Annotated in this window: 33 protein-coding genes; 17 read left to right on the top strand and 16 right to left on the bottom strand. The window is 66.8% G+C overall.

The genetic code is table 11. The features are described from left to right. Positions 1 to 161: 161 nt before the first annotated feature. From lolA to ACZ6YI_RS04675, 4 genes are read right to left on the bottom strand one after another with little or no spacing between them, the layout of a single operon-like run. Positions 162 to 815: an outer membrane lipoprotein periplasmic chaperone LolA gene (gene lolA, locus ACZ6YI_RS04690; protein WP_465777625.1), complete on the bottom strand. Its 654-nt coding sequence runs from the start codon at positions 813 to 815 to the stop codon at positions 162 to 164. Positions 816 to 870: 55 nt separating this feature from the next. Next, positions 871 to 1,299 carry a hypothetical protein gene (locus tag ACZ6YI_RS04685; RefSeq protein ID WP_465777624.1) on the bottom strand — a complete coding sequence of 143 codons (429 nt, stop codon included), beginning with the start codon at positions 1,297 to 1,299 and terminating at the stop codon, positions 871 to 873. A gap of 5 nt (positions 1,300 to 1,304) precedes the next feature. Continuing rightward, positions 1,305 to 3,650, bottom strand: a complete 2,346-nt coding sequence (locus ACZ6YI_RS04680) for a DNA translocase FtsK (protein ID WP_465777623.1) — start codon at positions 3,648 to 3,650, stop codon at positions 1,305 to 1,307. A gap of 32 nt (positions 3,651 to 3,682) precedes the next feature. Beyond that, complete coding sequence (locus ACZ6YI_RS04675; RefSeq protein ID WP_440328887.1) at positions 3,683 to 4,747, bottom strand: alanine dehydrogenase; 1,065 nt, start codon at positions 4,745 to 4,747, stop codon at positions 3,683 to 3,685. A gap of 211 nt (positions 4,748 to 4,958) precedes the next feature. On the opposite strand from ACZ6YI_RS04675, the gene trxB reads away from it, so the two are divergent. The 5 genes from trxB (at position 4,959) to ACZ6YI_RS04650 (ending at position 9,100) form a co-directional block, all read left to right on the top strand. Continuing rightward, positions 4,959 to 5,921: a thioredoxin-disulfide reductase gene (gene trxB, locus ACZ6YI_RS04670; protein ID WP_465777622.1), complete on the top strand. Its 963-nt coding sequence runs from the start codon at positions 4,959 to 4,961 to the stop codon at positions 5,919 to 5,921. 46 nt (positions 5,922 to 5,967) lie between these two features. Then, positions 5,968 to 7,101: a GNAT family N-acetyltransferase gene (locus ACZ6YI_RS04665; protein WP_465777621.1), complete on the top strand. Its 1,134-nt coding sequence runs from the start codon at positions 5,968 to 5,970 to the stop codon at positions 7,099 to 7,101. Next, entirely contained in the window at positions 7,098 to 7,817 is a 720-nt protein-coding gene (aat, locus tag ACZ6YI_RS04660; protein ID WP_465777620.1) for a leucyl/phenylalanyl-tRNA--protein transferase, read from the top strand. The genes ACZ6YI_RS04665 and aat overlap by 4 nt, the downstream gene beginning before the upstream one ends. 578 nt (positions 7,818 to 8,395) lie before the next feature. Continuing rightward, positions 8,396 to 8,527, top strand: a complete 132-nt coding sequence (locus ACZ6YI_RS04655) for a hypothetical protein (RefSeq protein WP_465777619.1) — start codon at positions 8,396 to 8,398, stop codon at positions 8,525 to 8,527. Between the two features lie 168 nt (positions 8,528 to 8,695). After that, entirely contained in the window at positions 8,696 to 9,100 is a 405-nt protein-coding gene (locus tag ACZ6YI_RS04650) for an HIRAN domain-containing protein (RefSeq protein ID WP_465777618.1), read from the top strand. A gap of 583 nt (positions 9,101 to 9,683) precedes the next feature. Here ACZ6YI_RS04650 and ACZ6YI_RS04645 read toward each other — a convergent pair. Together ACZ6YI_RS04645 and ACZ6YI_RS04640 are read right to left on the bottom strand one after the other, a co-directional pair. Further along, on the bottom strand, positions 9,684 to 11,081 hold the full coding sequence (locus ACZ6YI_RS04645; RefSeq protein WP_465777617.1) for an MFS transporter: 1,398 nt from the start codon (positions 11,079 to 11,081) through the stop codon (positions 9,684 to 9,686). Positions 11,082 to 11,106: 25 nt separating this feature from the next. After that, positions 11,107 to 11,979, bottom strand: coding sequence for a pseudouridine synthase (locus ACZ6YI_RS04640; RefSeq protein ID WP_465777616.1), 873 nt, complete (start codon positions 11,977 to 11,979; stop codon positions 11,107 to 11,109). A 212-nt stretch (positions 11,980 to 12,191) separates the two neighbouring features. Between ACZ6YI_RS04640 and ACZ6YI_RS04635 the strand changes: the two genes are divergently transcribed. Further along, entirely contained in the window at positions 12,192 to 13,217 is a 1,026-nt protein-coding gene (locus ACZ6YI_RS04635) for an HDOD domain-containing protein (RefSeq protein WP_465777615.1), read from the top strand. Between the two features lie 132 nt (positions 13,218 to 13,349). Here the strand turns inward: ACZ6YI_RS04635 and ACZ6YI_RS04630 are convergent, their stop codons facing one another. Both ACZ6YI_RS04630 and ACZ6YI_RS04625 read right to left on the bottom strand, forming a co-directional pair. After that, on the bottom strand, positions 13,350 to 13,874 hold the full coding sequence (locus ACZ6YI_RS04630) for a hypothetical protein (protein ID WP_465777614.1): 525 nt from the start codon (positions 13,872 to 13,874) through the stop codon (positions 13,350 to 13,352). 126 nt (positions 13,875 to 14,000) lie between these two features. Then, positions 14,001 to 15,128, bottom strand: coding sequence for an FAD-dependent oxidoreductase (locus ACZ6YI_RS04625; protein ID WP_465777613.1), 1,128 nt, complete (start codon positions 15,126 to 15,128; stop codon positions 14,001 to 14,003). A gap of 150 nt (positions 15,129 to 15,278) precedes the next feature. On the opposite strand from ACZ6YI_RS04625, the gene ACZ6YI_RS04620 reads away from it, so the two are divergent. From ACZ6YI_RS04620 to ACZ6YI_RS04605, 4 genes are all read left to right on the top strand, one after another. After that, positions 15,279 to 15,536 carry a hypothetical protein gene (locus ACZ6YI_RS04620; protein WP_465777612.1) on the top strand — a complete coding sequence of 86 codons (258 nt, stop codon included), beginning with the start codon at positions 15,279 to 15,281 and terminating at the stop codon, positions 15,534 to 15,536. A 48-nt stretch (positions 15,537 to 15,584) separates the two neighbouring features. Further along, entirely contained in the window at positions 15,585 to 16,457 is an 873-nt protein-coding gene (locus ACZ6YI_RS04615) for a restriction endonuclease (protein ID WP_465777611.1), read from the top strand. A 78-nt stretch (positions 16,458 to 16,535) separates the two neighbouring features. Then, positions 16,536 to 18,896, top strand: a complete 2,361-nt coding sequence (locus ACZ6YI_RS04610) for a phosphoketolase family protein (protein WP_465777610.1) — start codon at positions 16,536 to 16,538, stop codon at positions 18,894 to 18,896. A gap of 160 nt (positions 18,897 to 19,056) precedes the next feature. After that, positions 19,057 to 20,073 (top strand): acetate/propionate family kinase, encoded by a 1,017-nt coding sequence (locus ACZ6YI_RS04605; protein WP_465777609.1) that lies wholly within the window; start codon positions 19,057 to 19,059, stop codon positions 20,071 to 20,073. A 160-nt stretch (positions 20,074 to 20,233) separates the two neighbouring features. Here the strand turns inward: ACZ6YI_RS04605 and ACZ6YI_RS04600 are convergent, their stop codons facing one another. After that, positions 20,234 to 21,751, bottom strand: a complete 1,518-nt coding sequence (locus tag ACZ6YI_RS04600; RefSeq protein WP_465777608.1) for a fumarate hydratase — start codon at positions 21,749 to 21,751, stop codon at positions 20,234 to 20,236. A 118-nt stretch (positions 21,752 to 21,869) separates the two neighbouring features. Between ACZ6YI_RS04600 and ACZ6YI_RS04595 the strand changes: the two genes are divergently transcribed. Beyond that, entirely contained in the window at positions 21,870 to 22,841 is a 972-nt protein-coding gene (locus ACZ6YI_RS04595) for a thioredoxin family protein (RefSeq protein ID WP_440325111.1), read from the top strand. Between the two features lie 38 nt (positions 22,842 to 22,879). Here ACZ6YI_RS04595 and ACZ6YI_RS04590 read toward each other — a convergent pair whose 3' ends face one another. Then, positions 22,880 to 23,923, bottom strand: coding sequence for a rhomboid family intramembrane serine protease (locus ACZ6YI_RS04590; protein WP_465777607.1), 1,044 nt, complete (start codon positions 23,921 to 23,923; stop codon positions 22,880 to 22,882). Between the two features lie 152 nt (positions 23,924 to 24,075). On the opposite strand from ACZ6YI_RS04590, the gene ACZ6YI_RS04585 reads away from it, so the two are divergent. Further along, a complete protein-coding gene (locus tag ACZ6YI_RS04585) occupies positions 24,076 to 24,714 on the top strand; it encodes a PadR family transcriptional regulator (protein ID WP_465777606.1) in 639 nt (212 codons plus the stop codon). After that, positions 24,711 to 25,460, top strand: a complete 750-nt coding sequence (locus ACZ6YI_RS04580) for a siderophore-interacting protein (protein ID WP_465777605.1) — start codon at positions 24,711 to 24,713, stop codon at positions 25,458 to 25,460. The genes ACZ6YI_RS04585 and ACZ6YI_RS04580 overlap by 4 nt, the downstream gene beginning before the upstream one ends. A 177-nt stretch (positions 25,461 to 25,637) precedes the next feature. Here the strand turns inward: ACZ6YI_RS04580 and ACZ6YI_RS04575 are convergent, their stop codons facing one another. Next, positions 25,638 to 37,460 (bottom strand): autotransporter-associated beta strand repeat-containing protein, encoded by an 11,823-nt coding sequence (locus ACZ6YI_RS04575; RefSeq protein ID WP_465777604.1) that lies wholly within the window; start codon positions 37,458 to 37,460, stop codon positions 25,638 to 25,640. A 226-nt stretch (positions 37,461 to 37,686) separates the two neighbouring features. Here ACZ6YI_RS04575 and ACZ6YI_RS04570 point away from each other — a divergent pair, with 226 nt between their 5' ends. Then, the gene (locus ACZ6YI_RS04570; protein ID WP_465777603.1) at positions 37,687 to 39,834 is read left to right on the top strand and encodes an AsmA family protein; all 2,148 of its coding nucleotides are present in this window, start codon (positions 37,687 to 37,689) and stop codon (positions 39,832 to 39,834) included. Positions 39,835 to 39,987: 153 nt separating this feature from the next. Here the strand turns inward: ACZ6YI_RS04570 and ACZ6YI_RS04565 are convergent, their stop codons facing one another. Further along, entirely contained in the window at positions 39,988 to 40,791 is an 804-nt protein-coding gene (locus ACZ6YI_RS04565; protein ID WP_465777602.1) for an alpha/beta fold hydrolase, read from the bottom strand. A gap of 193 nt (positions 40,792 to 40,984) precedes the next feature. Here ACZ6YI_RS04565 and ACZ6YI_RS04560 point away from each other — a divergent pair, with 193 nt between their 5' ends. Beyond that, the gene (locus ACZ6YI_RS04560; RefSeq protein ID WP_465777601.1) at positions 40,985 to 41,881 is read left to right on the top strand and encodes a DMT family transporter; all 897 of its coding nucleotides are present in this window, start codon (positions 40,985 to 40,987) and stop codon (positions 41,879 to 41,881) included. Positions 41,882 to 42,243: 362 nt separating this feature from the next. On the opposite strand, the gene ACZ6YI_RS04555 is transcribed toward ACZ6YI_RS04560, so the two are convergent. The 4 genes from ACZ6YI_RS04555 to orn all read right to left on the bottom strand — a co-directional run bounded on the left by ACZ6YI_RS04555 (position 42,244) and on the right by orn (position 46,294). Further along, entirely contained in the window at positions 42,244 to 43,176 is a 933-nt protein-coding gene (locus tag ACZ6YI_RS04555) for an isopenicillin N synthase family dioxygenase (RefSeq protein WP_465777600.1), read from the bottom strand. A gap of 72 nt (positions 43,177 to 43,248) precedes the next feature. Further along, positions 43,249 to 44,652, bottom strand: a complete 1,404-nt coding sequence (gene glmM / locus ACZ6YI_RS04550) for a phosphoglucosamine mutase (protein WP_465777599.1) — start codon at positions 44,650 to 44,652, stop codon at positions 43,249 to 43,251. Positions 44,653 to 44,817: 165 nt separating this feature from the next. Then, positions 44,818 to 45,723 carry a dihydropteroate synthase gene (folP, locus tag ACZ6YI_RS04545; RefSeq protein WP_465777598.1) on the bottom strand — a complete coding sequence of 302 codons (906 nt, stop codon included), beginning with the start codon at positions 45,721 to 45,723 and terminating at the stop codon, positions 44,818 to 44,820. A gap of 4 nt (positions 45,724 to 45,727) precedes the next feature. Next, on the bottom strand, positions 45,728 to 46,294 hold the full coding sequence (gene orn, locus ACZ6YI_RS04540; protein WP_440325784.1) for an oligoribonuclease: 567 nt from the start codon (positions 46,292 to 46,294) through the stop codon (positions 45,728 to 45,730). A 65-nt stretch (positions 46,295 to 46,359) separates the two neighbouring features. Between orn and sbcB the strand changes: the two genes are divergently transcribed. Together sbcB and ACZ6YI_RS04530 are read left to right on the top strand one after the other, a co-directional pair. Then, a complete protein-coding gene (gene sbcB / locus ACZ6YI_RS04535; protein WP_465777597.1) occupies positions 46,360 to 47,784 on the top strand; it encodes an exodeoxyribonuclease I in 1,425 nt (474 codons plus the stop codon). Between the two features lie 7 nt (positions 47,785 to 47,791). Next, a complete protein-coding gene (locus ACZ6YI_RS04530; RefSeq protein WP_465777596.1) occupies positions 47,792 to 48,481 on the top strand; it encodes a DUF2461 domain-containing protein in 690 nt (229 codons plus the stop codon). Positions 48,482 to 48,586: the final 105 nt, after the last annotated feature.

Here is a 48,586-nt window from a genome sequence, read left to right as displayed (position 1 = left end):
GCCCCCCAGTCCCCCCCCCCCCCCCCCCCCCCCGCGCCGGCGGGGGGCCCCCCCCCCCCCCGGGGGGGGGGGGGGGGGGGGGGTTTTGGTGGGCCCCCCCCCCCCCCCGCCCCCACCCCCGCTCCCACAGGGGTTTCGCCACGGGGTGTGGTGAGTGAGGGTTACTTGACGCCCTGGGTCTGGATCACCGGGGCGTCGCCGATCACGTCGGTGCCCTTGGGCGGTGTAAAGGTGAAGGTGTCCGCCGGAATGGCGGTGTTCTTCTGCCAGCCGGTGAACTGGATCTTGGTGATGTTGCCGAGCTGGTCCTTGAACTCCATGCGGGCCAGGCCGGTGGCGTCGAAGCCGAGGTCGGCGAAGTCGAACGCCGGGTCCTTTGCGGTCGAGGACAGCCGCAGCCACTGCATGCCGTCGTGTTCGCCCTGCTCCGCCACCTTGAAGAAACCCTTGTCGAGCTGCGACAGGTCGGTCAGCACGGTGAGCGGGCTCTGCGCCTCCTCGCTGCTCTGCTTGCGCACGGTGACCTGCTCGAGGTCCGGGTCGTACAGCCACACGCGGCTGCCATCGGCGACGATCGTCTGCTTCGACGGCGCCAGCACTTCCCAGCGGAACTGCCGCGGCGCTTCCAGCGACACCACGCCGGTGGTCGTCTTGCCCGGGCCACCATTCACGTCGAACAGGGTCTGGCTGAAGCGGCCGGTGAGCGAGTGCAGGCCCTTGGCGAAGGCATCCAGCCGCTCGCGCGCCGGGCCGGCCGCGGCGAAGGCAGGCAGGCTGAGCACGAGCAGCGACGCGGCGAGCAGGAAACGTTTCATGGATAAGGTTCCGTAGGGCGGGTGGCTTCGATACGACCGGGCGGTACGGCGATTGTCAGCGATCGGTTTCGAACAGCGACTTAAGCATATCGATGGCCTCGCCCGGCGAGATTTCGCCGGATTCCATCTTCTCGCTGATTTCGGCAATGGCACGGCCATCGCGGTGCCAGTACGGCGCCGCGCGGGTCGCGACATGGGCCGGCCGGGCTTCCTGGCCGAGCACCACGATTTCGGCCAGTTCGCCCTGCTCGGCGAAGATCACCTCGAGCGCGTCATCCACCTCGGCGGTGTGGCCGGCCGGGTACTCGCGCACGATGGTGCAGGCGCGGCCATCGGTGGCGCGCAGCTCCAGGCCCGGGATCGACGGGTTCAGTTCGAACACCACCTCGACCTCGTCCAGCACCTCGCGGGTGGGCGCCAGGTCGCCGGTAACGAGCAGGCTCCAGGGGCGCTGGCGTAGCGCGCCCGGCTTAACAGCGTTCATGCGGGTTAATCCTTGGGAGGCGGCGGCGCCAGTACTTCGCGGTTGCCGTTGTGCTGCGGCGCGCTGACGATGCCATCCTGCTCCATCTGCTCGACGAGGCGGGCGGCACGGTTGTAGCCAATGCGCAGGTGGCGCTGCACGCCGGAGATGGAGGCGCGGCGCGTCTCCGTCACCACGCGCACGGCGCGGTCGTACAGCGCGTTATCGCTGTCGCCATCGCCGTCGGCTTCCTGCGGCAGGCCGCTTTCATTGATGATCTTGCCATCGGACGTGCTCTGCACTTCCTCGAGCACACCCTCGATGTACTGCGGCGCACCCTGGGCACGCAGCCACTCGACGACGTTGTGCACCTCGTGGTCATCCACGAAGGCACCGTGCACGCGTTCGGGCGTGGCCGTGCCGGGCGGCAGGTAAAGCATGTCGCCGTGGCCGAGCAAGGCCTCGGCGCCCGACTGATCAAGGATGGTGCGCGAGTCGATCTTCGACGACACCTGGAACGCGATACGCGTCGGGATGTTCGCCTTGATCAGGCCGGTGATGACGTCCACCGAGGGACGCTGCGTCGCGAGGATCAGGTGCACGCCGGCGGCACGCGCCTTCTGCGCCAGGCGGGCGATGAGCTCTTCGACCTTCTTGCCGACGATCATCATCATGTCGGCGAATTCGTCGATGATGATGACGATATGCGGCAGCGGCTCCAGCGGCTCGGGGCCCATGCTGGGCATATCCGGGTTGGCGCGGAACAGCGGATCCAGCAGCGGCTGGCCGGAGGACTCGGCGTCCTTCACCTTCTTGTTGAAGCCACCGAGGTTACGCACGCCCACCGCGGCCATGAGCTTGTAGCGGCGCTCCATCTCGGCGACGCACCAGCGCAGCGCGTTGGCGGCTTCCTTCATGTCGGTGACGACCGGCGCCAGCAGGTGCGGGATGCCTTCGTAAACCGAGAGCTCCAGCATCTTCGGGTCGATCATGATCATGCGCACGTCCTTGGCGCTGCTCTTGTAGAGCAGGCTGAGGACCATGGCATTCACCGCCACCGACTTACCCGAACCGGTGGTACCGGCGACGAGCAGGTGGGGCATCTTCGCCAGATCGGCCACGACGGCCTTGCCGCCGATGTCCTTGCCCAGGGCCAGCGCCAGCGGCGACTTCACCTGGTCGTAGCGCTCGGATTTGAGGATCTCCGAGAGGTAGACGATCTGCTTCTTGGTGTTCGGGATTTCCAGGCCGATGACGTTCTTGCCCGGGATGACATCCACGACGCGGACGCTGACCACGGAAAGGCCGCGGGCGATGTCCTTGTCGAGGCTGGAGACCTGGCTGCCACGCACGCCGGCGGCGGGCTCCAGTTCGAAACGGGTAATGACCGGGCCCGGGTACACGCCGGCCACGCGGGCTTCCACGCGGAAATCGCGCAGCTTCAGCTCCACCTGGCGGGACAGCACCTCGAGCGTTTCCTCGGAATAGCCCGGGCCCTGCGGCGGGGCTTCATCCAGCAGCGACAGCGGCGGCACTTCGCCATCCATCGATGCGCCGGTGAACAGCGGGATCTGGTTTTCGCGGACGGCGCGGTCGCTCTTCACGACCATGGGCGCGGGCGTCTCGATACGCACCGGCTCGCGCTTGGCCTGCTTCACGGCCTCGGCCTTTTTCACCACCTCGCGCTCGGCGCGGGCGGAACGGGCGGCCATGACCTCGGGGGCCTGGCGCACCTTGCCACCGAACCAGCCGCCCATCTTCATGACGAGCTCGCCGGTGGCGTCCATCAGCTTGAACCACGACAGGCCGGTGGCCAGCGTGATCGCGATAAGGCACACCGCCAGCAGGAGCAGCGGTGCGCCCTTGTCGCCAAACGCATTGTGCAGGCCGTGGCCCACCCACTTGCCGACGATGCCGCCCGGGCCTTCCGGCAGGATGGGCGAATCGACGTTCAGGTAGATGAGGGCCGGGGCCGTGATGAAGAAGAACACGAAGCCGATCAGCCGCAGGGAGGGTTCCCACGGCTGGACGTTGCGCTCGCCACGGTGGCGGATGACCTGGATGCCCAGGGCAAGCAGGAGCAGCGGAAAGAAGTAGGAAACGAGCCCGAAGATGTACCGGAGCAGGTTGGCGATGTTCGCGCCCACCGCGCCACCGAAGTTGGTGGCGTGCTCGGCCACGCCCATGTGGCCCCAGCTGGGATCCTGGTCGTTGTAGCTCAGCAGGCATACCAGGAGGTACAGGGCGAGCGGGAGCAACAGCAGTGCCCCCGCTTCACGGAGCCGGCGCTTGAGCTCCTCGCTCAAGCCCGGCTTTTCGGCCTTGGGCTGGGCCCGGGCCTGTTTCTTAACCACTTTCGCGCTGCGCGCCACTTAGCGAACCACTCCGGCTTCGGTGCGGGGCATCATGCCATGCCCTGAAGCGCCGGGTGCACCAGCTTGCCGCCTTCCACGTTGATACCGGCGGCCAGCGGGGCGTAGTCGCGCCACTCGTTGCCGGCGGCCAGGCGCTGCACGTACGGCAGGATGGCGGCCGAGATGGCGGTCGACGAGGTCTGCGGCACGGCGCCCGGCATGTTGGTCACGCAGAAGTGCGTCACGCCGTGGACGGTGTAGGTCGGCTCCTTCCAGGTGGTCGGGCGCGAGGTCTCGAAGCAGCCGCCCTGGTCGATCGAGATATCGACGAGCACGGAGCCCTTCTCCATGGTCTTGACCATGTCCTCGGTGACGACGCGCGGGGCCTTGGCGCTGGGGATCAGCACGGCGCCGACGACGATATCGGCGTTACGGACTTCCTCGGCCACCGACGACTCGTAGGCATACAGGGCGGTGACGTTGGGGCCCAGGGCCATCATTTCAGCCATGCGGTCCGGACGCTTGTCGAAGACCACCACGTTGGCACCGGCCTGGGCGGCCAGGGCGGCGGCGTTGCCACCGGCGGCGCCAGCGCCGAGCACCACGACCTTGCCACGCGGGGTGGAGGCCATGCCGCCGAGCAGCTTGCCCTTGCCGCCGTTCGGCTGGTGCAGGAGCGTGGTGCCGATCTGGGTGGCGATGCGGCCGGCGATGACCGACATCGGCAGGAGCAGCGGCAGCGCGCCGTTCTCGTCCACCGACTCAAAGGCGACGCCGGTCAGGCCGATATCCAGCAGGCTCTTCGTGAGCGCCGGCTCGGCGGCCAGGTGCAGGTAGCAGAACAGCAGGTGGTGCTTCTTAAGGAGCTTGAGATCGCCCTCGATCGGTTCCTTGACCTTGACGATCAGCTCGCCCTTCTCGTACACGGCGGCCGCATCGGCCACCACGGTGACGCCCAGTGCCGAATAGTCGGCATCCGAGTAGCCACTCTTGGTGCCGGCGCCGGCCTGGATGAACACTTCATGGCCACGGCGGACGAGGTCGGCGGCGGCGGCCGGGATGAGGGCCACGCGGCCTTCAAGGGTCTTGGTTTCGGAGGGGATACCAATGCGCATCTTAGGGAAGATCCTGAAAGTACAGAAATAAGCCCCCATGTGGGGACATGGGCGGCCACCGGCATGTAGCGAATGTCTTGAATCGCACCCCCGTCTTCCCCATTCTTCCGGGTCGACGCAATCTCGCGGAACCTCGACACGGCTTCAGCTTCCTGCCGCAAGAGGCGAGCGGTACGAATGAAACAGCCGCAGCAAACCTGAAGGATTATACATGAGCACCCCCAAGCACAGCCGACTGCTTATTCTCGGCTCCGGCCCGGCCGGCTACACGGCCGCCGTGTACGCGGCGCGCGCCAACCTGAAGCCGATGATGGTCACCGGCCTGCAGCAGGGTGGCCAGCTGATGACCACCACCGAGGTGGACAACTGGCCGGGTGACGAAAAGGGCGTGCAGGGTCCGGAGCTCATGCGCCGCATGGCCGAGCACGCCGAGCGGTTCGAGACCGAGATGGTCTTCGACCACATCCATAACGTGGACCTCAACAACCGCCCGTTCCGCCTGAAGGGCGACGGCGGCGAGTACACCTGTGACGCCCTGATCATCACCACCGGCGCCACCGCCAAGTACCTGGGCATCGCCTCCGAGGAGAAGTTCAAGGGCCGCGGCGTCTCCGCCTGCGCCACCTGCGATGGCTTCTTCTTCCGCGAGCAGGACGTGGTCGTGGTCGGCGGCGGCAACACCGCCGTGGAAGAGGCCCTGTACCTCTCCAACATCGCTCGCAAGGTCTACCTGGTCCACCGCCGCGACAAGCTGCGCGCCGAGAAGATCCAGCAGGACAAGGTCTTCGAGAAGGCCGCGGCCGGCAAGATCGAGCTGATCTGGAACAGCCAGGTCGATGAGGTGCTGGGCGACGACTCCGGCGTGACCGGCGTGCGCGTGAAGGACGTGAACACCGGCACCAAGCGTGACCTCGATGCCCAGGGCTTCTTCGTGGCGATCGGCCACACCCCGAACACCGGCATCTTCGATGGCCAGCTCGACATGAAGGATGGTTACATCCAGATCCAGTCCGGCCTGGCCGGCATGGCCACCGCGACCTCGGTCCCGGGCGTCTTCGCCGCGGGCGACGTGGCCGACCACGTGTACCGCCAGGCGATCACCTCGGCCGGCTTCGGCTGCATGGCCGCGCTGGATGCGGAACGCTGGCTCGATACGAACCACAAGCTCGACTGATGGAACCCCGGCCCCGCGCTGCCCACGGCACGCGGGGCCTTTCGTCATGAACGACGTCCGCTTCCTGCAGGGCCTGCGCGATGTCCCCGCCGCTGACTGGGACGCGCTCATCCCCGATGGCAACCCCTTCGTTTCCCATGCGTTCCTGCACGGGATGGAGGCGAAAGGCTGCCTGCGTGAAGACTATGGCTGGGCGCCCTACCACCTCGCCATCTACGACGAAGGCCGCCTGGTCGCCGCCGCACCCACCTACCTGAAGGGCAACTCGCACGGCGAGTTCGTCTTCGACTGGAGCTGGGCCGCCGCCTGGGAGCGCGCCGGCGGGCAGTACTACCCGAAGCTGCTGGTCGCCTCGCCCTACTCGCCCGTCCCCGGCCCGCGCCTGTTGGTGCGCGAGGGGCCGCTGGCCGATGTCTACCGCAACCAGCTGACCGCCGCGCTGGTGGACGAGGCCGACCGGCTCGGGCTCTCCTCGATCCACGCCAACTTCCTCGCCCCCGCCGACCTGCACGCGTTCGACGACCGCTGGCTCGAGCGCGCCGACTACCAGTTCCACTGGCACAACCAGGGCTACGGGTCGTTTGATGATTTCCTCGCCGCGCTCACCGCGAAGAAGCGGAAGAACATCCGCCAGGAACGGGCTAAGGCGCACGCCTCCGGCCTCAGCCTGGAGATGCGCGGTGGCGATGAACTCTCCGATGCGGAGTGGCGGCAGATCCATGCGCTATACGAGCTGACCTTCGACATGAAGGGCAACCACGCCGCGCTTACCGCCCGTTTCTTCCAGTACCTGGGGCGCACGCTGGGTCGCAACGTGCAGGTCGCCCTGGCCCGTGACCAGCACGACATCGTGGCGATGGCGCTGTTCCTCCAGGGTGGCGGCGCGCTGTACGGGCGTTACTGGGGCGCGAGCGTCGAGGTCTCCGGGCTGCATTTCGAGCTGTGCTACTACCGCGGCATCGACCATGCAATTCGCGAAGGGCTGTCACGTTTCGAGCCCGGGGCCCAGGGCGAGCACAAGCTGGCCCGCGGCTTCCTGCCGACGCTCACCCACTCCCGCCACTACATCGCCCACGATGGCTTCCGCCGCGCCGTGGCCGAGGCTCTTGAACACGAAGCCCAACACCGCGAGGCTTACCGCGCCGAACTGCTCACCCATTCGCCGTACGCGGACCGATGATTCGCCTGCCCCAGCTCCACCCTGCCCGGCCCAGCCAGTTCCCCGACCCGGAACAGGCCATGGACGACCCGAACGGCCTGCTCGCGTGGGGCGGCGACCTGTCGGCCGCGCGCCTGCTCGCTGCCTACGGCCAGGGGGTGTTCCCGTGGTTCAACGCCGACGAGCCGATCCTGTGGTGGTCACCCGACCCGCGCTGCATCTTCCGCACGGATAGCGTGCACATCAGCCGCAGCCTGAAGAAGCAGCTCGCGAAGTCGAACTGGCGGCTCACCGCCGACACCTCGTTCGCCCGCGTGATGCGCGCCTGCGCCGAACCACGCAACGGCCAGCCCGGCACGTGGATCAGTGAGGAGATGATCGCGGCCTACATGGAACTGCACCGGCTGGGCCATGCGCACAGCGTGGAGGTGTGGGATCGCGGGTCGCTGGTCGGCGGCATTTATGGCGTCGCGATCGGCCGGCTGTTCTGCGGCGAGTCGATGTTCAGTGCACGCACGGGTGGTTCAAAGGTCGCGCTGGCGGGGCTGTGCCAGCTGCTGCACGGCTGGGGTTTCCCGCTACTGGACGCTCAGGTCACCAACCCGCACCTCGTGAGCATGGGTGCGATCGAGGTGCCGCGTAAGCAGTTCGTCGCGCAGGCACGGCGGTTAGCAGCGATGCCCGGCATGCCCGGCAGCTGGATCAAAGCCCAAGTCCCGCTGCCCACAGCACCTTGACGTCGCGTGACTGTGTGCCTGTGTGCCTGTGTGCCTGTGTGCCTGTGTGCCTGTGTGACGGTATGACCGTGGGAGCGCGCTTGCGCGCGATGGGTGCTCGCGACCAGGCCAACGCAGGCAAGCAACGGCGACTGACATCGGTTCATTCGCTGGCACGAATGCATGTAACCAGCGGCTTGCGCCGCCTCGCGCTCTGACGCCTCCGGAAAGAGGCCTTGGGGCCCACCCTCGCTGCTCAGACAGGTCCTCCGCGTTCGTACCGGAGTGCGCCTCCGGCGCAAATCTACTTATTGGCCTACGGCCGCTCTCTTGTGCGGAACTCGCCTCGAGGGTGGGCCCCAAGACCTCCCGGACGCACTGAGGTTCATGGTGGGAGAGCCGGATTTCGCTTCGTATCCAGGGTGCGGACACCCGTGGACGGACACGGTTTCGTCCGCGGACAGTCCGGCTCGCGTGAGCTGGGTTCGTCCAAATGGCTTTGCAGCGCGGTTTCAATGGCGAACTCGCCGTTGGCACGGCGGATGCAACCTCCATGGCAAGGGCCCTCGGGCTCACCTCTTTAATCACGGAGACCTGCCATGAAAACCGAAACCTTCCTGCTGAAGACCTTCTTCGCCGCCGCCGTGCTGCTGAGCGTTCTGACGATGGGTGCGATGGTCACGACCACCGCGCCGGTGGTGCCGGCCACGGCGATCGCCGCGGTTCGCTAAGCGGTCCAGCATCATCACTGCGCGCGGCATCTCTCACGGACAAAGGTCAATTGAGCAAGGGCCGGCCACGCACTATCAGCGTATCGTGGCCGATCGCAAGAATAATCCCCTCGCTGGCGTGGCGACTGAAATGCTGGCAACCTGCCGCGAACATACGGGGGCTAGGCCATGGGGTCATTCGTTAGCGCGCTTTTGTCGGGGATACTCAGGGGCGCAACTGGGAAGCGTCCGAAGCGGACGAAGCCGGCATCGGAACGATCTCCTGCAAAACCATCGACCCGGGGCCACGGCGACTACAGCCATGAGGTTGTAGGGGAGGCAAGCTACCAGTTGGCTCTACAGCGACTGCGTCGTTCGAAAGAGAAGCCGTTCCACCGCGCTCAGCTACTACCCGAATCTGATAATCCGTATGACGCCAACGCTGTCCGCGTAGCTATCGCCGGCGAGGTTGTTGGCTATCTCCCGAGGCCGAAGGCGCGCGAGTGGCGTCGACGTGGCGGCCCAACGTCGTGCGACGCCTACCTTGCCGATGCGGGCGGCGAGAAGAACATCGGTGTCTGGCTTAGGTTTTGACAACAGTTCGTTTGCCCCAGCACTGGAGAGAAGCATGCACCCTCCGATGGACCTTGGGCTCACGATGGTGAGCCATCGAACGTATGCCGAGACGGCCGCCAAGATGGGACTCTCTCCACTCGGGAATCGCCTGGTCTGTATGGACAGGATTATCGGCTGGCGGACGAACCGCCGCGCATATGTGCATCCCGAGGTCTTCCGGGTGCTATTCGGTCGATATCCTATGGGCTACCAGCGCGCGCACCTTCCGGGAAAGGACGTTAAAGGGCCGCTTTCGGGCTGGCAAAGAGTCCACTGAAACGACTCTCCAGCGCCTCAATGCGTCCGGGAGGTCTTGGGGTCCACCCTCGAGGCGAGTTCCGCACAAGAGAGCGGCCGTAGGCCAATAAGCACATTTGCGCCGGAGGCGCACTCCGGTACGAACGCGGAGGACCTGTCTGAGCAGCGAGGGTGGACCCCAAGGCCTCTTTCCAGAGACGTCCGAGCGCGAGGCGGCGTCAGCCGCTGGTCACATGCATTCGCGCCAGCGAATGAACCGATTGCATAGCGCGAGGCCGAAGGCGAGCCTGCTCGATCGTGAAAACTACCGCGCCCGGTGCCCGCTCATCTCCGCACCAGCATTCTTCGGCAACAACGCGCACACTGGCGCCGCGATCAGCGAGATGAAGGTCACCACCAGAAACGCCACGCTGAAGTCCGGCAACGCCGCATGCTCACGGCCGCCCCATACCACGCTCACCTGGAGCGCCGCAGCCGCAACGCAGATACCCAGCGACAGCATCAGCTGCTGGAACGTCGTGTAGAAACTCGTCGCGCTAGAGAACCGCTCGCTGGGCACGTCCGCGTACGCCACGGTGTTGTACGCGCTGAACTGCAGCGACTGGAAGAAGCCCGAGAACAACAGCACCGCGTAGATGATCCACAGCGGCCAGTCCGGCCGGAACGCCGCGCACAGCGCCACGCAGATCATCGAGAACACGCCGTTCCACACCAGGGTCGCGCGGAAGCCCCAGCGGCGCAGCACCGGCGCGGCGGTGGCCTTCATCAGCATCGCGCCCAGCGCGGAGACGAAGGTGATCACGCCGCTATGCGCCGCTGACAGGCCGAAGCCCAGCTGCATCATCAGCGGTAGCAGGAACGGCACGGCGCCCGCGGTGATGCGCGTCAGCGAACCGGCGATCACGGAAAGCCGGAACGTCGTGAAGCGCATCAGCGTCATGTCGAGGATCGGATGCTCGACCCGCCGCGAATACAGCAGGTACCCTGCGCCCGCGACCATGCCCGCGATGATCAGCCCGGTCGAACCGACCAGCGACGAGGACCCGCGGCTGGCCAGTTCCAGGCCGAACACAAGGCAGGACAGCGAGACGCCCGAAAGCACGAACCCGATCCGGTCGAACGGCACGCGCTCGGTCAGGCGCACGTCGGGGATGTACTTCGTGGCGAGCCACATGCCGGCGAGGCCGATGGGCACGTTGATGTAGAAGATCCAGCGCCACGACACCCAGGTGACGATGAAGCCGCCCAGCGGCGGCCCGACCACCGGGCCGATCAGCGCGGGTACCAGCAGCCACGACATGGCGCTGACCAGCTCCGACTTCGGCACCGAGCGCAACAACACCAGGCGGCCGACCGGCACCATCATGGCGCCGCCGATACCCTGCAACAGGCGCGAGACGACCAACAAAGGCAGGTTCGAGGCGAAGCCGCACAGGATCGAGCCCACGGTGAACAGCGCGATGGCCGCGCGGAAGACGTTGCGGGAGCCGTAGCGATCGGCGATGGCGCCGCTGGCGGGGATGAACACGGCCAGGCTCAACATGTACGAAGTCAGCGCCACGCTCATATGCAGCGGCGAAACATCGAAGGAGGTAGCCATGGCCGGCAGCGCGGTGGCGAGGATGGTGCCGTCCAATTGCTCCATAAACATCGCGCTCGCGATGATCAGGGCAACGGTGCGAAAGCCAGGGGCGGTGGTCATCCGGGGGAGCGCGGCGGAGGTGCGGCTAGTTTAGCAGGCCTGCCCATGTACGGTCGCTCCGGAACACGCGTTCTTCCCCGGAAAGCGGGTCTATGAAGAATAATTCACGCGCAAGCAGGCACATCGGCTCGGCGAAACCCGGCGCTTCCTCGCGCAGTTCGGGATAGAAGGTGTCCCCGGCGATCGGCGCGCCCAGCGCTGCCATGTGCACGCGCAGCTGGTGCTTGCGGCCGGTGACGGGCTGCAGCCGGTAACGCCAGAGCGTTTCGCCGCGCTCGATCACGTCGATCGTCGTCCGTGCATTCGGTTCGCCAGGGACCTCCTGCATGCGGAAGAACGGTTCGCCTTTCTCGAGCCGGCTTTCGTGCACGTAAGGGAAGCTCAGCCCAGGCAGCGGCGGCGCCAGCGCCTCGTACACCTTGCCGATGCGCCGCTCGCGGAAGAGTCGCGTGTAGGCATCGCGACTCGACGGCCGCGCGGAGAACACCACCAGCCCCGCGGTCGCCCGGTCGAGCCGGTGGAGCGCCACGAGGTCGGGGTTGCCCAGGCGCCGGGCGAGACGCACCGAGAGCGTTTCCTCGACGTAGGCGCCCGCGGGCATCACCGGGAGGAAGTGCGGCTTGTCGGCCACGACGAGGTCATCGTCCGCATGGACGATCGTCTCCTCGAACGGGATCGGCGCCTCGGCCGGGACCTCGCGGCGGTAGTACACCGCGCCTCCGGCACGGTAGGGCGCCTGCGGATCGAGCGGCACGTCGCCATCATCGACCAGGCCGCGCGCCATCCGCTGGCTCCATTCCGTCAGCGGGATGGCGGGGAAGCGTTCGGCGAGGAAGGCCAGCACGGTCGGCCATGGGCCTGGCGGCAGTGCGACGCGGCTCTTAGGGAGGTCGGGCATACGGGTTATTGTGCCTTGACGCAGGCCCATCGCGCGCAAGCGCGCTCCCACGGGGCTGGCGCGTGGTTGGGCACACCGTGCTGTTGTGGGAGCGCGCTTGCGCGCGATGGCCCCAACCGTGTCGCAGGCAAGCCTGCGCAAGACGCCGCGGCCGTCGTTGCGCATATACTCATCACACCCGTCCCCACCCCGCCTTTGAGGTCGTTGCGCCCGTGATCGGCCGTTTCTTCAGGAAGCTTTTTGGCGGCGGCGCGCCCGCGCCCCAGGCAAAGGCGGAGCATGCGTTCGTGGCCGTGGCGGTGGAGGACACGCGCGGGCCGGTCAACGCCATCGTCGCGGAGGAAGTGGAGGATCGCTTCTATCGCCTGCTGCTCGGCGTGGCGCCCTCAGCCGAGCCGGCGATGAGCGCGACCGAGCAGGTCGCAATCCGCCGCGTGCGTGATGCGTTTGGCGCCGAACGTTTCGATGTCAGCACCCTGCCCCGGCTGCCTTCCGTCGTGCCGCAGCTCATGCGCTCCCTGCGCAACGACGACACCAACAGCCGCATGCTGGCCGAGCAGATCAGCCGGGATACCGTGCTGGTCGGCGAAATCATCCGGGTGGCGAACAGCGCTTATTTCCGCACCGCGCGGCCCGTCACCGGACTACCGCAGGCGATCACCCTGCTGGGCCAGAACGGCCTGCGCCGGGTGGTGATGCAGCTGGTCATGCGGCCGATCCTGCGCACGGATACCGACCCGACGAGTCGCGCTGCCGGCGACCGTCTCTGGGAGCACGCCGAACGCTGCGCGCGCACCTGCGTGTTCCTGAGCCGCCCGGCGGCCGATCCCTTCGAAGCCTTCCTGGCCGGGCTGGTCAGCCAGACCGGCGCGCAGACCCTGCTGATGGAGCTGGATGCGGCGGGCCTGGCGCAGGAAAGCCTGAGCCGCCCGTTCATCGCGGCGGTGGGCCAGCAGATCGAACGGCTGTCGCTACACGCGGCGCGCCACTGGCACTTCCCCTCGCGCGTCGTGCAGGCACTGGCCGAGCGCGCGGACCCGGCCGACGCCGGCGCACGCACGCCGCTGGGCCGCGCACTGCTGGCCTCCAGCCGCGTCGCCATGCTGGACGTGCTGGTGGAGAACGGCCTGGCCGATCCGGAAAGTGTCCTGCTGGCGACGCCGACGCAGGGCTTTAGCCAGGAGCGGCTGCTGGCGGCGCGGGATGAATTGCGCGCACCGGCGGCTGCGGAAGCCTGAGCTGGTTGAAGGGGGCTCCCGGATGTTGTGGGACCGCGCTTGCGCGCGATCGGGCGCGCGACTTGCACCTATCGCGCGCAAGCGCGCCCCCACAACTCAACGGGAGCATCAGCTCCTACGGCCGCGCGTGGATCAGCGCTGGACGCCCGTTGCGAGGACGTCGGTCCAGAGCTGGTTGGCCAGGTCCTTCGCGGCAGCCTGCAGCAGCGCTGGCACCTGGGTGTCGAAGCGTGGCTGGGCGGCGTTGAGCGGCAGGGCCTGGCTCACGCGGTAGCTCTTCGCCACGATCTTGCCGCGGGCGACGATGCGGCAATCGGCCTGCAGGTCGATCGCCGTACCCGGCACATCCGCCTGCGGGGTGGCCACCACGGCCACGTCCACGTTGCGGCAGCCGATGATCAGGTCGGTGAAGTACTTCGGCTGCAGCGTCGTGCGCAGCTGGGCCTGGATGACGCCGACCACATCGGGCGACACCTGCACCAGCGCCTTCGCGTCGAGGCCCTTCACGGTGATGACCGTGGCGCCCTTGTTCTCAACCGTAAGCCACGGCGAGTCCGGGCTGGCGGCGACCATGCGGGTGGCATCGGCTTCGATCATGGATTTGCCACCACAGGCGGCGAGCAACAGGGCCGCGGCGGCGACCGGCAAACACTTCATCACGAACAGAACCCCTGGTTTCCCCCAAAACAAGCCGGGCAATGTACCTGCCGGGGGCAGCCGCGGCAATGCGCGCCGGCCTGCCAGGTGCAGGAGTTGCGGCGTGGAACGCAGAACCGAGGGGAGTCAGGGCGGCGGCAGCAGGTCGTCCAGGTCGATGCCGTTCTTCGCGCGGGTCATGATCTCGTCGGGCGTCGGGCCCTGTCGGGTCAGGTCCACCATGTCCTGGTTCATGAGCACGTAGGGGCGCATCCGCGCTTCGTACGCTGCGAACGCCTCGTCGGCGTCCTCGCGGTTCCGCCCGAGCTCGCGCGCAAGGACAAAGGCGCCCACCAGCGCGAGGCTCGTGCCCTGCCCCGAAAACGGCGAGGCGCAGTGCGCAGCATCGCCGGCCAGCACGACGCGGCCCTTCGACCACGCCGGCATGCGAATCTGAGCCAGTTCGTTGTAGTAGAACTCGCTGGCCTCGCGCATCGCGCGGATCAGCCGCGGCATGTCGCCACCGAACGAAGCACAGCGGCTGGCGACTTCCTCGCGCTGCGCCGCCGTGTCATCGCGTGCGATCTGCTTGCCGTCCGTGCCGAAACCGACGCCGACGCGCAGTTCCGTCTTGTCCCTGCTCGGATAGATGACGAACCCCGCCGTCTCGCTGCGATGCGCGATCTCCCAATCGGCCTGCCCGAGCAGGTTAGGCGTACTGAACAGCGCGAGCACCACGTCGAGCGGCCGGACCACCGCGGCTTCATCGGCAAACACGAGCCGGCGCGTCTTCGAGTAGATGCCATCGGCACCGATGACGAGATCGAAGCGGCGGACCGCGCCGCTCGCGAACGTCACCTCCGGCGCGATGCCGTCATCGTGGATGGCGGCGATGCTCTCGTCGTAGATCTGCTCCACGTCGACGCCGAGCACCGCGGCAAGCATGGCGCACAGGTCATCGCGGAAGATCTCGATGTCATCGCTGTCGAGGCGACCCGCGCTGAAGGTCCGCTCGGTGGTCCGCGAAAGCTCACGCCCTTCGGCATCGATCACCTGCATCCCCTTCAACCGCGTGCGCAGGGAGCGCGCCTGCCCGAGCAGGCCCATGGCCGCGACGACATCCAGGGCCTTCCCGCGGATATCCACCGCCTGGCCCCCACGCCGGAGGGCTGGCTCGCGTTCGACCAGGGTCACCCGGAAGCCCTCGCGGGAAAGCCAGTAGGCGGCCGCGAGGCCGGCCACACCTGCACCAGAGATGAGGACGTTACGGACCATGACTTCCCTCGCGACCGTGCTTTTATCGGGCCGGTGACACTCTACGGAACCCCCGCGCTTCCGGTTTGTCTCAATGCACGATGTCGGCAGGTTGTGCGCCCTGCCGAATTTGTCTCTACGGAGCGACCGGCGGTTGCCGATAGTCCCGGGATGCATATCTGGATTTCACTGATGGCGGGTGGCCCCCAGGATGGCCAGCGTTTCACACGAGAGTTCTACACGCCCCGGAGCGTCCCGCCGGCCATGCGCGCGAGCGATGGCCAGGTGTGCTGCCCGGTCGCGATGCGCGCCGGGGCCAAGGCGGCCGTCTGCGTGGTCGTCCACCCGCATGCCCGCCCGGAGGAGATCGAGCGGGCAATCGACGCCATGGTGGCAGCCTGTGAAGGTGAGGCGATTTCCGGCAAATAGCGGTTAAGTGTATGATGTGCCTTTTAATCCTTCGGCAGGATCCTTCGTTTGGTCTTTTCCGCACGCGCCCCTGAGCCCGGCGATGCCCTTACCCGGCTGAGCTGGCAGGACTTCGAGCATCTGCTCGCGGAGCATTACCGCGCGCAGGGCTACCGTGTGGAACTGGTGACGGCGCACGACCTGAAGGCGCTGGGCCAGACCGGCCTGGACATGCGTCTGTTCCGCGGCAGCGAGAGCACGATCGTCCAGTGCGGCCAGTGGGACGCGATTTTCGTGGACCTGCCTGAAGTCCAGAAGCTCATGAGCGCCATGCTCAACGAGGCCGCCGGCCGCGGCGTGCTCGTCACCCGCGGTGCGTTCACGCCCGCCGCCCGCAACGCCGTGCTGCGCCAGCCGCGTGTCCACCTGGTGGATGGCGAAGTGCTGCGCGCCATGCTGAAGCTGCCCGACCACCTCGACACCGCGCCGGTCGGCACGCGCCCCGCCGAGAAGGTCGCCCGCACCGCCGCAGCCGCTCGCCGCCGTTCCAGCACGAAGGGCAACCCCCGCGGCCTGGTCGTCCCGGCGATCATGGGCGTCGTCATCCTTGGCCTGCTCGGCCTGTTCGGCTGGCGCGCGATGAGCACGCGTGAGGATGCGCCACCGTCGGCCGCCGCATCGGCTTCGCCGCTTTCCACCGCCTCGGCGGCGCCGGCACCCGCCCGCACGCCGCCGCCGGTGATCGAGCCTGCGCCGGCCCCGGCCAGCGCCCCGCTGACGTCGGCCCGTGCCGCCGATGCAGCCGCGAGCGACGGCCTCGCCCACGAGCTTGCCGAGCGCGAGCGCGTACGCCGCGAGGACGCCTCCGCGAACCGCAAGAAAGCGGAAGACGCCATGAAAGTGATGGAGCGCAATACGCGCGAGGTCGGTTCGTACCAATAACGCGCGATCTTTCACGCGTTTGCCATCACCCCGGGCCTAGGCTGGGCAGCGAATCCTGCCGCTCCCCGGACCCTCCCCATGACCGATACGCCGCTCGATCCCGATCTGCTGCGCCGCATGCATGCCTACTGGCGCGCCGCCAACTACCTCACCGTCGGCCAGATCTACCTTCGCGACAACCCCATGCTCGACGAGCCGCTGAAACGCGAGCACATCAAGCATCGCCTGCTCGGCCACTGGGGCACGACCACCGGCCTCAACTTCATCTACACCCATCTCAATCGCGCCATCGTCGACCGCGACCTCAACATGATCTACGTGATGGGCCCCGGCCACGGCGGACCCGGCCCGGTCGCGCATACCTACCTCGAAGGCTCGTACACCGAGATCTACCCGCGCATCGATCGCAGCAAGGCTGGCATGCGCGAGCTGTTCCGCCAGTTCTCCTGGCCGTATGGCATCCCGAGCCACGTCGCGCCGGAAACGCCAGGCTCCATTCATGAAGGCGGCGAGCTGGGCTATTCGCTTTCGCACGCGTTCGGCGCGGCGTACGACAACCCCGAGCTGATCGTCGCCTGTGTCGTCGGCGATGGCGAAGCGGAGACCGGTGCGCTCGCGACGAGCTGGCATTCGAACAAGTTCCTCAACCCCGTGCGTGATGGCGCGGTGCTGCCGATCCTGCACCTCAACGGCTTCAAGATCGCGAACCCCACCGTGCTCGCGCGCATCGAGCCGGATGAGCTGCGTGACCTGATGCGTGGTTACGGCTACGAGCCGCACTTCGTCGAAGGCCACGAGCCGGAGAAGATGCACCAGGCCTTCGCCGCGGCGCTGGATGCCTGCCTGGACGAGATCCGCCGGATCCAGAAGGAAGCGCGCGAAGAGAGCGCCGACAACGCACGGCGCCCGCGCTGGCCGATGATCGTGCTGCGCAGCCCCAAGGGCTGGACCGGCCCGAAGGAAGTGGATGGCAAGCCCGTGGAAGGCACATGGCGCGCCCACCAGGTACCGCTGTCGAACTTCGACAAGGACGAGCACGTGCAGCAGCTCGAAGACTGGATGAAGAGCTACGACGCGCACGAACTGTTCGACGAGGAAGGCCGCTTCCGCGAAGAGTTCGCCTCACTCGCACCGAAGGGCCAGCGGCGCATGGGCATGAACCCGCACGCGAACGGCGGCCTGTTGCTGAAGCCGCTGCACATGCCGCACTTCGCGCCGTTCGCGGAAGAGGTGAAGACGCCGGGCGACCACAAGGCCGAAGCGACGCGCGTCCTCGGGCGCTTCTTGCGCGAAGTGATGCGCCAGAACATGCATACGTTCCGTGTGTTCGGCCCCGACGAAACCGCATCCAACCGTCTCGAAGCGATCTATGAAGCGAGCCCGAAAACCTGGCTCGCCGAATACGAAGGTGTCGACATGGATCTCGCCCCCGATGGGCGGGTGATGGAAGTGCTGAGCGAGCACCAATGCCAGGGCTGGCTCGAGGGCTATCTGCTCACCGGGCGCCATGGCTTCTTCTCCTGCTACGAAGCCTTCATCCACATCATCGATTCCATGTTCAACCAGCATGCGAAGTGGCTGAAGACCACGCGCAAGATGGAGTGGCGTCCGCCGATCGCTTCGCTGAATTACCTGTTGAGTTCGCACGTGTGGCACCAGGACCACAACGGGTTCTCGCACCAGGATCCGGGTTTCATCGACCACGTGGCGAACAAGAAATCCGAGATCGTGCGGATCTACCTGCCACCGGATGCGAACTGCCTCCTGTCGGTCGCCGACCACTGCCTGCGCAGCCGGCACTACGTCAACGTGATCATCGCGGGCAAGCAGCCCGACTGGCAGTGGCTGAACATTGACGACGCCATCCGCCATTGCGCGGCGGGCGCCGGCATCTGGGAATGGGCCGGCCGTGGTGGCGACGATCCCGATGTGGTGATGGCCTGCGCCGGCGACGCGCCCACGGTGGAGGTGCTTGCCGCCGTGATGCTGCTGCGCGAGTACGTGCCCGACATCCGCATCCGCGTGGTGAACGTGGTGGACCTGATGTCGCTGGAGACGCCGGATGAGCACCCGCACGGCATGGACGACGATCGCTTCGATGACCTGTTCACGAAGGACCGTCCGGTGGTCTTCGCCTTCCATGGCTACCCCGGCATCGTGCACAAGCTCACCTACCGCCGGCACAACCACGACAACTTCCACGTGCGCGGCTACAAGGAAGAAGGCACCACGACCACGGCGCTGGACATGATGGTGTTGAACAACATGGACCGCTTCCAGCTGGCCCTCGACGTGATCAACCGCGTGCCCCGCCTGGCCGACCAGCGCGAACAGGCCGAGCAGCGCTACTGGGCCGACATCCAGCGTCACAAGCTCTACGTCAGCGAACACGGCCAGGACCTCCCCGAAGTCCGCGACTGGCAATGGCAGGCCGAGTGACCCCCGCCGTCGTGGGAGCGCGCTTGCGCGCGATGGGCCCTGCGGCAAGCACCCTGACCTCTGTGGGAGCGCGCTTGCGCGCGATTCACGCTGCCGCGAGCACCCATCGCGCGCAAGCGCGCTCCCACAACAGGAGGTTGCAACCCGCCTTGGGAAACGCATGCACATCCTCGCCCTGAACACCGGCTCGTCTTCGCTGAAATACGGCCTCTACCGCGTCGAGGGCGATACGGCGGAGCCGCTGTTCTCCGATCAGACCGACGCCCCCGGCGGCGACAGCGACCCGGTCCAGGCGATCATCAAGACCCTGCGCGAGAAGCACCTCCCCGCACCCGACGCCATCGGCCATCGCATCGTCCACGGTGGCCCGAACATCCGCGACCACGCGCTGATCGACGATGCCCTGATGGCACACCTCGAGGAAGCGAAGGCCTACGCGCCGCTGCACGTACCGCCCGCGGTGGAAATGGTGAAGCGTGCGCGCGAAGCCTTTCCCGACGCACCGCAGGTCGCTTGCTTCGACACGGCGTTCCACAAGACCATGCCGATGGTCGCGAAGACGCTGCCCCTGCCCGCCGACCTGCGCAAGGGCGGCATCGAGCGCTATGGCTTCCACGGGCTGTCGTATGAATCCATCGTGCGCCAGCTGGGCGCGGGCATCCCCGAACGCGTGGTCATCGCCCATCTCGGCAACGGCGCGAGCCTGTGCGCCGTGCGCGAGGGGAAATCGATCGATACGACGATGGGCCTCACGCCCACCGGCGGCATCGTCATGGGCACGCGCCCCGGCGATCTCGACCCGGGCGTGTTGCTGTACCTGATGCGTGAGAAGGGCTACGACGCCGAACGGCTCGAGGTGCTGGTTGATCGCGAGTCGGGCCTGAAGGGCCTTTCCGGCGGCACGAGCGACATGCGCAAGCTGCATGCGGCGAAAGACGAGGCGTCACGCCTGGCCATGGAGGTCTTCGTCCACACCGCGCGCAAGCACATCGCCGCGATGGTGGCCTCGCTCGGTGGCCTCGACCTGCTCGTGTTCACGGGTGGCATCGGCGAGAACGACGCTGTGACCCGCGATGCGATCCTCGCGGGGTTGCAGTGGATGGGCGACTTCGAAAGCCGCGTAATTCCCACGGAGGAAGACGCGCAAATCGCGCGGCACACTGCAGAGCTGGCGTAGCCCCGCGCGGGCGACGACAACATGTGGGAGTGAGCTTGCGAGCGATGCTCTTCCGCGAACCCATCGCTCGCAAGCTCACTCCCACAACAAGGAAAAGCACGCCCTTTGGCCTTGAGGCGAAGGGCGTCGCCCACAGGGTGGGCTCCTACAGCCGCACTTGTTACTCGACGACTACCGGGATCTTGCCGATCTTCGAGCGCCATTCCTTCGGGCCGGTGGTGTGCACCGAGGTGCCGGCGCTGTCGACGGCGACGGTTACCGGCATGTCCTGCACGTCGAACTCGTAGATCGCTTCCATGCCCAGGTCTTCGAACGCGAGCACGCGCGAGGACTTGATCGCCTTCGACACGAGGTACGCGGCGCCGCCGACGGCCATCAGGTACACGGCCTTGTTGTCGCGGATGGCATCGATGGCGGTGGGGCCGCGCTCGCTCTTTCCGACCATGCCGAGCAGGCCGGTGGTTTCCAGCATCTGGCGGGTGAACTTGTCCATGCGCGTCGCGGTGGTCGGACCCGCCGGGCCCACCACTTCGTCACGCACCGGATCCACCGGGCCGACGTAGTAGATGAAGCGGTTGGTGAAGTCCACCGGCAGCGTTTCGCCGCGGTTGAGCATGTCGATCATGCGCTTGTGCGCGGCGTCGCGGCCGGTGAGCAGCTTGCCGTTGAGCAGGATCACCTCGCCCGGCTGCCAGCTGTTCACTTCCTCGCGGGTGATCGTGTCGAGGTTCACGCGGCGCCCCTTCGAGGAGTCGTAGGTGAGCTTCGGCCAGTCTTCCAGCGACGGCGGCTCCAGCATGACCGGGCCCGTACCGTCCATCACGAAGTGCGCATGGCGCGTGGCCGCGCAGTTCGGGATGATCGCCACCGGCAGGTTGGCGGCGTGGGTCGGATAGTCGCTGACCTTCACGTCGAGCACGGTGGTCAGCCCACCCAGGCCCTGCGCGCCGATGCCGAGCGCGTTGACCTTCTCGTACAGCTCCAGGCGCAGCTCTTCCGCACGGTTCGACGGGCCGCGAGCCTGCAGCTCGGTGATGTCGATCGGCTCCATCAGCGATTCCTTCGCAAGCAGCATCGCCTTCTCCGCGGTGCCGCCGATGCCGATCCCGAGCATGCCCGGCGGGCACCAGCCGGCGCCCATGGTCGGCACGGTCTTCAGCACCCAGTCGACGATGGAGTCGGACGGGTTCAGCATGGCGAACTTCGACTTCGCTTCCGAGCCGCCGCCCTTCGCCGCCACGGTCACGTCGAGCTTGTCGCCCGGCACGATCGAGACGTTGACCACCGCCGGCGTGTTATCGCGCGTGTTCATGCGCTTGCCCGCCGGATCGGCCAGCACCGAGGCGCGGAGCTTGTTGTCCGGGTGGTTGTAGGCGCGGCGAACACCTTCGTTCACCATGTCTTCCACGCTCATGGTGGCATCGTCCCAGCGGACGTTCATGCCGACCTTGAGGAACACGGTAACGATGCCGGTGTCCTGGCAGATCGGCCGGTGGCCCTCGGCGCACATGCGCGAGTTGATGAGGATCTGGGCGATCGCATCCTTCGCGGCCGGGCTCTCCTCGCGCTCGTAGGCGGCGGAGAGGTTCCGGATGTAGTCCACCGGGTGGTAGTACGAGATGTACTGGAGGGCGTCTGCGACGCTCTGGATGAGGTCGTCCTGCTTGATCGAGGTCATGGTGCTACCGCTGGCTCGCTAGGCTGGCAAAACGCCAATTTTACCCCAGCTTGGCCGGTGTAAGGTGGGGCGGCTTTCCCCGGTCTTTATGCCGGTACACCCCGCACACGGAGTTCCCATGCGTTCCCGCTTCCGCACCGCCCTGTTCGCCCTGGCCCTCGTCGCTGCCGCCCTGGGCCTCGCCCAGCCGGCCCTCGCGGCCCAGACCGCCCCGGAATTCACCGGGATCGCCGCCTGGCAGAACTCCAAACCTTTGAAAATGAGCCAGTTGCGCGGCAAGGTGGTCCTCGTCGATTTCTGGGCCTATTCCTGCATCAACTGCCTGCGCACCCTGCCCCACGTCACCCGCTGGTACGACCAGTACAAGGACAAGGGCCTGGTGGTGATCGGCGTGCATTCCCCGGAATTCCCGTTCGAGAAGCAGGAAGGCAACGTCCGCGACGCCATCAAGAAGTACAACATCCACTACCCGGTGGCCCAGGACAACGACCTGGCGACCTGGGATGCCTGGGATAACCAGTACTGGCCGGCCGAGTACCTCGTGGACCAGCGCGGCAACGTGGTCGCCCACCACTTCGGCGAAGGCAACTACGCCGAGATGGAGAACGCCATCCGCACCCTGCTCGGCCTGCCGCGCCTGGCGGATGCGAAGGCGGAAACCGATAAGGACGCCCCGGACTTCAACCAGCTGGGCTCGCCGGAGATGTACTTCGGCAGCGACCGCAGCCAGAACAACGCCAGCCCCGAGGGCGCCCGCAGCGGTACCCGCGATTTCACGGCCCCGAGCCGCCTGGAACTGAACCAGTTCGCGCTGGTGGGCCGCTGGGAGATTGGCCGGCAGAACGCGAGCCTGGTGGGTTCGAGCGGCGAGATCCGCCTGCATTTCAAGGCGAAGAAGGTGCACATGGTCGCCAGCGCGAATGATCCGGTGACCCTGGAAATCGCCGTGGACGGCAAGCCCCAGGCCCCGGTGACGGTCCAGGCCTCGCAGCTCTACACGCTGTTCGAAGGCGACGGCTACAAGGACCACGTGCTGACCATCAAGGTCCCGAAGGCCAACTTCCACGCGTTTACGTTTACGTTTGGCTAAAGCTTGCCCGGACCGAGGCGAGGCCTTCGGCCTCGCGCTTACCCGACGGGTGCGGGCTCCACGAGCGGGCTGCGTTTCGCAAGATCGAGCTTCATACCAAAACTCGAAACGCCCGCAGCGAAGCCAATGAACAGGCCCAGCGCGTGCGCAAACCAGCTTCCGTGCGGGTCGAGCAGCGATGAAATGATCCCTGTCGCCAAGGCAAAGTAGCCGATCAGCCACCAGAGTCCAGGCGGAAAAGTGCGCCGGTAACCGAGGGCAACGCCTGCGATCCATCCATAGAGAGCGAATACGCCGCCGGATACGCCAAGGAATGCGTCCGACCCGATCCAGTGCGGAAGGAAAGTCAGGAAAACTCCCGGAACCAAGGCACCCGCCAGGAAGACCGACCAGATGGCGGACGAACGACCAAGGGGAAAGGCAAGCCCCGCCGCGACCATCAACATCGAGAAATTGGCCAGCCAGTGCGTCAAACCCGCATGCAGGAAAGGACCAGCGAGATAGCGCCACGGCTGCCGCGTCGCATGGTCGAATACAAGGCCATATCGCTCGACGACGCCGAACAAGCTGCCGCTACGGGCCTGCAGGAAGCACTGCAGCGCACCTGCCGCGATCATCAGCGCCCCGATGGCCATGGCATGCGAGCGAGGTTGCAGGTAACACCACGCGCAGAACCGCGCATGTACGCGCAGGCGTGGCAGATCCCGAAACAGGAAGGCGTATTGAACGCCAATGAATGCCAGTAACAGGGAAATGGCCGCGCTGGCCTTGATAAAAAATGGGTCGTGCGCCTGGCCACCGGTGAGCGCGAATCCAGTTGCCATACACAGCATCATGAGCAATAGCAGCCGGTACTGCCAGATCAATCGCGTCTGAAGCCTCGATGCCATGCCGGGGAAGCAGATGGGAGGAAGCATCCGAACCGCCCCCGGCTCTGACACCAGCAGCGGATCAAGCGTGTGCCACTGCCACGTAGCGCGGTGGACCGCGACTTCGCCTGCCAGCCTGCGGCCGAAAGGCGGCCGCCATGCCGACCAACCATTCGGCGCGCGCGGAAAACTCTCGTCGGAATTCCAGTCCATTTTTATCTTCCATCCCAGAACGGCATGGGAGCCATTGTCACCCAATGCTCGGGCGAATTGAGTGGTAGTACGATATATCGTCAAACCACTTGCAAGAGTGTGTCTTGCGATATATCGTACGACCACTACGTACGATATATCGGAGAACCCCCATGCACTTCTGGCACCACGCCAAGCGGCATTTCCGCGATGAAATGCACCAGCGCCACCACGAACACTTCCACGCCATGGGCCGCGGCGGCCGCTTCGGTGGCGGCGGTCCCTTCGGCTTCGACGAACGCGACGCCGGCATGCGCGGCGGCCGCGGCGGTGGCCGGTTTGGCGGCGGCGGACGCATGTTCGGCACCGGCGACCTGCGCCTCCTGCTCCTCGCCCTCATCGAAGAACAGCCCCGCCACGGCTACGAACTCATCCGCACCATCGAAGAGATGTTCGAAGGCCAGTACAGCCCCAGCCCCGGCGCCATCTACCCCACCCTCACCATGCTCGAGGAACTCGGCTACGCGCGGGTGGAAGCGGAAACCGGCGGCAAGAAGCTTTACGCCATCACCGACGAAGGCAAGGCCTTCCTCACCGAGAACCGCGACACCCTCGAAGCCCTCACCGAACGCCTCCAGGTCATGTCCCGCCACATGCGCCGCATGACCGTGCCCGAGGGCGTGCGCGAAGCGATGCACGTGATGAAGTACCAGCTGCTGAACCACCACAAGGCGTGGGATGAAGCGGAGACGAAGCGCGTCGCGGCGATTATCGAAGCGGCGGCGAAGCAGATCGCGGAGCGCCACGGATGAGCGAGAAACACGCCATCCAGCGCATGCGCCATGAAGTGCGCATGCGCATGCTCACCGTCGTGAAGGTGCAGACGCTCACGCCGCACATGGTCCGTATCACCGTCCAGGGGCCGGAGCTCGAAGGCTTTCCTTCCGCCTCGCCGGACGACCACGTGAAGCTGTTCTTCCCCGTCGCCAACGGCGAATTCAACATGCCGGTGATGACGGCGGACGGTCCGCAATACCCGGAAGGCAAGGAGCCTTCACCGGCGCGTGACTACACGCCGCGCGCCTTCCGCGCCGATGCGCTCGAGCTGGATCTCGACTTCGTCATCCATGGCGAAGGCCCAGCTTCCACCTGGGCGGAGAAGGCGAAGGTCGGCGACAAGCTGGGCGTCGGTGGTCCGCGTGGCTCGATGATCGTGCCGGGTGACTACGACCACTACGTGCTGGTCGGCGATGAAACCGCCCTGCCCGCGATCGGGCGCTGGCTGGAGGAGATGCCGGCGGGCACGCAGGTGACGGTGCTCGCGGAGATTGCCTCCGAGAGCGAGAAGCAGGCTCTGGCCCGTGAGGCGCGCTGGTTCATCCGCGGGGCTTCGCCTTCGCTCGATGAGGCGGTGGCTGCGTTGCCGATCCCTGCGGGCGATACGTTCTGGTGGGTTGCCACGGAGTCGAAGCGGGCGCGTGAGTTGCGTTCGTTGCTGGTGGAGACGCGTGGGATCGATAAGGATTGGGTGAAGGCTACGGGGTATTGGCAGGCCTGAGCGCGCTGCGCGCGCATCGCGTGCAAGCACGCTCCCACACGACAACCTTGTGGCCTGGGCGGTTTCGCGAAAGATGTCGCCCACAGGGTGGGCTCCTACGGTACATCGCGTGCAAGCACGCTCCCACAACGGCGTTCTTTGTGGGAGCGTGCTTGCACGCGATAGCTTGCGACTACGTCAGAAGTTCCAGCGCACCCCCAGGTTCACCGCATCGCTGCGGGTGTGCGTCGCACGGTCGGTGCTGTAGTAGACGAACGCGCTGGCCGCAGGCGTGAAGTCGAAGCTGGCGCCTACCGCACCCTGCCAGTGGTTCTTCATCGGGCGTGAGCCTTCCACGGCGAAGCTGTCGGTCGGGAGGCCGGCGAAACTGTTGTTCACCGAGACCGTATCGTCCTTCGTGTTGTGCAGGTAACGCACCATCGCGATCGGGTGCAGCTTCGTGCCCGCCACGCCCAGGTCCACATCGCCCGACAGGCGCAGGCCGGCGCCGTACTGCATGCTGGTCGCCGAGGCCTTGCCCACCTTCAGGTCCGCATCGCCCGCGCCCTTTTCCGTGAAGCTGTCGTACTTGACCTTGCTGTAGTACGCGCCGACGAACGGTTCGAGATGCATCGCGTTGCCGACGTTGAAGCGGAAGCCACTCTCGATGGCGCCGTTGGTCGACTTGCCGTCGTAGTCACCGCGCGCTTCCGGCGTGTAGCCACCGACGTTGATCCGGCGATGGCTGTCGCCATCATGCCAGCCGTACGACGCCAGGCCTTCGATCCAGAACTGCTTGTCGTTGAAGTACAGGGCATGCAGGCCAACCGCCGCCTGGTCCACGTCGGTGTAATCGCCGCGGCTGTGCACTTCCGTCCGCGCGTTGGCCAGGTTCATGTGCACACCGGCGCGGAAGTCGTTGCCGAGATCCGTATCGGTACCGACCACGATGCCGTGAATTCGGTAATCGGCCCGTGCCACGTTCGCGCTCCGCGAGAGATCGCTGCTTGAGGTATACGGCTCGGTCCACACCGCCGTGCCACGCTCACCCGTATCGCGATCCAGCTTCAGGCGGTAGAACACCGAATCCTGGTACTGGCTCTGCCCGGTGAGTTCCGCCTGTGCGGCCGACGCATACGTTTCGCCGGTGAGCGAGTCGAAGGCACTGTGCACCTGCGCCGAGTGCAGGCCGCGCAGGTAGCCCAGCAAGGTCGGCAGTGGTTCGCTACCCGTGGCCGCGCCCTGCCCGGCCGCACCCTGCAGCACGCCAGCGCCTGCGCCCTGGTTCGGCGTGAGTCCCGGGAACTGGTCGAAACCGGTGCCCTCGCCACCCGGGCTCACCGGGCCGCCCGTGCCGGCCTGGCTCAGGGTCACCGTGACGGTGTTGCCGTTCGTGGTCACGCCTTCATCGAGGAACGGAAGGTCACCCTTCACCACGCTGCCGTACGTGCCGTTGATCGGTGTGTTCGAGGTCACGACGGTATACGTCGTCGAGTTGCCGAAGCTGCCATTGCCTACGGGCGTGGTCGTCAGCGTACCGCCCACCGTTGTCGGCCCGTTCGAGACGATGCTGTCGTTGCTGCCGTTGGGATTGATGTGGATGACCGTGTGCGAATTGCCGGTCTGGTTCAGGCCGCCGGTGGTGAGCACCGTACCCGCCGTGCCAGTGTCGGCCGCGGCGCCGCTCGCGCCCGGGATACCGCCCGGGGCGACCGTGCCGTTATCGACCGTGACCGGCCCGGTGATCGTGCCGCCACCCACCACACCGCCGCCATTACCCACCGTGACCGGGCCGCCCAGCGTGCCGTTCACCACGAGGTTGCCACCGATCGTCGTACCGCCGGCGAAAGTGACGTTGGTGCCTGCGCCGATCACGAGCGTGCCCGCGGGGGCGTTGAGGTTGCCGATGCCGTTGAAGACGCCGTTCTGCAGCGTGCCTTCGCCGTCGCCGCCGATGTTGAGCGTGGTGCCCGCGTTGCCGTTCACGGTGCCGGTCACCGTCGGCAGGTTGCCGTAGGTGAGGTTCAGGCTGCCGCCGCCGAGGTTGAGCGTGCCGGCGATCGGGCCCGTGGCGGTCACGTTGTTCGCTGCGCCGTTCAGGCCGGCCGTCGCGCCCGCGCCGACGGACACGCCGCCCATGTAGCTATCCGTGGCATTGAGCGTTCCGGCATTGACGGTGAGGTTGCCGGTGTAATCCGCCAGCGAGCCGCCGAGGGTCAAGGTGCCGGTGCCTTCCTTGTCGATACCACCTGTGCCGGAGAGCGCGCCGTTGAGCGTGAGGTCGTTCGAGCCATCCACGGTGACGCCATCGGCACCCACGCTCACGCTGTTCGGCAGGGTCACCGTGGTGCCTGCTTCCAGCGTCGCGTTGTTGATGGCGAGATCGCCGCTGCCCAGGGCGGTGTCGCTGCCGACGGTGAGCGAACCGCCATCCACCGTGGTGCCGCCGGAGTACGTGTTGTTGCCGTTGAGCGCGAGCGCCTTCAGGTTCAGCTTGAACAGGCGGCCCGTGCCGCTGATGTCGCCATCCAGAGACAGCGCGTCGTCACCGAGGAGGTTGAGGTCGGCGTTGAGCGCGATGTCGTTCGCCAGCGCAAGCGGCCCGGTACCCATGAGGGACGCCGCGCCACCGACGGTCAGCGCGCCCGTACCGAGCGCCTGGTTGTTGCCGAGCACCAGTCCACCCGCATTGAGCGTGACGCCACCGCTGAAGATGTTCGCGCCGCCCAGGCCCAGGTTGCCCGCGCCATTCTTCACCAGGCCACCGGTGCCGGTGATCGTGCTGTTCACGATGGCGTCCGTGGCGCCGCCCAACGTCAGCGTGCTGCCACCGAGCGCGACCGTGCTCCCGGCGACGCCGTTGAGCGAAGCGATCGACTGGTCACCGCCCGCGCTGATGTCGAACGTACCCGTGCCAGCGAGGTTCACTGCACCGTCCGGCGAAAGGCTGCCGCCCGCGCCAACCGCGAGCGTGCCCGCGTTGATCGTCGTGCCGCCGGTGTAGCTGTTGGCACCGCTGAGGGTGAGCGTCGCAGCGCCGTTCTTGGTGAGGCTGCCACCACCCGAGATGGACCCGGCCAGCGTGGTGTCGTTGCTACCGGCGACGGTGAGCCCCGCGTTGAGTGCCACATCGTTGGCGAGTGTCACTGCAGCGCTGGTGTCCAGCGTCGCATCGCCGCCGACGATGAAGGTGCCCGTGCCCAGCGCGGCATCGTCGCCCGCGACGAGCGTGCCGGCGTTGAGCGTGACGCCACCGCTGAAGGTGTTCGCTCCGCCTAGCACCTGCGTGCCGAGGCCGTTCTTCACCAGGCGGCCGGTGCCGCTGATGATGCCGTCGTAGGTCGCGTTACCGACGCCATTGAGTACCAGACCGTTGCCGCCGAGGGTGACGGCGCTGCCGGCCACGCCGGCGAGCTGGCCGATGGTGACATCGCCATTCGCTCCGGCGATGTCGAAGCCCGTACCCGCGGCGTTAAGCGTCACTGCGCCGGTCGGAGAAAGGCTGCCGCCCGCGCCGATCGCCAGGATACCGGCATCGATGAACGTGCCTCCGGTGTACGTGTTGGTCCCGGTCAGCGTCTCGGTGCCGGTGCCCACCTTGGTCAGGCTGCCGGTGCCGGCGATCGAACCACCGAACGTGCCGTCGGTCGGGCCGCCCACCACCAGCGCGTTGTCGCCGAGGTTGACCGTGCCTTCGCCGATCAGCGTGCCGAACTGCTGCGTGCCGTTGCCCGCCGAGAGATCGAACGTGGCACCGGTGGCGAGGTTCACGATGCCGGTGGAAGCAAGGCTCGCACCCGCGCCCAGCGCCAGGGTGCCGGCGTTGATGTAGGTGCCACCGGTGTACGTGTTGGTGCCATTCAAGGTGAGCGTTGCCGCACCGTCCTTCGACAGGCTGCCCGTGCCACTGAGATCGCCGTTGAGGGTCAGGTCGTTGCTGCCGAGCACGTCGAGCCCGGCATTGAGCACCATGTCGTTGGTCAGCGTCAGGGCCGTATTCGTATCGAGCGTCGATGCGCCGCCCACCGTGAGCGTGCCCGTGCCCAATGCGGCGTTGTTGCCAAGCACCAGGCCACCATCATTCAGCGTGACGCCACCGGTAAAGGTGTTCGCGCCGTTTAGGGTTTGCGTACCGGCGCCGTCCTTGATGAGGCCACCGCTGCCCGTGATCACGCCGTCGTACGTGCTGTTGCTCGTACCGCCGAGCGTGAGGGAGCTACCGCCCAGGGTCACGTTGCTACCTGCGGTGCCGCCAAGCGAACCGATCGCCTGGTTGCCGCCCGCCGAGATATCGAACGTGCCGCCGGAGTTGACGTTTACGGCGCCGGTCGAGGCCAGGCTGCCGCCCGCGCCAATGGCGAGCGTGCCGCCATTGATGGTGGTGCCACCGGTATAGGTGTTCGCGTTGGTGAGCGTGAGCGTGGCCGCGCCATCCTTCGTGAGGCCACCTGCGCCCGACAGCACGCCACCGAGCGTGAGGGCGTTGCTGCCGGCGAAGGTCAGGCCGGCGTTGAGCAGGATGTCGTTATCGATCGCCGTGGGCGTGGGCACGGAAGCATCCAGCGTGCCCGCACCCGCCACGGTCAGCGCACCGGTTCCGAGCGCTGCGTTGTTCCCGATGGCAAGCGTGCCCTCGTTGAGGGTAACGCCGCCGGAGAACGTGTTCGCGCCATTCAGCGTCAGCGTGTTCGCGCCATCCTTCACGAGGCCACCGGTGCCGGTGATCGTGCTCGCGACGGATCCATTGGCAGTGCCATTGATCGTGAGCGTGTTGCCGCCCAGCGACACGATGCCGCCGGCCACGCCGTTGAGCGACCCCACGGCCTGGTTGCCGGCCGCCGTGATGTCGAAGGCCGCGCCAGGCGCCGCGATCGTCACCGCACCCTGCGGCGAAAGGCTGCCGCCCGCGCCGATCGCAAGCGTCCCCTCGTTGATGAAGGTGCCGCCAGTGTAGGTGTTGGTGCCGGTGAGCGTCTCGGTGCCCGTGCCAAGCTTGGTGAGGCTACCCGTACCGCCGATGGAACCGCTGAAGGTGCCGTCCGTCGCCCCACCGACATTGATGTTGTTGCCGCCGACATTGACCATGCCGGAGCCGACGAGCGTGCCGATGGTCTGGGTGCCGTTGCCGGCCGACAGATCGAACAGCGCGCCGTCGGCGAGGTACACGACGCCGTTGGCGTAGAGGCTGGCATTCGCTCCCAGGGCGAGCGTGCCGGCGTTGATCTCCGTGCCACCCGTGTACGTGTTCGCGCCGTTCAAGGTCAGCAGCGCGTTACCGTTCTTCACCAGGCCGCCGGCACCGGAGAGGCTGCCATCGAGTGTCAGGTTATTCGTGCCCGGGACGGTCAGGCCGGCGTTGAGCACGATGTTGTTGCCGAGCGTGACCGGGCTGGTGCTATCCAGCGATGCGGCGCCTGCCACGGTCAGCGTACCCGTGCCAAGCGCGCTGTTGTTGCCAACGAGCAGGCCGCCGTTGTTGAGCGTGATGCCGCCCGTGAACGTGCTGACCCCACCCAGTTCCTGGATGCCCGCACCATTCTTCACTAGGCCGCCCGCACCGGCGATAACGCCATCGAAGGCATGGTTGGCCGCGTTACCGAAGGTGAGCGTCTCGTTGCCGAGGTTGAGGTTGGTCCCTGCCACGCCGGATAGCGAACCCACCGTCTGGTTCGCGCCGCTGCCCGAGATATCGAAGCCCGCGCCTGCCGTGGTGAGGTTCACATCGGTGCCGGACGCGAGGCTTCCGCCGGCACCGAGGGCCAGCGTGCCCGCGTTGATCGTGGTGCCACCGGTATAGGTGTTGGTGCCACTCAATACCTGGGTGCCGGTCCCGTTCTTCACCAGCCCGCCGGTACCGCCGATCGTGCCACCGAACGTGCCGTTCCCGTCCCCATTGCCCAGGGTAAGCGTGTTGGAACCCAGCGAGACCGTGGTGCCCGCCGCGCCATTGAGCGCGCCGATCGCGGGCGCGGTGGTGGCGCTCACGTCAAACACCGTACCCGGCGCGGCGAGGTTCACCGCGCCCGTGGCGGCCAGGCTACCGCCCGCGCCAAGGGCGAGCGTGCCGGCATTGATCGTGGTGCCGCCGGTGAAAGTACTGGCGCCGGTGAGCGTCTGCGTGCCTGCGCCCTGCTTCACCAGGCCGCCCGTGCCGCCGATGCTTCCGCCGAACGTGCCGTTAGCCCCACCGCCCAGCGCGATGCTGTTCGCACCGAGCGCCACATTGCCGTTACCCGTCAGCGTACCCACCGTCTGCGTGCCGGTGCCACCGGACACATCCAGCGTGGCATTGCTTGCCAGGTTCACCGTGCCACTCGCCGAGAGGCTCCCACCGGCGCCGAGGGCCAGCGTGCCGGCGTTGATGTTGGTGCCACCGGTGTAGGTGTTGGCACCCGTCAAGGTCAGTGTCGCGGCACCGTCCTTGGTCAGGCCGCCGTTGCCGCTGAGCACACCGTCGAGGGTAAGCGCATTGTTGCCGAGCACGGTCAGGCCCGCATTCAGGACGACGTTGTTCGCCAGCGCCACCGGACCGTTGCTATCGAGCGTCGCCGCGCCACCGACGGTGAGCGCGCCCGTGCCGAGGGCACTGTTGTTGCCTACGACCAGGCCGCCCGCATTCAGCGCGGTGCCGCCGCTAAAGGTGCTCGCGCCGCCGAGGGTCTCCACGCCTGCGCCGACCTTGACGATGCCACCGGTGCCGGTAATCGCGCCGTTGTACGCGTGGTCTGTCGCATTGCCAAAGGTGAGCGTCTGCCCACCCAGGCCTACGGTCGTTCCGGTCACGCCGCTCAACGAACCGATCGTCTGGTTCGCGCCACTGGCGGAAATATCGAACGCCGCACCCGCCGTCGTGAGGTTCACATCGCCGGTGGCAGCGAGCTTGCCGCCAGCGCCAAGGGCCAGCGTGCCCGCGTTGATCGTGGTGCCACCGCTATACGTGTTGGTACCTGTCAGCGTGACCGTTGCGGCGCCATCTTTCACCAGCGCACCAGCGCCGGAGATCGTGCCGCCGAGCGTCATCGCGTTGCTGCCTGCGAGGTCGAGCGCGGCGCCCGATGCGATGGCAATGGCATTACCCACCGTCACCGGGGTATTCGCATCGAGCGAAGCCGAGCCACCGACCGTCAGCGTGCCCGAGCCGAGCGCGTTGTTATTCCCGAGCAAGAGGCCGCCCGCATTGAGCGTGACGCCACCGCTGAACGTATTCGCGCCACCCAGCTCCTGGATGCCCAGGCCGTTCTTCACCAGGCCGCCGGTGCCGCCGATCACGCCATCGTAGCTGCCGTTGCTGACACCACCGAGGGTCAGCGTATTGGCACCGAGGGTCACGGTGCTACCCGTGACACCGTTCAGTACGCCGATGGTCTGGTTGCCACCGCCGCTGATGTCGAAGCCCGTACCCGCTGCCGTGAGGTTTACGCCACCGGTGGCGGCGAGGCTGCCACCGGCACCGAGAGCCAGCGTGCCCGCATTGATCAGCGTGCCGCCCGTGAAAGTGTTGGCGCCCGTGAGCGTTTCCTTGCCCGCGCCCTGCTTGATGAGGCCGCCCGTGCCCGCGATCGCACCGCTGAACGTGCCGTCGGTCGGGCCGCCGAGGGTGACGGTGTTCGCACCGAGGTTGATGGTGCCACCGCCGATCAGCGTGCCGAAGCTCTGCGTGCCATTGCCGGCCGAGAGATCCAGCGTGCTGCCGGTGACGAGGTTGAGGATGCCGCTGGACGCGAGGCTGGCATTCGCACCGAGTGCCAGCGTACCGGCGTTCACCGTGGTGCCGCCGGTATACGTGTTCGCGCCATTCAAGGTGAGCACGGACGAACCGTTCTTCGTCAGGCCACCCGTACCACTCAGCACGCCGTTCAACGTGAGCGCGTTGGAGCCAAGCACCGTGAGGCCGGCATTCAGCGCGATGTTGTTGGCCAGGGCCACCGGGCCATTGCTGTCGAGCGTCGAAGCGCCCGCCACCGTGAGCGTGCCGGTACCGAGTGCGCTGTTGTTGCCGACGATCAGCCCGCCCGCGTTGAGCGACGTGCCGCCACTGAAGGTGCTGGCACCGTTGAGCGTCTCCACGCCGGAACCGACCTTCACGATGCCACCGGTGCCGGTGAAGATGCCGCTATAGGTCTGGTTGGTCGCCTTGCCGAACGTCAGCACCTGGCTACCCAGGCTCACGGTGGTACCGCCGACACCGCTGAGCGAGCCGATGGTCTGGTTGGCGCCGCTACCCGAGATATCGAACGTGGCGCCCGCAGTGGCGAGGTTCACATCGCCGGTATTGGCGAGGCTCGCGCCCGCGCCGAGGGCGAGCGTGCCGCCCGCGACCGTCGTGCCGCCGGAGTAGGTATTGGCGGCGCCAAGCGTCAGCGTGGCATCGCCGTTCTTGGTGAGGCCGCCCGTACCCGACACGACGCCACCGAGGGTCAGTGCGTTGCTGCCAAGCACATTGAGGTTGGCGCCCGCGGCGAGGGCCACGTTATTGGTCGTGTTTACCGCCGCCGAGGTATCGAGCGTGGCGTTGGCACCGACATTGAGTGAACCGGTACCCAGGGCGCCACTGTTACCGAGCACCAGGCCGCCGGCATTGAGGTTCACGCCGCCACTGAACGCATTAGCGCCACCGAGCGTGAGCACCGAACCGCCGTTCTTGATGAGACCGCCCGTGCCGGACACGACGCCACCGAGCGCCACGTTCTGGCTGCCGAGCAGGTTGAGACCCGCGCCAAGGTTCACGTTGTTCGCGAGGCTGACGGCGGCCGTGCTGTCGAGCGTGGTCGCACTGCTGACAGTCAAGGCACCGGTACCCAGCGCATTGCTGTTACCGACCACCAGGCCGCCGCCGCTGACGTTCAGCCCACCGCTGAAGGTGTTCACCCCATTGAGCGTGAGCAGGCCCGTGCCCGTCTTCGTGAGCGCACCCGTGCCAGCAACCACGCCGCCGAGTGTCGTGGCGGTGTTGCCGGGCAGCGTAAGGACCGCGCCTGTGCCGAGGTTCACCGCATTGGTGAGGTTGAGCACGCCGGTCGAACCCAGCGTGGCGCTACCGCCGACATTCAGCGCACCCGTGCCAAGGGCGCCAGGGTTGCCCAACTGAAGCGTGCCCGCGTTGAGGTTCACGCCGCCGGTGAAGGTATTTGCGCTGCCCAGCGTCAGCGTGGTGCCCGCGCCGTTCTTCGTAAGGCTGCCCGCGCCGGTGATCACGCCACCAAGCGTCGTATCGTTTGTACCGGCCAGCGTCAGCCCGGCGCCCAGGTTGATGTTATTGGTGATCGTGTAGGCGCCAGAGGTACCGAGCGTACTCGCGCCACTCACGGTGAGCGCACCGCTGCCGAGCGCCCCGGCATTTCCAAGGATGAGCCCACCGGCGTTAAGCGTGACACCACCCGTGAAGGTGTTTGCGCCACCGAGCGTCTGCACGCCGACACCTGTCTTCACCAGGCCGCCCGAGCCGGAAATGATGCCGTCCATGGTGCGGCTGGCGCCGTCACTGCCAAACGTCAGCGTATTTGCACCGAGCGCCACGGTCGTGCCGGCGACCCCCGCAAGGCCGCCAATGACCTGGTTGCCCGCGGCCGAGATATCGAAGCCCGCCCCCGCGGCGGTGAGGTTCACCAGGCCCGAGGCGGCCAGGCTGCCACCTGCGCCAAGAGCGACGCTACCGGCGTTGACCGTGAGGCCACCGGTGAATGTGTTGGCCCCGCCAAGGGTGAGCGTGGACGCGCCGTTCTTCTGCAACGCACCCGTACCCGCGATCACCCCGTTGAAGGTCAACGGCTGGCCGCCGAGCACATTGAGGGCTGCGCCACCGCCAAGGTTGACGTTGTTGCCCAGCGCGATGCCCGGTGCCAACGCATCGATGGTCGTATTCGCATTGACATTCAGCGCACCCGTGCCCAGGGCCGCGTTATTGCCGACCAGGAGGCCGCCGCCGAACGTCGTGGTACCACCGCTGTACGTGTTCGCGCCATTCAGCGTCAGCAGCGATGCGCCGTTTTTCACCAGGCTGCCGGTGCCGCTGATGACGCCGGTGTTGAAGACCAGGGGCTGCCCGCCGAGCAGGCTCAGGCTGCTGCCGGCGCCGAGGACCACGTTGTTGGTGAGGGTCAGGGCCGCATTGGTATCGAGGCTGACCGCACCGCCGACGGACAAGGCGCCGGTGCCGAGCGCATTGGCATTGCCCAGCACGAGGCCGCCCGCATTGAGCGCGACGCCACCGGTAAGCGTCGAGTTGTTGCCCGAAAGCGTGAGGATGCCCGAGCCCACCTTGACCAGTCCGCCCGACCCCGACAACGTGCCCGCGTAGCTCATGCTCGAGTTGATGCCGCCCAGGGTAAGCGTCTTGCTACCGAGCGTCACCGAGCCGTTACCCCCCAGGGAAAGGATCGTCTGGTTGGGGGCCGCCGAAAGATCCACGGTCGTACCCGCACCCAGGTTCAGTGCCGTGCTCGCGGCGAGCGAGCCACCCGAGCCCAGCACAACGCCGCCGCCGGTGACGTTGAAGGCACCGGTCAACCCATAAGCGCCGCCGAGCGTCAGGGTGCCCGGGCCGCCCTTGGTCAGGTTACCCGAGCCGGACAGCGTGCCATTCAGGGCCAGCGGTTGGCTACCGAGCAGGCTCAGCGTGGTGCTGGGATTAACGATGATGTTGTTGACGAAGTTGAAGTTCTGCGCGGAGGTATCCAGCGTTGCGTTGCCGCCCACCGTCAGCGTGCCGGTGCCCAGTGCGCCGGCATTCGTGAGCAGCAACCCGCCCGCGTTGAGATTCACCCCGCCCGTGAACAGGTTCGCGCCGCCGAGGGTGACGACGGCCGTGTTGGTGACGTTGAGGCCGCCCGAGCCGGTAAGCACACCGTTCAGGGCGAAGGCATTGCTGCCACCCAGTGTCAGCCGCCCACCGAGCGACACCGCGTTCGTGAGCGCGAGCGCCGTGCCCGAGCTTGATGCGATGGTGCCGCCATTCGCGGTGAGCGTGCCCGGGCCGAAGGCGGCGGCGTTATTGAAGTTCACCAGGCCGTCGTTGATCCGGGTATCCGCGACTGCCACCGGGCCGAGCAGGTTCCAGGTGCCGCTATTGACGACCAGGTGGTCGAAGTTCCTGTAGACGGCGCCGTTGATGTCCGTGATCGCGCCCGTGGTGCCGGAGCCCGGACCCGTGGGCGAATTCTGCAGCACCAGGGAGTCGTTGTTACCCGTACCACCGTCGACCGTGCCCGCCGCGGCGATCTTGATCGTAAGGAGGCCGAGCACGTTCAGCGCCACTTCGACGCCATCGCTGATGACGCGTGACCCGGACACCGCGGTGAATGTATTGCCCGCGGCGGCATCGCCCAGGGCCACGCTGCCATTGACCGTACCGTTGTTGATGAACGTATTGCCGCTGCCGACCGCAGCCGAGGTAAGGAAGCCAGTACGGCCGGTGATCGTGCCGTTGTTCACCATGTTGGTCTGCGCACCGCCGTACGACACGATGGCAACCGCATCGGCCGCCTTGACCGTGCCGCCGCCCAGCAGCGACATTTCGATCGTGCCATTGTTCGTGATGTTGGTGACGCCGCCGCTGCCGTTCTGCAGCTGCAACGCCTGGCCACCGAGACCCAGTAGTGAGCCCACGTTGAACACGCCACGGATATAGGCGTTGGACAGGTTGTTGACGTTGATGGTGTTGGCGGTGGCGTTCCCGATGAACACCGACGGGTTCGCCAGGTTGATGCCACCCAGGGACGGGTCGATGATGCCCGAGTTATTCAGCGTGAAGCCGTTGCCCGTGAAGTTGATCGGCGGACCAGAACCCAGCAGCGGCACCGTCATCGTCGTGCCGGAGGCGATGTTCACCGTGACGTTATTGCCGGTGAGGGTTGGCGGCACATTGATGACGCCGCCTGAGCAGTTATAGGTACTGCCAGTAAGCGTGCACGACTGCGCCAGCGCCACCGTGGGCACGAGCGGCATGGCAAGGAGGGAAGCCAGCGCGAGGTAGATCCCCTTGCGGCGTGGAAGACGACGTACGTGCGCTGCGCGCTGGCTCATTGGATTTACCCCTGCCATGTCCATGGTGGTTGCAGGGGCAGCTTAGGCAGCGGTACCACGGTGGGACTGCACGAAAGAGGCATTGCTATAAGCCAATAAGGCAAGCTTTCGCGCAAGCCATCCTCACACGGCACACACGTTGCTTAATCGTCCCGTGCCGCGAACACATAACCTTGGCGCTTATCGCGTTACCAAGTGCGCATGTGCACTAATACGGAGAGGGCCAATGCGGCGAGGCAGGAAAATCCTGGCGTGGGTGCTCGGCATCCTTGTGCTGCTGATCGTCGCCGTGATCCTCTTCATCGCGTTCTTCGACTGGAACCGGCTGAAGCCGACGATCAACGAAAAGGTCTCGGAAGCCATCGGCCGCCCGTTCGCCATCCAGGGCGACATCAGTGCGCACTGGGCCCGCGAGCCAGGCCAGGGCGGGCTGGCGAGCCTGATCCCGTGGCCACACTTCACGGCCCGCGACATCGTGGTGACCAACCCGAGCTGGGCTAAGAACAACCGTTTCGCCCACCTGGACTCGATTGACTTCCGCCTCGCGCCGTTCCCGCTCATCGCACACCGCATCGTGGTGCCGGAGATCCGCCTTGGCCAGCCGGCGATAGCGCTGGAACGACAGAAGGACGGCACGAACACCTGGACGTTCAAGCTGCCCGAAAGCAGCGGCCCCTCCGAGTGGCAGCTCGAACTCAACGCCCTCGCTTTCGACAAGGGCCACATCGATTTCGACGATGCGCAGATGCAGATCAAGATGGGTATCGACGTGACGCCGCTTGGCAAAGGCATTCCTTTCGACGAGATCATGGCCCAGCAGGAAAAGGATTCCCGCGCGCAGGCGAACAAGACCACGGGTGCCAGCTCGAAGCAGATGGCGAAGAGCAAGGCCGACGAAAACGACCGCAACGACGAGACCAAGCGCAAGCAGGTCTACCAGTTCGCGTGGGATGCGAAGGGCACGTACAAGAAGTCGACGGTCGAGGCCAAGGCGCGGACTGGCGGCGTCCTCGCGCTGCGCGAAGCGAACCGTCCGTTCCCGGTGCAGGCCGATGCGCGCTTCGGCGATACGCATATCGCCTTCGTCGGCACGCTGACCGATCCGATCAACATGGGCGCGCTGGATATCCGCCTGTGGTTCTCGGGCACCAGCATGTCGCACCTTTATGACCTCACCGGCATCACCCTGCCCGACACCCCGCCCTTCGCGACGGAAGGTCACCTCAAGGCCAACCTGAAGAAGAACAACAGCACGTTCGTGTATGAAAACTTCACCGGCAAGGTCGGTGGCAGCGACCTGGGTGGCACGCTCACCTTTAATACCGGCGGCAAGCGCCCCAGCCTGACCGGCAACCTGCGTTCGAACCAGCTGCTCTTCAGCGATCTGGCCCCTCTGGTCGGTGGTGGAAGCGACGCGGAGAAGGCCGAGCGCGGCGATGCGAAGAAGCAGCCGGATGGCAAGGTGCTCCCGGTCGAGCCGTTCAAGACCGATCGCTGGAATGCGATGGATGCCGACGTGCGTTTCGTCGGGGCGAAGATCGTCCACGGCGAGCGCCTGCCGATCAGCAATGTCGAGACGCACCTGATCATGAAGGATGCGGTGCTGACCCTGGATCCGCTGAAGTTCGGCGTGGCCGGCGGTACGGTCGGCAGCAATATCCGCCTGGATGGATCGGCCGAGCCGATGAAGGGCCGGCTGAACCTGGGCGCGCGCCATATGAAGCTGAAGGAGCTGTTCCCGACCTTCGCGCCGATGCAGACCAGCTTCGGCGAGATGAATGGCGATGCGTCGTTCACTGCCGTGGGCAATTCGCCGGCGGCCTTGCTGGGCAGCTCCAATGGCGAACTGAAGCTGCTGATCAACGATGGTGCGGTGAGCTCGTCACTCCTCGAGCTGGCCGGCCTGAACGTGGGCAGCTATGTCGTCGGTAAGTTCTTCGGCGACGACGTGGTGAAGATCAATTGCATGGCCGCCGACCTGGTCGCGACCGACGGCGACATGGAATCGCGCGTGTTCGCGCTGGATACCGAAAAGGCCCTGATCAACGTCAACGGCGATATCAATTTCAAGGACGAGAAGCTCAACCTGGATATCGTGCCGCACACCAAGGGCTTCCGCATCTTCTCGCTGCGCTCGCCGCTGTACGTGCATGGCACATTCGCCAACCCGTCGCCGGGTGTGCATGCGGGCCCGCTGATCCTGCGCGGCGGTGGCGCCGTGGCGCTGTTCTTCGCGGCGCCGGTCGCTGCCCTTGCGCCGCTGATGGTACCGGAGAGCGGCAAGGCCAACGCCGTCACCTGCCAGCCGCTGCTCGACGACCTGAAGAAGGCCCCGCCAAAAGCACCCCCGCCGGGCAAGACCAACACGAAGTAATCGGCTGATACGCGCCGTTGTGGGAGCGCGCTTGCGCGCGATAGGTGCTTGCGCAGACGTCGCTCCCGTAGGAGCCCACCCTGTGGGCGACATCTTTCGCCTGAACCCATCAGCCCCTGTAGCTCAGTCCGCGAAAGATGTCGCGCGCAAGCGCTACAGGGTGGCGGCCAGGAACTCGATCACAGCCGCGTTGAACAAGGCCGGGCGCTGCAGTGGTGCGAAGTGGGTGACGCCAGGGAGCAGGCGGAACGTCCCGCCAGGCAGTGCCCGGGCAAGATACTCGGCATGGTCGCGCTTGATGAACTCATCGGCTTCGCCAAGCGCCACCACCGTCGGTACATCGATCGTCGCGAGCTGCACCGACGTGTAGTCCGGCTGCGTCGACTGCATCACCTGTACCGCCTCGAACACCTCGTCGAAGCGCGCCGGGTGCGGGGAAAGCCGCGCATACGTGCTGCGGTGGTTCTCCAGGATGCGGCCGATGACCGGCGTGAACTCGAACGGCTTCACGCCACCCGGGTCGACGTTGCACGCGAAGAAGAACAACCGTGACACCCGTTCCGGTGCGATATCCGCCAGGACCAGCCCCGTGTCCGCGCCGTCGCTCCAGCCCACGATGGCGCCACGGGCGACGCCGAGCGCATCCATGATCGCCATGACCTGATGGGCCATGCCTCGGTAGCTGAAGGGCCCACCGCCCCAGCGACTGCGGCCCTGGCCGGGACTGTCGATGGCGATGGCCTGGTAGCCGTGGGCGACCAGTTCCGGAATGAGGTAAGCCCAGTTCTCGCTGCTGCCCATGCCGCCGTGGAGAAGCACGACAGGCTCGCCGGTACCGAAGACGCCATACCAGAGCGTGTCGCCGGCGTGTTCCAGCCGTCCCTCGAGGACCGGAACCGGCAGGGGCGGAACCCCGTTCGTTTGCAGCCCGGTCAGGTCGTCATCAGTCAGCGTCATACGCCGGACTGTAACAGTCCCCCCTGTAGGAGCGCGCTTGCGCGCGACATCTTTCGCGGACAGAGCCACAGGGCCTGCTGTGTCGGGGCGAAAGATGTCGCCCACAGGGTGGGCTCCTACGGGGGCGACCCCGCGCGAGCACCCATCGCGCGCAAGCGCGCTCCCACGAGCTCGGGTCCGGTAAAGTGCGCGCATGTCGCCGACCCGCAAAGCCCTTTTCCAGATCCATTTCTGTGTCCTGCTGTGGGGCTTTACGGCCATCCTCGGGAAGCTGATCACCCTGCCCGCCCTGCCGCTGGTCTGGTGGCGCATGCTGCTGGTTTCGGCGGCGCTGCTCTGCGTGCCGCGGGTGTGGCGCGGACTACGGGCGTTACCGCCGCGCCTGCTGCTGATCTATGCGGGTACGGGCGTGGTCGTGGCGTTGCACTGGCTGACGTTCTACGGCGCGATCAAGCTGGCGAATGCCTCCGTGGCCGCGACATGCATCGCGATGTGCCCGGCGTTCCTTTCCGTGGTGGAGCCGTGGATCGCGAAGCGGCCGTTCGAGGCCCGGGAGCTGTTGCTGGGGGCCGCCGTCGTGCCGGGCGTGGCGCTGGTGGCTGGCGGCCTGCCGGGCGACATGCGGCTCGGCTTGGCGGTCGGTGTACTTTCCGCCCTCTTCGTGGCGTTCTTCGGCGCGTTGAACAAGCGCTACATCGAACACGCCGATTCGCTGACCGTGACCTGCGTCGAACTGGGCGCGGGTACGGTGTTCCTGACGATCGCGGCGCCGCTTATGCCGGGGGCGGCTTTCGTGCTGCCCAATGCGCACGATGCCGTGCTGATGATCGTGCTTGCGTTTGGCTGCACCTTGCTGCCGTTCGCCCTGGCGCTGTCGGCGCTACGGCACCTCTCGGCGTTCGCCACGCAGATGGTGACGAACCTCGAGCCGGTGTACGCGATCGTGCTGGCCATTCCATTGCTGGGTGAGCAGCGGGAGCTGGGCTGGGCGTTCTACCTGGGGGTCGCCGTGATCCTGGGGGCGGTGTTTGCGCACCCCTTCCTGCACCGGGGGGAGCGGGCGGCTCCCTCGGATATCGTCGCGCCTTGAATCGCGCGCAAGCGCGCTCCCACAGGGGGTTGCGTTCTCTTGTGGGGAATCGCGCGCAAGCGCGCTCCCACAGGGGGTTGCGTTCTCTTGTGGGGAATCGCGCGCAAGCGCGCTCCCACGGGGTAGCGTCGCTCTTGTGGGAGCGCGCTTGCGCGCGATGGGCGCTCAGGCGCGGCCGCGGGCCTTCATGGTGCGGGCGCGGCGGGCGCGCTGGGCTGCGGACCGGCCGGAGCCCTTTTTACGGGGTGACGAACGCTTGGCCTGCGGGCGCGGGCGGGAGGGCATGGGGGAATCTCCGGGGGAACGACGACCGGGAGGATCGACTCTGCGACCCTCCCGGTGAAAAGCCCGCTAAGGGGATGTCAGATCAGCTTGATCTCGCGCAGGCGTTCCTGCAGGTACTCGTGCGCGGTAATCGGCTCCGGGTAACGCTTCGGGTTGTCCGGGGTGATGCACGAAGGCAGCACGTCCAGCACCACATCCGGGTTCGGGTGCAGGAAGAACGGAACCGAATAGCGCGGCTTGCGCGCCGCATCGCCGGCCGGATTGGTCACGCGGTGGGTCGTCGACGGGTACACGTGGTTGGTGAGACGCTGGAGCATGTCGCCGATGTTCACCACGATGGCGTCGCCTTCGCTGGTGATCGGCAGCCATTCGCCTTCGCTGAACACCTCGAGGCCCGCCGTGCTGGCGCCAACCAGCAGCGTGATGAAGTTGATGTCCTCATGCGCGCCGGCGCGCACGTTCGGCACGTCGGACTGGGTGATCGGCGGGTAATGGATCGGGCGCAGGATCGAGTTGCCGACGTTCACCTTGTCGTCGAAGAAGTTCTCCGGCAGGTTGATGTGCAGCGCCAGGGCGCGCAGGACGCGCGAGCCGAGGTTATCGAGCGCCTGGTACAGGCCGTAGCCGGCGGCCTTGAACGACGGGATTTCTTCCGGCCACACGTTCGGCGGCATGACATCGGCGAACTTCGAGTCGCGCGGGATCTCACGGCCGACGTGCCAGAACTCCTTCAGGTCGGCGAACTTCGAATCCTTGGCCGTTTCCACCTTGAACGGGGTATAGCCACGGGCGCCGCCGCCACCGGGGATGTGGTACTTGCGCTTCACCTCGTCCGACAGGGCGAAGAAGGCCTGGAAGGCTTCGTAGGCGGCGTCGATGTCGCTCTTGGGGATGCCATGGCCGCTGATGCAGCAGAAGCCGAATTCGCGGTACGCGGCGCCGAGTTCGGCGACGAACGCGTCGCGGTCGGTCTCATAGCGGCGGATATCGAGGGTGGGGACCTTCTTCATCGGAATGACCTGCTTTCGGGCATGAAAAAGCCGGCGCGGGGTGACCGCGCCGGCCGGAGGCGTGATTTGGGCTCAGGCGACGGCCTGGGCTGCTGATTTTACGGCTTCCGCAAGCTGTCCCGCTAGCCGGTCCACTTCGGCCGCGTCGGCGGCTTCGATCGTGACGCGGACCAGCGGCTCGGTGCCCGAGGCGCGCAGGACCACGCGGCCACGGCCCTCCAGGGCCGCTTCCACCTCGGCCAGCGCCTGTTTCACCGTATCGCTGCCGAGCGCGGCCTTGGCGCCTTCCACCCGGACGTTGACCATGGTCTGCGGCAATTTGACGAGCCCCGCACGGGCCTCGGCGAAGGTCTCGCCGGATTCGGCCAGGGCCTCGAGCAGGGCCAGCGCGGCGACGATGCCATCGCCCGTGGTAAAGCGATCAAGGCACAGCACGTGCCCCGACGTCTCGCCACCAAGCACGCCGCCGTGTTCCTTCAGCTGCTGCAGCACATAGCGGTCGCCCACGTTGGCGCGGATGAACGAGATATCCAGCTGCTTGAGCGCGCGCTGTAGCCCGTAATTGCTCATGAGCGTGCCGACCACGGGGCCGGGCAGCGCGGCCTTGCGCTTCCAGTGGCGCGCGATGACGTAGAGCATGTCGTCGCCATCGGTGACGGTACCGTCCTTGTCCACGATCCGTACGCGATCACCATCGCCATCGAAGGCGATGCCGAGGTCGGCGCCCTTCTCCAGCACGGTGCGAGCCAGCGACTCGGGCGAGGTGGAACCCATCCCACGGTTGATGTTCAGGCCGTCCGGCTCGGCGCCGATCGTCGTCACCTCCGCGCCGAGGTCGCTGAACACCTTGGGCGCCACCTGGTAGGTCGCGCCGTGGGCGCAATCGAGCACGATGCGCATACCGTTCAGCGAGAACTCGTCGGCGACCGTGGACTTGCAGAATTCGGCGTAGCGGGTCACGGCGTCGTCCACGCGCTTGGCCTTGCCGAGCGCCTCGGAGGGCACGGTGGCGAAATCGGCGTCCAGCTCGGCCTCGATCTCGGCTTCCAGCTCGTCGTCGAGCTTTTCGCCCTGGCCGGAGAAGAACTTGATGCCGTTGTCCTGGTGCGGGTTGTGCGAGGCGCTGATCACGATGCCGGCATCGGCGCGCAGGGAGCGGGTCAGGTAGGCGACGCCGGGGGTCGGCATGGGGCCGAGCATGCGCACGTCGGCCCCGGAGGCCACCAGGCCGGCTTCCAGGGCTGCCTCGAACATGTAGCCGGAAACGCGTGTGTCCTTGCCGATGACCACGATCACCTTGCGCGAGTGATCGCGCCGGTCGGGGCCCGCGCCCGTGGGGCGCGTGTCGGCGTTGCGGCGGCGCGCCAGCACGGCTCCGGCGGCGCGGCCCAGGCGCAGGATGAAGTCGGCGCTGATCGGGTAGGAACCGACCTGGCCACGGATGCCGTCGGTTCCGAAGTATTTACGTTCGCTCATGGTGCTAACTCCTTCCTGGGACGGGGATCATACCCCCGCCGGGGCCGGCTGGGACCCTCGCCGGATGGCGTAGGCCCCACCGGCTCGGTGTGGGAGCGCGCTTGCGCGCGATGGGGCTTGCGGCACGGCCTGTCGCGCGCAAGCGCGCTCCCACGACAGCCGGGCTTATTCGTCGTCTGGCCAGCGGGGCATGGCGGGCTTGTCGACCCGGGGCGCGGTGTCGCCGGCCTTCACGGCCTCCCAGACCTTCACGGCATCGACCACGGGGGCCACGTCGTGGGTGCGGACGATGACGGCCCCGCGCTGCACGGCGATGAGCGCGGCCGCGGTGGAGCCGGCGGCCCGGGCGGCCGGCTCGGCGTGGCCGGTGAGCTGGCCGATCATGCTCTTGCGCGAGAGCCCGATGAACACGCCCGCGCCCAGTTCGGCGAACCGCGCGGTCGCCCGCAGCAGGGCCAGGTTGTGCTCCAGGTTCTTGCCGAAGCCGAAACCGGGGTCGACCAGGACCCGCTTACGCTCGATGCCGGCCAGCTCGCAGGCGAAAAGGCGGTCGGTGAGGAAGCGATGCACCTCGCCGACGACATCGTCGTAGCTCGGGTCGTCCTGCATGCTGCGCGGCTCGCCCTGCATGTGCATGAGGCATACGGGCACGCGCAGCTCGGCCGCGGCGTCCAGGGCACCTTCGCGGCGCAGCGCGAACACGTCGTTGATCAGGCCCGCACCCGCGCCGATGGCGGCACGCATCACTTCGGGCTTGGAGGTATCGATGGAGATGGGCAGCGTGGTCGCCGCGGCCAGGCGTTCGATCAGCGGGACGACCCGGCGGATCTCTTCCTCGGCCGACACATCATCCGCGCCGGGACGGGTCGACTCCCCGCCCACGTCGAGCAGGTCGGCGCCCTGCTCCGCCAGCCGCATCGCATGCGCATAGGCAGCCTCGAGCGAGGCATGCTGGCCGCCATCGGAGAACGAATCCGGTGTGACGTTGACGATGCCCGCGACCCGCGCGCGATCCATCACCAGCGCGCGGCCGTTGCAATCCAGGGTGGTGGCGAAGAGGTTGGCGACCATGGCCTCAGCCCTGCGGCTTGCCGCCGATGGCACCCATGAAACCGCGGTAGTAGCGCAGTTCGTCGATCGAATCGCGGATGTCGGAGAGCGCCGTGTGCGCCGAATCCTTCGAGAAGCCCTTCGCGATTTCCGGCGACCAGCGCCGCGACAGCTCCTTCAAGGTGGAGACATCGAGGTTGCGGTAGTGGAAGAAGCGCTCCAGCGCCGGCATCTCGCGGTGCAGGAAGCGACGGTCCTGGCAGATGGAGTTGCCGCACATCGGCGACTTGCCCGAGGGCACCCACTGCTGGAGGAAGGCGATGGTGGCCTTCTCGGCCTCTTCGGGCGACGCGTCGGATTCAACGGCACGCTGCCACAGCCCGGAACGGCCATGCTGGTTGCGGTTCCACGCATCCATCTGCTGGAGGCGGGCATCACTGTGGCTGATCGCGAAGACCGGGCCCTCGGCAAGCACGTTCAGATCCTTGTCCGTGACGACGGTGGCAATCTCCAGGATGGAGTCGTTATCCGTGTCCAGCCCGGTCATTTCCAGGTCGATCCAGATCAGGTTGTCTTCGTGCGCTTGCGTCATGGGAGCTCCTTAAGTCGGGGCAGTCTACCTCGCCCTCCCCGCCTCCTGCATGCGATGATGGCGTGATGGCCGAACCGACCTTCTTCTGGCACGACTACGAGACCTTCGGCGCCGACCCGCGACGGGACCGCCCCAGCCAGTTCGCCGGCATCCGTACCGATGCCAACCTCGAGATCGTGGGCGAGCCGGTCATGGTGTACTGCAAGCCGCCACGCGACATGCCCCCGCAGCCCGCGGCCTGCCTGATCACCGGCATCGCGCCGCAGATGGCCGAGCGCGAGGGCCTCTCCGAAGCCGATTTTGCCGCCGTGGTGCACGAGCAGCTGGCCATGCCCGGCACCTGCGGCGTGGGCTACAACTCGCTGCGCTTCGATGACGAGTTCACCCGGCACCTGCTGTATCGCAATTTCTACGAGCCGTACGCGCGCGAGTACGAGAACGGCAACTCCCGATGGGACCTGATCGACCTGGTCCGCCTGTGCCAGGCGCTGCGCCCGGAGGGGATCCAGTGGCCGCTGCGCGAGGACGGCACGCCCAGCTTCAAGCTGGAGCACCTGGCCACGGCGAACCAGCTGAAGCAGGACCGGGCGCACGACGCGCTCTCCGACGTGGAAGCGCTGATCGGCCTGGCCCGGCTCATCCGCACCCACCAGCCGAAACTGTGGGACTGGTACTTCGGGCTGCGCCGCAAGCAGCGGGTCTTCGAACTGCTGGACGTGGCGGCGATGACGCCGGTCGTGCACGTGTCGTCGCGCTACCCGGCCAGCCGGCAGTGCCTCACCGTGGTCGTCCCGCTGGCCGCGCACCCGTCGCGTGCCGGCGAGGTCATCGTGTACGACCTCAGCGTGGACCCCACCGACCTGCTCAGCCTGGAACACGGCGATATCGCCGACCGGGTATTCACCAGCCGCGCGGACCTGCCCGAGGGCGTCGAGCGGATCGCCCTGCGCACCATCCGGGCGAACCACGCCCCCGCACTGGCCCCGCTATCGGTACTGAAGGGCGTGGACCACGCACGGCTGGGGCTCGACATGGCGATGGTCGACCGCCACCTGGCGATGCTGCGCGACGCGCCCGACCTGGCCGAGAAGCTGCGCCGCGTGTACGGCTCGGCCGCCGAGCTGCCCCCGGCCGGCGACCCCGAGCTCGCACTGTACGGCGGCTTCCTGCCCGATGCCGACCGCCGCCTGCTGGCGGAAGTGCGTGCGACGCCACCGGCGCAACTCGGCAGCGGCCGTTTCACCTTCCGCGATCCGCGCTACGCCGAGCTGCTGTTCCGCTACCGCGCCCGCAACTGGCCGGACACGCTCACCATCGACGAACACGAACGCTGGGAGGCCTTCCGCGTCGACCGGCTCACCCGGCACGGCCCGCTCACCACGCTGACCCTCGCCGGCTACACGACCGAACTCGCGACCCTGCGCCTCCTCCCCGGCGCACCCCTGCCCCTGCTCGATGAGCTGGAGGCATGGGGCGAAGCCCTGCTCTGAGTCCCTTATGCCGCATACCGCCTACTTCACCCCCGCCACCTTCAAGTTCTTCAAGGCGCTGGCCCGCAACAATTCGCGCGAATGGTTCCACGACCACAAGGACGACTACGAGCGCCACGTGCGCGAGCCGTTCACCGTGCTGATCACCGACATGCAGGCACCCCTGGCGAAGATCAGCCCGCACTTCCGCGCGGACCCGCGCAAGGTGGGCGGTTCGCTGTACCGGATCCATCGCGATACGCGCTTCGCCAACGACAAGCAGCCGTACAAGAACTGGCAGGGTTCGCGCTTCTTCCACGAGCGCCGGCATGAGATCCAGGCGCCCGGCTTCTACCTGCACATCCAGCCGGGTGAGTGTTTCGTCGGCGGCGGCATGTGGCATCCGGAGCCGCCGGTGCTGAAGAAGCTGCGTGAGTTTCTTTCGGATAACCCGGGTTCGTGGAAGAAGGCGACGCACACCAAGGCCTTTCAGGAGCGCTTTTCGTGGTGGGGCGAAAGCCTGAGCCGGCCACCGCGCGGGTTCGATGCAAACCACGAGCTGATCGAGGACCTGAAGCGGAAGAACTTCGCCGCCGGGCAGGATTTCGATGAGGCGATGGCGTGCTCGACGGAGCTGCTGCCGTTCGTAGTCGACAGCTTCAAGCGCCTGGCGCCGATGGTCGACTACCTGTGCGCGGCACAGGAACTCGAGTTCTGACTTTGTCTCTTGTGGGAGCGGGGGGGGGGGGGGGGGGGGGGTTTGGGGCTGCCCCACCCCCCCCCCCCCCCGCCCCCCCCCACAATTTAAGTCGCGCGAAACACC

Source organism: Luteibacter sp. NPDC104163 (assembly GCF_055584245.1).
Note: the sequence above shows the minus strand (reverse complement) of the source record. Positions and strands in the feature narration are given on the sequence as shown.

What these genes read in the sequence shown, in the direction of transcription:
- ACZ6YI_RS04575 (WP_465777604.1), bottom strand. Translation starts at nt 37,460, where the DNA reads ATGAGCCAGCGCGCAGCGCACGTACGTCGTCTTCCACGCCGCAAGGGG.
- folP (WP_465777598.1), bottom strand. Translation starts at nt 45,723, where the DNA reads ATGGTCGCCAACCTCTTCGCCACCACCCTGGATTGCAACGGCCGCGCG.
- ACZ6YI_RS04590 (WP_465777607.1), bottom strand. Translation starts at nt 23,923, where the DNA reads ATGGACTGGAATTCCGACGAGAGTTTTCCGCGCGCGCCGAATGGTTGG.
- ACZ6YI_RS04665 (WP_465777621.1), top strand. Translation starts at nt 5,968, where the DNA reads ATGAACGACGTCCGCTTCCTGCAGGGCCTGCGCGATGTCCCCGCCGCT.
- ACZ6YI_RS04560 (WP_465777601.1), top strand. Translation starts at nt 40,985, where the DNA reads ATGTCGCCGACCCGCAAAGCCCTTTTCCAGATCCATTTCTGTGTCCTG.
- ACZ6YI_RS04570 (WP_465777603.1), top strand. Translation starts at nt 37,687, where the DNA reads ATGCGGCGAGGCAGGAAAATCCTGGCGTGGGTGCTCGGCATCCTTGTG.
- aat (WP_465777620.1), top strand. Translation starts at nt 7,098, where the DNA reads ATGATTCGCCTGCCCCAGCTCCACCCTGCCCGGCCCAGCCAGTTCCCC.
- ACZ6YI_RS04605 (WP_465777609.1), top strand. Translation starts at nt 19,057, where the DNA reads ATGCACATCCTCGCCCTGAACACCGGCTCGTCTTCGCTGAAATACGGC.
- sbcB (WP_465777597.1), top strand. Translation starts at nt 46,360, where the DNA reads ATGGCCGAACCGACCTTCTTCTGGCACGACTACGAGACCTTCGGCGCC.
- trxB (WP_465777622.1), top strand. Translation starts at nt 4,959, where the DNA reads ATGAGCACCCCCAAGCACAGCCGACTGCTTATTCTCGGCTCCGGCCCG.
- ACZ6YI_RS04565 (WP_465777602.1), bottom strand. Translation starts at nt 40,791, where the DNA reads ATGACGCTGACTGATGACGACCTGACCGGGCTGCAAACGAACGGGGTT.
- ACZ6YI_RS04610 (WP_465777610.1), top strand. Translation starts at nt 16,536, where the DNA reads ATGACCGATACGCCGCTCGATCCCGATCTGCTGCGCCGCATGCATGCC.
- ACZ6YI_RS04595 (WP_440325111.1), top strand. Translation starts at nt 21,870, where the DNA reads ATGCGTTCCCGCTTCCGCACCGCCCTGTTCGCCCTGGCCCTCGTCGCT.
- ACZ6YI_RS04600 (WP_465777608.1), bottom strand. Translation starts at nt 21,751, where the DNA reads ATGACCTCGATCAAGCAGGACGACCTCATCCAGAGCGTCGCAGACGCC.
- ACZ6YI_RS04645 (WP_465777617.1), bottom strand. Translation starts at nt 11,081, where the DNA reads ATGACCACCGCCCCTGGCTTTCGCACCGTTGCCCTGATCATCGCGAGC.
- lolA (WP_465777625.1), bottom strand. Translation starts at nt 815, where the DNA reads ATGAAACGTTTCCTGCTCGCCGCGTCGCTGCTCGTGCTCAGCCTGCCT.
- glmM (WP_465777599.1), bottom strand. Translation starts at nt 44,652, where the DNA reads ATGAGCGAACGTAAATACTTCGGAACCGACGGCATCCGTGGCCAGGTC.
- orn (WP_440325784.1), bottom strand. Translation starts at nt 46,294, where the DNA reads ATGACGCAAGCGCACGAAGACAACCTGATCTGGATCGACCTGGAAATG.
- ACZ6YI_RS04530 (WP_465777596.1), top strand. Translation starts at nt 47,792, where the DNA reads ATGCCGCATACCGCCTACTTCACCCCCGCCACCTTCAAGTTCTTCAAG.
- ACZ6YI_RS04630 (WP_465777614.1), bottom strand. Translation starts at nt 13,874, where the DNA reads ATGAAGTGTTTGCCGGTCGCCGCCGCGGCCCTGTTGCTCGCCGCCTGT.
- ACZ6YI_RS04555 (WP_465777600.1), bottom strand. Translation starts at nt 43,176, where the DNA reads ATGAAGAAGGTCCCCACCCTCGATATCCGCCGCTATGAGACCGACCGC.
- ACZ6YI_RS04585 (WP_465777606.1), top strand. Translation starts at nt 24,076, where the DNA reads ATGCACTTCTGGCACCACGCCAAGCGGCATTTCCGCGATGAAATGCAC.
- ACZ6YI_RS04580 (WP_465777605.1), top strand. Translation starts at nt 24,711, where the DNA reads ATGAGCGAGAAACACGCCATCCAGCGCATGCGCCATGAAGTGCGCATG.
- ACZ6YI_RS04650 (WP_465777618.1), top strand. Translation starts at nt 8,696, where the DNA reads ATGGGGTCATTCGTTAGCGCGCTTTTGTCGGGGATACTCAGGGGCGCA.
- ACZ6YI_RS04625 (WP_465777613.1), bottom strand. Translation starts at nt 15,128, where the DNA reads ATGGTCCGTAACGTCCTCATCTCTGGTGCAGGTGTGGCCGGCCTCGCG.
- ACZ6YI_RS04620 (WP_465777612.1), top strand. Translation starts at nt 15,279, where the DNA reads ATGCATATCTGGATTTCACTGATGGCGGGTGGCCCCCAGGATGGCCAG.
- ACZ6YI_RS04640 (WP_465777616.1), bottom strand. Translation starts at nt 11,979, where the DNA reads ATGCCCGACCTCCCTAAGAGCCGCGTCGCACTGCCGCCAGGCCCATGG.
- ACZ6YI_RS04675 (WP_440328887.1), bottom strand. Translation starts at nt 4,747, where the DNA reads ATGCGCATTGGTATCCCCTCCGAAACCAAGACCCTTGAAGGCCGCGTG.
- ACZ6YI_RS04655 (WP_465777619.1), top strand. Translation starts at nt 8,396, where the DNA reads ATGAAAACCGAAACCTTCCTGCTGAAGACCTTCTTCGCCGCCGCCGTG.
- ACZ6YI_RS04685 (WP_465777624.1), bottom strand. Translation starts at nt 1,299, where the DNA reads ATGAACGCTGTTAAGCCGGGCGCGCTACGCCAGCGCCCCTGGAGCCTG.